The organism is Streptosporangium sp. OZ121 (assembly GCF_051918885.1).
Taxonomy (GTDB): Bacteria; Actinomycetota; Actinomycetes; order Streptosporangiales; family Streptosporangiaceae; genus Streptosporangium.
The window spans coordinates 1-54821 of record NZ_JBPXMC010000011.1 but is presented as its reverse complement, the minus strand read 5'-3'; the positions used below and the strand labels follow the sequence as shown (position 1 = coordinate 54821).

At 70.8% G+C, this 54821-nt stretch carries 55 protein-coding genes and 1 pseudogene (1 of these 56 running past the window's edge); 28 read left to right on the top strand and 28 right to left on the bottom strand.

Annotated features, from left to right (window positions below):
* The 4 genes from ACTOQ1_RS20850 to ACTOQ1_RS20835 all read left to right on the top strand — a co-directional run.
* Window positions 1–505, top strand: the 3' portion of a protein-coding gene (locus tag ACTOQ1_RS20850) for a cellulose binding domain-containing protein (RefSeq protein WP_440069457.1). Its footprint begins 698 nt before the window's first position; the window shows 505 of its 1203 coding nt (coding positions 699–1203); its start codon lies off the left edge, out of view; the stop codon is at window positions 503–505.
* Between the two features lie 770 nt (window positions 506–1275).
* Window positions 1276–2121 carry a peptidoglycan-binding domain-containing protein gene (locus tag ACTOQ1_RS20845; RefSeq protein ID WP_440069455.1) on the top strand — a complete coding sequence of 282 codons (846 nt, stop codon included), beginning with the start codon at window positions 1276–1278 and terminating at the stop codon, window positions 2119–2121.
* 71 nt (window positions 2122–2192) lie between these two features.
* Window positions 2193–3083, top strand: a complete 891-nt coding sequence (locus ACTOQ1_RS20840; protein ID WP_440069453.1) for a peptidase inhibitor family I36 protein — start codon at window positions 2193–2195, stop codon at window positions 3081–3083.
* Window positions 3084–3118: 35 nt separating this feature from the next.
* A complete protein-coding gene (locus ACTOQ1_RS20835; protein WP_440069451.1) occupies window positions 3119–4069 on the top strand; it encodes a SpoIID/LytB domain-containing protein in 951 nt (316 codons plus the stop codon).
* A gap of 343 nt (window positions 4070–4412) precedes the next feature.
* Here ACTOQ1_RS20835 and ACTOQ1_RS20830 read toward each other — a convergent pair whose 3' ends face one another.
* Both ACTOQ1_RS20830 and ACTOQ1_RS20825 read right to left on the bottom strand, forming a co-directional pair.
* Window positions 4413–5018, bottom strand: a complete 606-nt coding sequence (locus ACTOQ1_RS20830; protein WP_440069449.1) for a DsbA family oxidoreductase — start codon at window positions 5016–5018, stop codon at window positions 4413–4415.
* Between the two features lie 190 nt (window positions 5019–5208).
* Complete coding sequence (locus ACTOQ1_RS20825) at window positions 5209–5892, bottom strand: hemerythrin domain-containing protein (protein WP_440069447.1); 684 nt, start codon at window positions 5890–5892, stop codon at window positions 5209–5211.
* A 71-nt stretch (window positions 5893–5963) separates the two neighbouring features.
* On the opposite strand from ACTOQ1_RS20825, the gene ACTOQ1_RS20820 reads away from it, so the two are divergent.
* Window positions 5964–6593, top strand: a complete 630-nt coding sequence (locus ACTOQ1_RS20820) for a TetR/AcrR family transcriptional regulator (RefSeq protein ID WP_440069445.1) — start codon at window positions 5964–5966, stop codon at window positions 6591–6593.
* A 91-nt stretch (window positions 6594–6684) separates the two neighbouring features.
* Here the strand turns inward: ACTOQ1_RS20820 and ACTOQ1_RS20815 are convergent, their stop codons facing one another.
* Both ACTOQ1_RS20815 and ACTOQ1_RS20810 read right to left on the bottom strand, forming a co-directional pair.
* A complete protein-coding gene (locus ACTOQ1_RS20815) occupies window positions 6685–7560 on the bottom strand; it encodes a helix-turn-helix transcriptional regulator (RefSeq protein WP_440069443.1) in 876 nt (291 codons plus the stop codon).
* Window positions 7547–7672 carry a hypothetical protein gene (locus ACTOQ1_RS20810; protein WP_440069441.1) on the bottom strand — a complete coding sequence of 42 codons (126 nt, stop codon included), beginning with the start codon at window positions 7670–7672 and terminating at the stop codon, window positions 7547–7549. The genes ACTOQ1_RS20815 and ACTOQ1_RS20810 overlap by 14 nt, the downstream gene beginning before the upstream one ends.
* 134 nt (window positions 7673–7806) lie before the next feature.
* Between ACTOQ1_RS20810 and ACTOQ1_RS20805 the strand changes: the two genes are divergently transcribed.
* Entirely contained in the window at window positions 7807–8640 is an 834-nt protein-coding gene (locus ACTOQ1_RS20805; protein WP_440069440.1) for an oxidoreductase, read from the top strand.
* Window positions 8641–8752: 112 nt separating this feature from the next.
* Here the strand turns inward: ACTOQ1_RS20805 and ACTOQ1_RS20800 are convergent, their stop codons facing one another.
* The 3 genes from ACTOQ1_RS20800 to ACTOQ1_RS20790 all read right to left on the bottom strand — a co-directional run bounded on the left by ACTOQ1_RS20800 (window position 8753) and on the right by ACTOQ1_RS20790 (window position 12887).
* The gene (locus tag ACTOQ1_RS20800) at window positions 8753–10468 is read right to left on the bottom strand and encodes a helix-turn-helix transcriptional regulator (protein WP_440069438.1); all 1716 of its coding nucleotides are present in this window, start codon (window positions 10466–10468) and stop codon (window positions 8753–8755) included.
* A 40-nt stretch (window positions 10469–10508) separates the two neighbouring features.
* The gene (locus tag ACTOQ1_RS20795; RefSeq protein ID WP_440069436.1) at window positions 10509–11942 is read right to left on the bottom strand and encodes an aldehyde dehydrogenase family protein; all 1434 of its coding nucleotides are present in this window, start codon (window positions 11940–11942) and stop codon (window positions 10509–10511) included.
* 117 nt (window positions 11943–12059) lie between these two features.
* Window positions 12060–12887: a helix-turn-helix domain-containing protein gene (locus ACTOQ1_RS20790; RefSeq protein WP_440069435.1), complete on the bottom strand. Its 828-nt coding sequence runs from the start codon at window positions 12885–12887 to the stop codon at window positions 12060–12062.
* A 223-nt stretch (window positions 12888–13110) separates the two neighbouring features.
* Here ACTOQ1_RS20790 and ACTOQ1_RS20785 point away from each other — a divergent pair, with 223 nt between their 5' ends.
* Window positions 13111–14145: a TAXI family TRAP transporter solute-binding subunit gene (locus tag ACTOQ1_RS20785; RefSeq protein ID WP_440069434.1), complete on the top strand. Its 1035-nt coding sequence runs from the start codon at window positions 13111–13113 to the stop codon at window positions 14143–14145.
* 145 nt (window positions 14146–14290) lie between these two features.
* On the opposite strand, the gene ACTOQ1_RS20780 is transcribed toward ACTOQ1_RS20785, so the two are convergent.
* The gene (locus ACTOQ1_RS20780; RefSeq protein WP_440069433.1) at window positions 14291–15832 is read right to left on the bottom strand and encodes an ATP-binding protein; all 1542 of its coding nucleotides are present in this window, start codon (window positions 15830–15832) and stop codon (window positions 14291–14293) included.
* Window positions 15833–15838: 6 nt separating this feature from the next.
* Window positions 15839–16522 carry a response regulator transcription factor gene (locus ACTOQ1_RS20775; RefSeq protein ID WP_440069432.1) on the bottom strand — a complete coding sequence of 228 codons (684 nt, stop codon included), beginning with the start codon at window positions 16520–16522 and terminating at the stop codon, window positions 15839–15841.
* Window positions 16523–16696: 174 nt separating this feature from the next.
* On the opposite strand from ACTOQ1_RS20775, the gene ACTOQ1_RS20770 reads away from it, so the two are divergent.
* From ACTOQ1_RS20770 to ACTOQ1_RS20760, 3 genes are read left to right on the top strand one after another with little or no spacing between them, the layout of a single operon-like run.
* Window positions 16697–17725: a tripartite tricarboxylate transporter substrate-binding protein gene (locus ACTOQ1_RS20770; RefSeq protein ID WP_440069430.1), complete on the top strand. Its 1029-nt coding sequence runs from the start codon at window positions 16697–16699 to the stop codon at window positions 17723–17725.
* A 1-nt stretch (window position 17726) separates the two neighbouring features.
* Complete coding sequence (locus ACTOQ1_RS20765) at window positions 17727–18188, top strand: tripartite tricarboxylate transporter TctB family protein (protein WP_440069428.1); 462 nt, start codon at window positions 17727–17729, stop codon at window positions 18186–18188.
* A gap of 20 nt (window positions 18189–18208) precedes the next feature.
* The gene (locus tag ACTOQ1_RS20760; RefSeq protein ID WP_440069426.1) at window positions 18209–19714 is read left to right on the top strand and encodes a tripartite tricarboxylate transporter permease; all 1506 of its coding nucleotides are present in this window, start codon (window positions 18209–18211) and stop codon (window positions 19712–19714) included.
* A gap of 186 nt (window positions 19715–19900) precedes the next feature.
* On the opposite strand, the gene ACTOQ1_RS20755 is transcribed toward ACTOQ1_RS20760, so the two are convergent.
* Entirely contained in the window at window positions 19901–20335 is a 435-nt protein-coding gene (locus tag ACTOQ1_RS20755) for an Rrf2 family transcriptional regulator (protein WP_440069424.1), read from the bottom strand.
* 130 nt (window positions 20336–20465) lie between these two features.
* On the opposite strand from ACTOQ1_RS20755, the gene ACTOQ1_RS20750 reads away from it, so the two are divergent.
* Both ACTOQ1_RS20750 and ACTOQ1_RS20745 read left to right on the top strand, forming a co-directional pair.
* A complete protein-coding gene (locus ACTOQ1_RS20750) occupies window positions 20466–21215 on the top strand; it encodes an SDR family NAD(P)-dependent oxidoreductase (RefSeq protein WP_440069422.1) in 750 nt (249 codons plus the stop codon).
* Window positions 21216–21554: 339 nt separating this feature from the next.
* Entirely contained in the window at window positions 21555–22235 is a 681-nt protein-coding gene (locus ACTOQ1_RS20745; RefSeq protein WP_440069420.1) for a phosphotransferase, read from the top strand.
* A gap of 126 nt (window positions 22236–22361) precedes the next feature.
* Here the strand turns inward: ACTOQ1_RS20745 and ACTOQ1_RS20740 are convergent, their stop codons facing one another.
* From ACTOQ1_RS20740 to ACTOQ1_RS20730, 3 genes are all read right to left on the bottom strand, one after another.
* Complete coding sequence (locus ACTOQ1_RS20740; protein ID WP_440069418.1) at window positions 22362–23342, bottom strand: hypothetical protein; 981 nt, start codon at window positions 23340–23342, stop codon at window positions 22362–22364.
* Window positions 23343–23453: 111 nt separating this feature from the next.
* Entirely contained in the window at window positions 23454–24353 is a 900-nt protein-coding gene (locus tag ACTOQ1_RS20735) for a helix-turn-helix domain-containing protein (RefSeq protein ID WP_440069416.1), read from the bottom strand.
* Between the two features lie 149 nt (window positions 24354–24502).
* Window positions 24503–26542 (bottom strand): cellulose binding domain-containing protein, encoded by a 2040-nt coding sequence (locus ACTOQ1_RS20730; RefSeq protein ID WP_440069414.1) that lies wholly within the window; start codon window positions 26540–26542, stop codon window positions 24503–24505.
* Window positions 26543–27087: 545 nt separating this feature from the next.
* Here ACTOQ1_RS20730 and ACTOQ1_RS20725 point away from each other — a divergent pair.
* Window positions 27088–27894, top strand: coding sequence for an IclR family transcriptional regulator domain-containing protein (locus ACTOQ1_RS20725; RefSeq protein WP_440069412.1), 807 nt, complete (start codon window positions 27088–27090; stop codon window positions 27892–27894).
* Window positions 27895–27966: 72 nt separating this feature from the next.
* Here ACTOQ1_RS20725 and ACTOQ1_RS20720 read toward each other — a convergent pair whose 3' ends face one another.
* From ACTOQ1_RS20720 to ACTOQ1_RS20700, 5 genes are all read right to left on the bottom strand, one after another.
* Window positions 27967–28920, bottom strand: a complete 954-nt coding sequence (locus tag ACTOQ1_RS20720) for a quinone oxidoreductase family protein (protein WP_440069410.1) — start codon at window positions 28918–28920, stop codon at window positions 27967–27969.
* A 4-nt stretch (window positions 28921–28924) separates the two neighbouring features.
* Window positions 28925–29287 carry a hypothetical protein gene (locus tag ACTOQ1_RS20715; RefSeq protein ID WP_440069409.1) on the bottom strand — a complete coding sequence of 121 codons (363 nt, stop codon included), beginning with the start codon at window positions 29285–29287 and terminating at the stop codon, window positions 28925–28927.
* Window positions 29284–30147, bottom strand: a complete 864-nt coding sequence (locus ACTOQ1_RS20710; protein ID WP_440069407.1) for an extradiol ring-cleavage dioxygenase — start codon at window positions 30145–30147, stop codon at window positions 29284–29286. Before ACTOQ1_RS20710 ends, ACTOQ1_RS20715 begins: the two co-directional genes overlap by 4 nt.
* A gap of 29 nt (window positions 30148–30176) precedes the next feature.
* Window positions 30177–31001 carry a citryl-CoA lyase gene (locus ACTOQ1_RS20705; protein ID WP_440069406.1) on the bottom strand — a complete coding sequence of 275 codons (825 nt, stop codon included), beginning with the start codon at window positions 30999–31001 and terminating at the stop codon, window positions 30177–30179.
* Between the two features lie 175 nt (window positions 31002–31176).
* Window positions 31177–32415 (bottom strand): CaiB/BaiF CoA transferase family protein, encoded by a 1239-nt coding sequence (locus ACTOQ1_RS20700; protein WP_440069404.1) that lies wholly within the window; start codon window positions 32413–32415, stop codon window positions 31177–31179.
* A gap of 209 nt (window positions 32416–32624) precedes the next feature.
* Between ACTOQ1_RS20700 and ACTOQ1_RS20695 the strand changes: the two genes are divergently transcribed.
* Window positions 32625–34085, top strand: a complete 1461-nt coding sequence (locus tag ACTOQ1_RS20695) for an amidohydrolase family protein (protein WP_440069402.1) — start codon at window positions 32625–32627, stop codon at window positions 34083–34085.
* Between the two features lie 124 nt (window positions 34086–34209).
* On the opposite strand, the gene ACTOQ1_RS20690 is transcribed toward ACTOQ1_RS20695, so the two are convergent.
* On the bottom strand, window positions 34210–34701 hold the full coding sequence (locus tag ACTOQ1_RS20690) for a DUF1992 domain-containing protein (RefSeq protein WP_440069400.1): 492 nt from the start codon (window positions 34699–34701) through the stop codon (window positions 34210–34212).
* A gap of 170 nt (window positions 34702–34871) precedes the next feature.
* Complete coding sequence (locus tag ACTOQ1_RS20685; protein WP_440069398.1) at window positions 34872–35078, bottom strand: hypothetical protein; 207 nt, start codon at window positions 35076–35078, stop codon at window positions 34872–34874.
* Between the two features lie 92 nt (window positions 35079–35170).
* Between ACTOQ1_RS20685 and ACTOQ1_RS20680 the strand changes: the two are divergent.
* Window positions 35171–35362 (top strand): annotated as a pseudogene (locus ACTOQ1_RS20680) (helix-turn-helix transcriptional regulator); the annotation flags it as partial.
* A 22-nt stretch (window positions 35363–35384) separates the two neighbouring features.
* On the opposite strand, the gene ACTOQ1_RS20675 reads toward ACTOQ1_RS20680, so the two are convergent.
* Window positions 35385–35963 (bottom strand): YdeI/OmpD-associated family protein, encoded by a 579-nt coding sequence (locus ACTOQ1_RS20675; RefSeq protein ID WP_440069396.1) that lies wholly within the window; start codon window positions 35961–35963, stop codon window positions 35385–35387.
* A gap of 159 nt (window positions 35964–36122) precedes the next feature.
* Between ACTOQ1_RS20675 and ACTOQ1_RS20670 the strand changes: the two genes are divergently transcribed.
* Entirely contained in the window at window positions 36123–37025 is a 903-nt protein-coding gene (locus ACTOQ1_RS20670) for a TIGR01777 family oxidoreductase (protein ID WP_440069394.1), read from the top strand.
* Between the two features lie 48 nt (window positions 37026–37073).
* Here the strand turns inward: ACTOQ1_RS20670 and ACTOQ1_RS20665 are convergent, their stop codons facing one another.
* Window positions 37074–37601, bottom strand: coding sequence for a pyridoxamine 5'-phosphate oxidase family protein (locus ACTOQ1_RS20665; protein WP_440069392.1), 528 nt, complete (start codon window positions 37599–37601; stop codon window positions 37074–37076).
* Between the two features lie 409 nt (window positions 37602–38010).
* On the opposite strand from ACTOQ1_RS20665, the gene ACTOQ1_RS20660 reads away from it, so the two are divergent.
* Window positions 38011–39894: an NAD(P)-binding domain-containing protein gene (locus ACTOQ1_RS20660; protein ID WP_440069390.1), complete on the top strand. Its 1884-nt coding sequence runs from the start codon at window positions 38011–38013 to the stop codon at window positions 39892–39894.
* Window positions 39891–40481: a YdeI/OmpD-associated family protein gene (locus tag ACTOQ1_RS20655; RefSeq protein ID WP_440069388.1), complete on the top strand. Its 591-nt coding sequence runs from the start codon at window positions 39891–39893 to the stop codon at window positions 40479–40481. Before ACTOQ1_RS20660 ends, ACTOQ1_RS20655 begins: the two co-directional genes overlap by 4 nt.
* Window positions 40482–40568: 87 nt before the next feature.
* Here the strand turns inward: ACTOQ1_RS20655 and ACTOQ1_RS20650 are convergent, their stop codons facing one another.
* Both ACTOQ1_RS20650 and ACTOQ1_RS20645 read right to left on the bottom strand, forming a co-directional pair.
* Window positions 40569–40766, bottom strand: a complete 198-nt coding sequence (locus ACTOQ1_RS20650; RefSeq protein ID WP_440069386.1) for a DUF397 domain-containing protein — start codon at window positions 40764–40766, stop codon at window positions 40569–40571.
* A 2-nt stretch (window positions 40767–40768) separates the two neighbouring features.
* Window positions 40769–41596, bottom strand: a complete 828-nt coding sequence (locus ACTOQ1_RS20645) for a helix-turn-helix domain-containing protein (protein WP_440069385.1) — start codon at window positions 41594–41596, stop codon at window positions 40769–40771.
* Between the two features lie 230 nt (window positions 41597–41826).
* Between ACTOQ1_RS20645 and ACTOQ1_RS20640 the strand changes: the two genes are divergently transcribed.
* The 3 genes from ACTOQ1_RS20640 to ACTOQ1_RS20630 all read left to right on the top strand — a co-directional run bounded on the left by ACTOQ1_RS20640 (window position 41827) and on the right by ACTOQ1_RS20630 (window position 42745).
* Window positions 41827–42066, top strand: a complete 240-nt coding sequence (locus tag ACTOQ1_RS20640; protein ID WP_440069383.1) for a hypothetical protein — start codon at window positions 41827–41829, stop codon at window positions 42064–42066.
* A 105-nt stretch (window positions 42067–42171) separates the two neighbouring features.
* Entirely contained in the window at window positions 42172–42366 is a 195-nt protein-coding gene (locus ACTOQ1_RS20635; protein WP_440069382.1) for a hypothetical protein, read from the top strand.
* A gap of 97 nt (window positions 42367–42463) precedes the next feature.
* The gene (locus ACTOQ1_RS20630) at window positions 42464–42745 is read left to right on the top strand and encodes a hypothetical protein (RefSeq protein WP_440069380.1); all 282 of its coding nucleotides are present in this window, start codon (window positions 42464–42466) and stop codon (window positions 42743–42745) included.
* A gap of 51 nt (window positions 42746–42796) precedes the next feature.
* Here the strand turns inward: ACTOQ1_RS20630 and ACTOQ1_RS20625 are convergent, their stop codons facing one another.
* Both ACTOQ1_RS20625 and ACTOQ1_RS20620 read right to left on the bottom strand, forming a co-directional pair.
* Window positions 42797–43378, bottom strand: a complete 582-nt coding sequence (locus tag ACTOQ1_RS20625; protein WP_440069379.1) for a putative glycolipid-binding domain-containing protein — start codon at window positions 43376–43378, stop codon at window positions 42797–42799.
* Between the two features lie 83 nt (window positions 43379–43461).
* Window positions 43462–44652, bottom strand: coding sequence for an epoxide hydrolase family protein (locus ACTOQ1_RS20620; protein ID WP_440069377.1), 1191 nt, complete (start codon window positions 44650–44652; stop codon window positions 43462–43464).
* Window positions 44653–44713: 61 nt separating this feature from the next.
* On the opposite strand from ACTOQ1_RS20620, the gene ACTOQ1_RS20615 reads away from it, so the two are divergent.
* The 3 genes from ACTOQ1_RS20615 (at window position 44714) to ACTOQ1_RS20605 (ending at window position 48263) form a co-directional block, all read left to right on the top strand.
* Window positions 44714–45739: a helix-turn-helix transcriptional regulator gene (locus ACTOQ1_RS20615; RefSeq protein ID WP_440069375.1), complete on the top strand. Its 1026-nt coding sequence runs from the start codon at window positions 44714–44716 to the stop codon at window positions 45737–45739.
* Between the two features lie 169 nt (window positions 45740–45908).
* Window positions 45909–46949, top strand: coding sequence for a cupin domain-containing protein (locus ACTOQ1_RS20610; RefSeq protein ID WP_440069373.1), 1041 nt, complete (start codon window positions 45909–45911; stop codon window positions 46947–46949).
* A 174-nt stretch (window positions 46950–47123) separates the two neighbouring features.
* The gene (locus ACTOQ1_RS20605) at window positions 47124–48263 is read left to right on the top strand and encodes an acyltransferase family protein (protein ID WP_440069371.1); all 1140 of its coding nucleotides are present in this window, start codon (window positions 47124–47126) and stop codon (window positions 48261–48263) included.
* 20 nt (window positions 48264–48283) lie between these two features.
* Here the strand turns inward: ACTOQ1_RS20605 and ACTOQ1_RS20600 are convergent, their stop codons facing one another.
* The gene (locus ACTOQ1_RS20600; protein WP_440069369.1) at window positions 48284–48700 is read right to left on the bottom strand and encodes a VOC family protein; all 417 of its coding nucleotides are present in this window, start codon (window positions 48698–48700) and stop codon (window positions 48284–48286) included.
* 64 nt (window positions 48701–48764) lie between these two features.
* Between ACTOQ1_RS20600 and ACTOQ1_RS20595 the strand changes: the two genes are divergently transcribed.
* The 3 genes from ACTOQ1_RS20595 to ACTOQ1_RS20585 all read left to right on the top strand — a co-directional run bounded on the left by ACTOQ1_RS20595 (window position 48765) and on the right by ACTOQ1_RS20585 (window position 51218).
* Window positions 48765–49370, top strand: a complete 606-nt coding sequence (locus ACTOQ1_RS20595; RefSeq protein ID WP_440069368.1) for a TetR/AcrR family transcriptional regulator — start codon at window positions 48765–48767, stop codon at window positions 49368–49370.
* 232 nt (window positions 49371–49602) lie between these two features.
* Window positions 49603–50064, top strand: coding sequence for a dihydrofolate reductase family protein (locus ACTOQ1_RS20590; protein ID WP_440069366.1), 462 nt, complete (start codon window positions 49603–49605; stop codon window positions 50062–50064).
* 332 nt (window positions 50065–50396) lie between these two features.
* Entirely contained in the window at window positions 50397–51218 is an 822-nt protein-coding gene (locus ACTOQ1_RS20585; protein ID WP_440069364.1) for an alpha/beta fold hydrolase, read from the top strand.
* Window positions 51219–51522: 304 nt separating this feature from the next.
* Here ACTOQ1_RS20585 and ACTOQ1_RS20580 read toward each other — a convergent pair whose 3' ends face one another.
* Window positions 51523–53811, bottom strand: a complete 2289-nt coding sequence (locus ACTOQ1_RS20580) for a DEAD/DEAH box helicase (RefSeq protein WP_440069362.1) — start codon at window positions 53809–53811, stop codon at window positions 51523–51525.
* A 285-nt stretch (window positions 53812–54096) separates the two neighbouring features.
* Between ACTOQ1_RS20580 and ACTOQ1_RS20575 the strand changes: the two genes are divergently transcribed.
* The gene (locus tag ACTOQ1_RS20575) at window positions 54097–54624 is read left to right on the top strand and encodes a GNAT family N-acetyltransferase (RefSeq protein ID WP_440069360.1); all 528 of its coding nucleotides are present in this window, start codon (window positions 54097–54099) and stop codon (window positions 54622–54624) included.
* Window positions 54625–54821: the final 197 nt, after the last annotated feature.

Genomic DNA, 54821 nt, shown 5'->3' with positions numbered 1-54821 from the left:
CGGCGGCGAGTTCGGCCGCGTGGCGGTGCTGTACCTCAAGTGGCGGCTGAAGGGCGACACGACGGCCGGCGCCAACTTCGTCGGCCCCAACTGCGGCCTGTGCAACACCCAGTGGCAGGTCCAGCAGAAGAACCTCACGCTCGACGGCGGTACCCCCTCCCCGTCCCCCACCGTCAGCCCGTCCCCCACCCCGACGCCCAGCGGCGGGCCCCAGGGCTGCTCGGCGACCTACTCGGTGCAGGACCAATGGGCCGGCGGGTTCGTCGCCGCCGTCAACGTCACCGCAGGCGGCGCCGCGATCAACAGCTGGAGGGTCGCCCTCACCCTGCCCGGCGGAGCCACGATCACCTCCCTGTGGAACGGCGTCAACTCCGGCACCAGCGGCACCGTGGCCGTCACCAACCAGAGCTACAACGGGCGGCTGGCGGCCGGACAGAGCACCAACTTCGGGTTCCAGGGCAACGGAACCGGCGCCGGAGCCACCGTCACCTGCACCGCCGGCTGATCCCGGCCCGCCCTGCGCAGGACCCGCCGGGGGCCAAGCCGACCCACTGCGGAAGCAGCCGTGTCCGAGCACCTGCGGGAAGTTCGTCAGGTGCATCCTTATAAAAGCCATTGATGATGGTGCAGCACAGAACGGCACGGCCCGGCTCAAGGCCGGAGCAGGCGAAGGGAACGCGGACATCCAGCACCTGGCGGCCATGGCGGCCAGGTGCTGGATGTCCGCTTGTTCAACGACCTTCTTTGGATTCCGGAACCCGTATGTCCCGATCAGGCTCGAGCTGTGGATCGCAATCGTGCGCGTCGGCTGGGGTGGAGGCGGGAGCGGCCGTCCCGCCCATCGAGCCCTTGCCACGCTGAGTGTTCGCCATGCGCTGAGCGCTTGCCACGCTGAGCGCTTGCCACGCCGAGCGCTGACGCGCCTCGTCGCGAGCCGCTTCGGCCTCGTCTTCCGTGGCGAAGCCGCTCACCCACCCGGGCTTGCCCTCAGCGGTCTACGGGTCCTCGACGCGGATCACGTACGACCATGTCCTGCCGCGTTTCATCACACCGTCGCGAAGCTCGGACATGTTCTTGCACCCGCCGGAACCTGCGCGGTCGCGGGCTGTGCGTCTCATTCGCCGTCGAATCACCTGTCAGACGGCGCGTACGCCTGTACGGAGAGTCTGTCGAACAGGCTGACAACACCGATCTTCTTGTGGACACGCGAGCAAACCGAAACCTTGGATTCGGCCGCACAGGGATTGCCCCCAGCGCCCGAAACCAGGAGTAACGATGAAGCTGCCTCCACGCGCCGCTGCCCTCGTGGCGGCCGCCCTGCTCGCTTCGCTGACCGGAGTGTCCGGGATGTCGGCGGCGCAGGCGGCCGACGCCGGGGCCCTTCCGAGCGTGAACATGGAAGCCGCCGTCAAGGCGGCCCAGATCGACCCGCGGCGGCCTGACGACACGCTGACCCCGGGCGCCAAGGCCGGTGTGCTCCTCGTCGAGCGGGCGCTGCGCGACCGGCGCCTGCTCGACGCGAAGTGGGTGGACGGCTACTTCGGCACCACCACGGTCACCGCCTTCGCGAAGTACCAGAAGTCGCTCGGCTTCACCGGTCTCGCCGCCAACGGCCTGCCGGGCAAGGCGTCGCTCACCAGGCTCGGAGCCGGCCGCTTCAGGGTCGCCCACGTCATCGACCCGGGCACCCGGGTGTCCATTGACGGTTTCGTCGTCAACACCCGCACGCGAAGCATGCTGGCCGAGGCGAAGCGGCTGCTCGGCCGCGACTTCAAGCTGGATCAGGGGTCGTACAACCCCGGCGGCGACCCCACGTCCGCGGGCACCCACGACGGCGGCGGCGTCGTCGACATCTCGGTCAAGGGGATGAGTTCCGCCACCCGCACCGCGGTCGTCCGCGCGTTGCGACGTGTCGGCTTCGCGGCATGGGTGCGCAGCCCCGATCAAGCCGACTGGCCGTGGCACATCCACGCCGTCGCCATCAGCGACACCGGACTCTCCAGCCAGGCCCAGCGCCAGGTCGGTGACTACTACCTCGGCCTGAACGGGCTCGCCGGCCGTGGCCCGGACGACGGTCCGAAGGTGACCATCCGCACCTGGGAGGAGTACCGGCGTCGCTGACTCATCCGAACCCCAGGCTCCGCAGTCAGAAGCAGACAGAAGCAGACAGAAGCAGACAGAAGGAGAACAGCATGAGAACTTTCACCAGGATCCTCGCCGCGGCGACCGCCATGATGACGCTCGGTGGGACGGCACTCGCCACCGCGGCGCCCGCCTCGGCGGCCGGCCGTAACGGCGTGTGTGAGAGCGGTGAGTTCTGCTACTACTTCAACAGCAACAACCAGGGGTCGGTCTCCGACTTCACCGGATCGGTGGGCGACTACGCCACGACGCAGCCCTCCTGCTACGACTTCAAGGGAGCCGGCGCCGGCAAGGGCAAGTGCATCAAGAACGCCGCCGCCTCGGTCTGGAACCGCAGTGGCAAGACCGTCCGCGTGTACTTCAACAGCGGCCACACCGGCACGTACCAGGACTTCAAGGCAGGCGCCAGGGGCAACCTGAACCCCACCCTCAAGAACCAGAACGCCTCGCACCAGTTCAGCCCGTCATCGTCATCGCGCAGCAACATGTCGTTCTCGCTGTACACGGCCAGCGGCAGGATCAGCTGCGGCTTCGACGGTTACACCTCCACCTCCGGCCGGCACGAGGGCATCGACATCGTCCGCGGGGTGGGCGCGGATGTCCACGCCCTGGTGGGCGGCCAGGTCATCAACGTCGTACGCGGATACAACGGCAGGGCGGGACTCTCCACGATCGCCATCTACAACGCCTCGCTGAACAAGACGGTGATCTATCTGCACTCCGCTCCGCGGTCCTCGCTGCGCGTGGGCCAGCAGGTCAGCCGCAACCAGATCATCGCCGACGAGGCGTGGCGCGGGGTGTCGAGCAGTTCGTCCGCGCACACCCACGTCGAGATGCGCCCCGGACGGCACACGCGCGCGGCCAAGAGCGTCGGCGACCCGCACCTGGAGAACCCGAACCCGACCTCGTTCTGGAACTCCCAGGGCTACAGCATCCGATAACGCGCCGAGACCTCTGAGAAGCGAGGAAGACAACTGTGCCTTCACGAACTGTTCGGCTGATCTCGCGGCTCACCGCGGTGACCGCCGCGATGGCGCTCGGCGGGGCGGTGCTCGCCACCGCGGCGCCCGCCTCGGCGGCCGGCCGTAACGGCGTGTGTGAGAGCGGTGAGTTCTGCTACTACTTCAACAGCAACAACCAGGGGTCGGTCTCCGACTTCACCGGATCGGTGGGCGACTACGCCACGACGCAGCCCTCCTGCTACGACTTCAAGGGAGCCGGCGCCGGCAAGGGCAAGTGCATCAAGAACGCCGCCGCCTCGGTCTGGAACCGCAGTGGCAAGACCGTCCGCGTGTACTTCAACAGCGGCCACACCGGCACGTACCAGGACTTCAAGGCAGGCACCAGGGGCAACCTGAACCCCACCCTCAAGAACCAGAACGCCTCGCACCGGTTCATGGGCGGCTCCACATCGCCGACCGGGTGCAAGACCGACGGCACGCACAGCAGGCTGCCCACGACGATCCTCGTCTACCGGAAATCCCTCAATCGCGTGGACCGGGTGGAGTTCAAGACCTACATCAAGAACGTCCTGCCCAACGAGTGGCCGTCGTACTGGCCCAAGGAGTCCCTCAGGGCCGGGGCGATCGCCGTCAAGAACTTCGGCTGGTACTGGGCGCTGAGATCGGCGAGCAAGACGCCGAGCGGCCAGTGCTACGACGTCTCCGACAACACGAACAGCCAGGTGTACAGGCCCGGCTCCGCGACGGCGGCGACGAACGCCGCGGTGGACGCGACGTGGGGCACCCGGATGACGCGCAACGGGAGTATCTTCCGGGCCCAGTACTGCTCCACGACCACGGCGTGCGGCCACTGGGTCACCGGTGACTGGATGTCGCAGACCGGCTCCCGCGACAAGGCCAGGGCGGGCTGGAGCTCCTCCAGGATCCTCAAGCACTACTACCGGGGAATCGCTCTGACCCCCTGACCTCCGCAGACCGTCCGCCCCTGGTTCCCCGCCGTGCGACGCACGGCGGGGAACAGTCATGAGCCGGTGGGTCAGACCCGCTGCGGCCTCACCATGGACATCATCACTGTCAGTCGACGATGAGCACGGGCACGTACGACGCCGTCGGTCCGCTCGTTCCCTTCGGAGAGGCGGCCGGCTGGGGGCCCTCTCCTCCGAGTGAGCGATCACAGGCGGAGCGAAGCCGTCGGTCTCCGTCCCGGAACCTTCGCCGGATGTCCGGTGAACAACACCCGACCTGTCCTCTGCGGCCACAGTCTCCATGCTCGGGCCGTGCCCGGAATCGGGCTGGAGCGCTTCCCCGCTACAGCAGCCGCAGCAGGTCGGCGATGGGCTGAATTCCGGAGACCGGTGGCCGGCCGTCGATCACCAGGCTGGGAACGCCGGTGACACCGTGCTCGGCCGCGCGACGCCGGTCGGCGCGCACCTGGTCGGCGTAGTCGTCACCGGCCAGGACCGCGCGCGTCTCATCGCCGTCCAGCCCGGCCTCGCCGCCCAGGCGCCGCAGGACCCGCGGGTCGGCCACATTGAGGCCCTCGGTGTGGTACGCGTGCAGCAGGAGCTCCATCATCCGGTCGGCGCGGTCGCGGTCGGCGGCCAGCTTGCTCAGCCGGTGTGCGTCGAAGGTGCTCACCGGGCGGGACAGACGCAGGTTCAGCTCCAGGCCTTCCGCGGCGCCCAGCGACTGGATCTGGGCGATGCGGGCGGGCGCCTGCTCGCCGAACCAGCCGGCCATGGCCTCGGCGGCGGTCGGGCCGGGGGTCCGGCCCGCCTCCGGAGCGAGCTCGTAGCCGCGCCAGACGATTTCGAGGCTGTCGCGGTCGGCGTGCTGCGCCAAAGCGGCCGCCAGGCGTCTTTTACCGATGTAGCACCACGGGCACAGCACATCGGCGTATATCTCAAGCTTCATGAACGTCCTACAACATGTCGTGGCCGGTCGGCAGATGTTCGCCTCATCCGCGTCGTATCAACATCGTTGGTGACCAGTAGAGCGGCGGAGGGTCTTCGGGGATGTAGGTCGAATGACTGGTCCGGCGACGTGAGCCACCCCAGCGGGGGCCGAACCGTGGAAACCTCGCCGGTCGGTGACCGATCCGTGCCTAGCCCAGCGCTCCGGCGCGTACCGCGCGCACGTGGGTCTCATACCGCCGGGCACCCATCACCCGCCACAGGAACCGGGCCGGAGCGGGCATCTCGCCGAGGAACCAGGCCCGCTCGCGCGGTGTCGCGTCCTCCAGGACCATGCCGGCCATGGTCAGCTTGCCGGTGAGGCTCTTCGGGCCGTGCTTCATCGCGTGCTCCTGCGGCGCCAGCCACTCCGGCACGGTGAGGTGCTCGTGGATGAGCGGGAGCACCGCGCTCTCCTCCAGTTCGAGGTGCTCGGTGAGGGCCGGGCCGAGGTCGCGCAGGGCACCGGCGACGCGGTCGCGGGCCGTGGGACTCGCCTCCGCGGTCCAGCTCGGCAGCTCGGCCTCGACGACGCCGACGGCTCGGGCGATCATGTCATGCTGCCGCCGCATGACCTCGATCAGGTCTTTCTCGAGCGGGACGCGTTCGATGAGGACCGGCCAGAGCAGCTCGTCCTCGGCCTCGTGGTGTTCGTGCAGCATGACGAGCGCCAGGTCGAGATGGGCGCCGAGCAGGCGCGCGCGGGCGACGTCGCCGGCGGGCACGGCGGCGATCAACTCGGGGAGTTGCGCGAACTCGCGGCGCATCGCGCGGTGGATGACCTTCATCTGCTGGGTCTCCGGCTTGTCCACGGGGGAGTTCGGGTCGATCAACATATATTCATAGTAGGCCATATACTATGAATGTAGAGTCATTACCATCAATGTCCTGCTGTCATAGTGATTTCATGGCAAAGCGTGCGTACACCTCGACGGTCCGGGCCGTCGCGGCTCGGGAGACCCGCGCCGCGATCTTGCGAGCCGCGCAGCAGCTCTTCGCCGAGCAGGGGTACGCGAGAGCCACGGTGGCCGGGATCGCCGAACGAGCGGGAGTCGCCCTGAACACCGTGTACACGAGCGTGGGCGGCAAGGCGGCGCTGATGGAGGCACTGGTCGCGGAGAGCGCCGGCGACGAGCAGATCCAGGCCACCCTGAACGCCGCACTCGGCTCGGCCGACGGCCGTGACATCCTGCGCCGGACGGCCGAGGGCACGGGCGACATGACGCGGCGCCACGAGAGCGTCCTGAACCTGCTGTTCGACAACGCCACCGCCGATCCCGCGGTGGCGGCCGTGGCCGAGCGCGCCGTCCGGCGCTACCGGAACCGGCTGGCCCGCATCGCCGAACACCTGGTGACGCTCGAAGCCGTTCGCACCGACCAGGTCAGGACCGAGCAGGTTCTCTGGTTCTACTTCGGCCGGGGCGGGTGGAAAACGGTCCGCGAGCTCGGCTGGGACTGGGCCGACGGCGCCGCCTGGCTGGCGGAGCAGGCCGCTGCCGCCCTGCTGGTCCCGACGGCCGGCAGGGGGTCGACGTGACGGGGCCCGCCCGCGAACACCCGGCATCGCCCCGGGCGACGGTCGGGCGACCTGGCCGCACGGCCCGCTTCAGGCCCGGCCGCGCCTCGTCTCATGCGGTCCTTCCGGTCCTTCGCGCGGGTTCCGAGCGCGCCTCGGCGGTCCAGCTGGACAGGAGCCGGAGCTTCTCCTCGGACGGTGATCCCGTGTCGGCGGTGTAGATGACGATGGTCTGTCCGTGGCTGTCCGGCAGGTGCAGCGTCTGATAGTTGAGCCGCATGTCGCCGACGGCCTCGTGGAAGAACCGTTTGACGCCGTGCTGGTGTTCGGAGAGCCGGTAGTCGGCCCACATGCTCGCGAACTCCTCGGACCGGGTGCTGAGCTCACCGACGATTCTCGACAGGGTCTCGTTGTCGGTGCCGGGCACCGCGCCGGCCCGCAGGACGGCGACGATGTCGGCGGCGATCTCCGCCCAGTCGCGGTAGACGACGCGGGCACGCGGGTTCAGGAACATCCATCGGGCGGTGTTGCGTTCCGCGACCGGCATCGCGGCGAAGTCGTCCAGCAGTGCCTTGCCGGCGTGGTTGATGCCGAGCACCTCGAGGTGCGGGCCGTGGACGACGGCCGGCACGTCGATGGCGTGGATCATGGACAGCAGGGCGGGCCGCGCCTTGACCACGGCGGGCCCGCGGCGAGCGGCGTGCTCGATGCCCGGGTGCAGCAGTGATCGAAGATACCTGCCCTCGACCTCGTCGAGCCGCAGCGCCCGCCCGACCGCGTCGATCACCTGCTCGGAGACGTTGCCGACACGGCCCTGCTCGAGTTTGACGTAGTAGTCGACGCTGACCCCGGCGAGGATCGCGACCTCCTCACGGCGCAGCCCTTTGACCCGGCGGGCCGTGGTGGGGCTGGGCAGTCCCATGTCCTCGGGGGAGAGCGCCGCGCGTCGCGAGGTGAGGAAATCGCGCAGTTCGTTACCGGTCGCCATGCGAACCAGTATGGCTGGCCAGGCCGCCGGGGAGCGGGCTCTGGGTGGTACCGCCGGAGCCAGGCAGCCCGGCCTCCGCGCGCAGGCGCAGCGCGGAGATCAGGAAGAACACGCCCCCGACGACGGCGTAGCCGGCTCCGTGGCTCTGTCAGAGCCAGGATGACGGGTACCAGCCAGCCTCTTCGTTTCGCCTCCCGGCGGGGCCCTAATGGGATGCGTCAGCAACATCCGGCAAGGGAGAACATCGTGTCTGTTTGGTTCGTCACCGGTGCGTCGCGTGGGTTGGGCCTGGAGATCGTGAAGGCCGCGCTGGAGCGCGGCGACTCGGTCGTGGCGACCGCGCGGGATCCGCGGGCGGTCGAGAAAGCACTGCCCGGCCGTCCGGACAACCTGCTGGTGGTGCCGCTGGACGTCACCGACCAGGGACAGGCGGACGCGGCCGTCAAAGCGGCGGTGTCCCGGTTCGGCGGCATCGACGTCCTGGTGAACAACGCCGGGCGCGGGCTGGTCGGCGCGGTCGAGGAGACCAGTGACGCCGAGGCGCGCGGCGTCTTCGACATCAACGTCTTCGGCCTGTTGACGGTCATCCGGGCGGTCGTGCCGGTGATGCGCGCGGCCGGTCACGGCAGGATCCTCAACGTGAGCTCGACCGGCGGCGTGGTCGCGTGGGCCGGCTGGGGTGTCTACAGCGCGACGAAGTTCGCGGTCGAGGGCCTCACGGAGGCGCTGGGCCTGGAGCTCGCCCCGCTCGGCATCCAGGTGACCTCGGTGCAACCCGGCCCGTTGCGCACCGATTTCCTCGGCTCGACGTCGTTGCTGCACGTGGAGCGGATCATCGATGACTATGCCGTCACCGGCGGGGCGTCGCGCGTCTGGGCCGGAGAGAACCACGGGCTGCAGGAGGGCGACCCGGTGAAAGCCGCGGCCGCGATCCTGGCCGTCGCGGATCTCGACGAGATGCCGGCCCGGATCCCGCTGGGCACCTCGACGCTGGCCGACATCCGCGCCAAGCTCGCGGCCGTCGGCGCGGAGCTCGAAACCTGGCGGGAACTGGCCCGCTCGACCGACCACGTCGCCTGAGCCGTACGGAAGGGACCTCCCACCGGCCCGGCGGGAGGTCCCTCGTGGCGCCCGTCTTCGGGGCGCCTCGGATGCTCCTTGTGGAGGCCCGCCCCCGGGGCGCCTCGGATGCTCAGGAACCGGAGGACAGCCGGTCCGCCGCCGGTTTGGTCAGTGCCAGCAGCGCGTCGCGAAGGCCGGCGCGGCCGCGCAGGCCCAGCTTCGGGAACAGCTGGTACAGATGCGAACCCACCGTCCGATGCGACAGGTGTAACCGCTTACCGATCTCCTTGTTCGTCAACCCCGCCGCCGCCAGCTCCGCGATCTCCCGCTCCCGCGCCGTCAACGCCGGAGGCAGGCCGTTCGCGCGCGGACGCGACAGCCCCGTCGCGCGCAACTCGTTCTCCGCCCGCTTCGACCACGGCACCGCCCCCAACCGGCGGAGGACGTCCGCCGCACCGAGCAACTCCGCCCGCGACTCCCCCACCGCGCCCATCCGGCGGAGCCGCTCACCGAAGGCCAGCCGCACCCGCGCCTGGTCGAAGGGCCACCGCGCGGCGTCCGGCGACGACAGCGCCCGGCCGAACGCCGCGCGTACCTCGTCGTCCTCGGCCACCAGCGCCGTCGCGCCGGCCGCGATCAGGCCCAGCCGCGAGGACAGCCGCGTCGCTCCGGCCCCGCGCAGTACGGCGGCGTGCGCGACCGCCTCGGCCTGCCGGCCGGTGCGTACGGCCGCCTCGACCAGGTCCAGGGCGACCCAGAGCGCCTGCGGGAGATGGCCGGGCAGCGAGCCGGGCGGTGCGATCGACGTCGCCTCCCGGTAGGCCGCCTCGAAGTCGGCCTGCCCGATGTGGTGCAGCGCCAGCCCGTGCCGGGCGAACATCTCGACACCGCCGGCCTGCCGGGCCATCGCCCATCGGACGAGCTCGTCGTTGATGGATCCGTCCTCGCCGCGGGCGGCGGCGATCAGTCCCCGCTGGCTGCGGAAGATCCAGCGGGGGAAGGGGAATCCGCGTTCCGCGCACAGCCGGTCGCCCTCGTCGGCGATCTCGGCGACCGCGTCCCACCGTCCCGCGTGGAACAGCTCCCGGCCCAGCATCGCGAGGGCGGTGATCTGGCGGCGGGTCGGCGCCGCGCCGGCCCGGCCCTGCCTGACCACTCGCCACAGGTCGTTCCGCACCGTGCCGAGCCGGTCGAGGTACTGCACCGCGGAGCCGATGCGGACGACGCGGTTCGGGTCCGCCTCCCGGTGCAGGCGGGCCAGCTGGGCCGACAGATCGGCGATGACCGCCGGATCCGGGTCGGCCGTGTCGGCGAAAATCCTGGTGAGCAGTTCGAGGTCGGGATCGACGGGCGGCTTCAGCCGGTCGAACAGCGCGAGATAGCGCTCCAGCGCCTCGGCCGTGCCGGCGTACCGCGTCAGCAGCAGCAGGGTGTGCATCGACCGGGTCAGCGCGTCGTCGCGTCCGTCGTAGCCGTGGTCCCCGGTCTCGATCGCCGACGCCAGCAGGCCGTGCGCCGTCGGCACGTCGCCGTCACCGTCGATCAGCAGGGCGGCCGAGGCGGTGACGGCGAGCAACGGCGCGCCACCGGTACGTTCTGCCTCCTCGAGGAACAGGTCGGCGCCGGCCTCGCCGACCGATTCGGCCCCGAGGTAGGCCGCGAGGGCCAGCCGCCGCGCCCTGCCGGACGGCTCCGGGCTCAGAGCGGCCGCCCGGTTCAGCCGTACGATCGCGCCGGCCGCGTCGCCCCGCCGTTCGAGATCGACGACATCAGCGCACGCCTCGCCTTCTTCCGTGACCCGTGGGGGAACATGTTCGAGATCTCCGAACGCATCGGCGACGATCACGCGCACTGATCGCGCCGGGTGGCCGGCAGGGCGATCGTGGTCACCGCCTGACCGTGAGGGTCTGCCGCTCGGTGAACTCGAGCAGGCTGGCCTGACCGCTCTCGACCCCGATGCCGGACTGCTTGAGGCCGCCGAAGGGCACGAGCGGCGACAGGTGCATGATCTCGTTCACCCAGACGGTGCCGGCCTGGAGCCGCTCGGCCACGGCGAGGGCGGCGTCCGGGTCCGCGGACCACACCGAGGCGCCCAGGCCGTACTCGCTCGCGTTGGCGCGGGCGACGGCGTCCTCGACGTCGTGGAATCTCAGCAGCGGCAGCACCGGGCCGAACTGCTCCTCCTGAACGATCCTGGCGCTCTCCGGGGGGTCGCCGATCAGGGTGGGGCGGAGGAACAGCCCGTCCGGCTCGTCCTCGGGCGGCCCGCCGGTGAGGATCTCGTGGCCACGGTCCCGGGAGTCCCTGAGCAGGTCGACGACGGTGTCGTACTGGCGGCGGTTGGAGATCGGGCCGATCAGCACGCCCTCGTCCAGGCCGTTGCCGACCGTCACCCGCTCGGCGAGGTCGACCATCCGCGCGGCGATCCGGTCGTACACGTCGGCGTGCAGGTAGAGGCGCTTGGTGGCCAGGCAGATCTGGCCGGCGTTGCCGAACGCGCCCCAGAACAGCTGCTCGGCGACCTGGTCGACGTCGACGTCCGGCAGCACGATCGCCGGGTCGTTGCCGCCGAGTTCCAGCGTGACGCGGGTCAGTGAGGCGCCGGCCCCTGCCATGACGTCGCGCCCGGTCCTGGTCGACCCGGTAAAGCTGATCTTGTCGATGCCCGGATGCCGGGTCACCCACGGGCCCAGTCCGTCCGCGCCGGTGACGACGTTGACGACCCCGGCCGGCAGCACGTCGCGCAGCAGCTCGCCCAGTCGCAGCGCCGACAACGGGGTGAACGTCGACGGCTTCACGATCACGGTGTTGCCGGCCAGCAGGGCGGGGCCGAGCTTGAACGACAGCTGGCCCATCGGGTAGTTCCACGGGGTGATCGCCGCGACCACCCCCAGCGGTACGTGGCGGGTGATCGAACGCCGCTCCGCGTCGTCCTGGTTCACCGTCACGGGAAGATCGAGAGCCGCGGTCTCCCGGAGCCAGTGACCCAGCCCGGCGACCTCGCCGGTGGCGGCGGCCAGGGGCTTGCCCTGCTCCAGGGTGACGAGACGGGCGAGTTTCCCGGCGTTCGCGTCGATCACCTCGGCGATCGTGCGCAGGTACCGCCGGCGGTCCGCCACGGGGAGGGCCGCCCAGCCCGGCTGAGCACGGCGGGCGGCGGCGACGGCGGCGTCCAGTTGCTCGCGGGTGCAGTCCGGCGCCTCCCCGACGACCCGGGACGTGGCCGGATCGATCACGGGGTAGGTCGACGCCGCCGGGACGGCCACGCCGTCGATGGTCATCGAGTACGCCGCGGCTGCGGTCTGTGTCGGGGTTGACATGTGCGTCTGCTCCTCGGGAACCCGGTCACGGCGAGGTCTCCCGCCGTCGTACCGATGCTCCGTGGCCGGCGCCCCGGCCGGAAGGCAGCCGCTGCCTGGGTGCCGCGCTCCTAGGAATCAGCTCGCCGGGGTGAGGGAGGCCAGGCGGACCAGCGCTTCCTCGCTGCGGGAGCCCGGCCGCGGGGTGCCGACGAGGAGCTGCTGCCCGGCGGCGTCATGCACGTCGAAGGTCTGGTACGTCAGCTCGATCCGGCCCGCCACCGGGTGCACGAAGACCTTGAAGGCCCGCGTCAGCCTGCCGACCTCGTGACCGTTCCAGAGTTCCCTGAACTCGGGCGACGTCTCGGACAGCTCCTCCACCAGCCCTCCGATGGCGGCGTCGCCAGGGAAGCGCCCGGCGTTGAGCCGAAGCGCGTGGACGGTGCTGCGGCGCAGCAGCTCACAGTCGACGAACACGGTCCTCGCCTCCGGGTGCGTGAAGAGGACGCGCGGCATGTTGCGCTCCTCCCCGAAGGGCGCGAGCAGGGCGTCGGCGATCGGATTGGTGGCGAGCACGTCGAACGCCGGGCCGAGCACGTATGCCGCCGAGGAAGGGAAGGCGTTCAGCAGCTCCAGCAGCGAGGGGTGTACGAGGTCCCGAGGGCTTTCCCTGACGAGGCGCGGGTTGAGGCCGGCGAGCCTGAACATGTGTTCGAGGGCTTCGGCGGACAGCCGCAGCGCGCGGCCGATGGCATCGACGACCTGTGCCGACGGGTTGCGCTCCCGGCCCTGCTCGAGCCGGGCGTAGTAGTCGGCGCTCACGCCGGCGAGGACCGCGACCTCTTCCCTGCGCAGGCCCTGGACCCGGCGGCCCAGGGTGCCGCCGGCCAGGCCGACGTCACCCGGTTCGATCCGGGACCGGCTCGCACGAAGAAAACTCCTGAGCTCGTTGTCGCGTGCTGTCATGTTTTCATGGTAAAAGCCCAGGTGACGGATCGGCGACGCGCGCTCCGCCCCAGGCCTGACCCGGCATCCTCTGCGTGATCTTGCCGGCGCGGACGCCGGGCACGAGTCTGGACGACCATGGACCGAGAGACCTCACGGGGCCTGTCCGGCCAGGCCCCGAAGACCGCGATGGACGGCTTGGGCGGGGTTGACGCCGACGAGGCCTTGCCGGAGGGTGGCGCGGATGCGGTGTGTTGACGAGACGCCGACGTCGTCGGCGACCGGTGGTCGCCGTCCGTACCGTCCCGGCACGGTCCTGGACCGGGAGCCACGGCTCAGCCGGCGGGCGGTGCTCCTGGCCGCCGGAGGACTGCTCGCCGGTTGCTCCCGGCAGCCGGAGGTCGGCAAGGTCCACCTGCGACTGGCCACCGGGCCGGCGGGGGCGGTGTACCGGCGCATCGGCGGTGCGCTGGCCGAACACGTCTCCGAGCAGGTGCCGGGTGCCACCCTGGTCACCGTGCCGAGCGGGGCGTCCACCGACAACATCCGGATGCTGCGGGCCGGCGAGGTGCACCTCGGGCTGACGAGCCTGGACGCGCTGATCACGACCGACGGCAGCGCGCCCGAGGGACTCTCGGCGATATGCCGGCTCTATGACAGTCACCTGCACCTCGTGGTCATGGCCGGTTCGGCGATCGACGGGTTCCGGGGCCTGGAGGGCAGGCGCGTGTCCCTCGGCGCCCGCGACTCGGGCACCGAGTTCACGTCGCTGCGGGTTCTGGAGCTCGGCCGGGTGAACGCCGACGGCCGGTACCTCAGCCAGGCCGAATCGGCGGCGGCGCTGCGCGACGGCGAGATCGACGCGATGTTCTCCCTGACCGGCGTCCCGACCCCCGCCGTCACGGAGCTGGCGCAGCGGCACCCGATCCGGCTGATCCCGCTGGACGCGCAGGCGGACGCGCTCTTCGCGGCGTTCCCCGGTCCCTACACTCCGGCCATGATCCCCGCGACCGCCTACGCCGGCGTCCCTGCCACCCGTACCGTCGCCGTGCCGAACGTGCTTCTCGTGCGCAACGACCTGCCCGACGACCTGGTCCACGCCATCACCGACACGATCTTCACGCACACCGGCACGATCATCTCCGCCAGTCGCGACGCCGAGGCCCTTCCCGAGGCCGTTCCGGAAACGTGGCAGATCAACGTGCGTACCGGGATCTCCACCGCGTCGATCCCGCTCCATCCGGGCGCGGCCGCCTGGTTCCGCGACCGCAAGCGCTGACCCGGGACAGCGACGGGCAGGTGACGGCGACGGGTCGGTGACGGGGCCCGGGGCCTCGGACCGGCGAGGGAGCCCGGGGCCTCGGACCGGCGAGGGAGCCCGGGGCCTCGGGCACGCGACGGGCGCAGGTTCTCAGACCTGTGACTCAGACCTGTGACGGAGCCGGGTCGCCGGCCGGCGACGCCACCCGCGGAACGACCGGCAACGCGATCACCGCGGCGAATCCGTGCCCGGACCCGTCCGGGCGCGGCAGGCCCTCCTCCAGCCGCAGCTCGCCCCCGGCCGCCCCGACCAGGTCGGCGCAGATCGCCAGCCCCAGGCCGGTGCCGGGCACGTTCTGGTGCCGCGGCGACCGCCAGAACCGCCGTAGCGCCTGGGCTCGCTCGGACGCGTCGATCCCCTGGCCGTCGTCACGGACGGCGATCGTGACCACCTCTCCGGCCGCGGAGGCGTCGCCGGTTCCGGCGCCCGCGCCACCGGGGGCGACCCGGCCGGCGCCCGTGCCATCGGGGGCGACCCGGCCGGCGTCCGCGCGACCGGGGGTGACCCGGGCGGTCACCTCCACCACCCGCGCGTCCGACAGCCGTAACGCGTTGCTGATCAGCTCGTCCAGGACGCTGCCCAGCCCGCCCGGCGGCTCCAGCAACCGCAGCCCCGGCGGCACGTCGACCGCCAGTGTCTGCCCCGCCGTCGCGGTCAACGCCTGCCACCGGTCCACCCGGGTCGCCAGCACCGCGTCGAGATCCACCGGCGACGCCGTCCGTATGCTCTCCATCCGCGCACTGGCCTGCAGCGAGTTCAGCATCCGCTGCATCGCCTTCAGCTCGTCGACGGCGACGTCGTAGACCTGCCGCCCGTCGCCGGAGGCGCGCAGGTGCGGTTCCAGGCTCTCCACGGCGAGCCGGAGGCTGGTCAGCGGGTTGCGCAACTGGTGCGACGCGTCGGACACGAACGCCCGCTGCCGCTGCACGGCGTTCTCGACCGCGTCCATCATGGTGTTGAACGACTCCGCGAGCCGCCGCAGCTCGACCGGGCCGGCCTCGGCGTCCGCCCGGATGGTGAGGTCGCCCCGCGAGATCCGGGAGCTCGCCGCGTCCAGCTCCCGCACCGGCCGCAGCACCCACGCCGACACCGGCCAGGCGACGGCCACCAGCGCGACCAACGGCAGCAGCCCGAGCCCGGCGAGCTGGGCCCATCGCACGAGGATGCGATGGCGCGTCCTCGACAGGTCGGAGATCGTCACGACGGTGCCGACGACCTCGCTGTCGCGGCCCACCGGCTCCGCGACCACGAGCGCGGAGTCGTCCCACGGCGCCCATTCCCAGGACGGTTCGGACCTCGCCCCGGCCAGCGCCGCGGTCACGATCCGGGGCAACGCCGGCTCGGCCCGCGCCGCCTCCCGGTACGCGCCGGCCGGTCCGAGCAGCACCGTGCCCGACATGTCGATCACCGCGACCGGGATGCCGTACAGCCTGTGGTAGTGCGTCAGCTCCTGGTGGAGCGCCTCGGTCCGCCCGGTCGACAGCGCGGTCTCGGCCAGCGACGCGAACCGGCCGACGTCGTTGAGCCGGTCGACGTAGGTCTCCTGCATCTCCCGCTCGGCCACGGTGACGCTGAGCGGCACCCCGAGCGCCGCGACGAGCAGCACCGCGAGAGGCACCAGGACGGCGAGCAGGCGACGGTGCACGGCGTGTCAGCCGATCAGCTCCGGCTGGTCGGCCAGGAGCCGATAGCCGACTCCGTGGATCGTGCGGATGAGCACGACAGGCCCGAGCTTGTGCCGCAACGCCGCGATGTGGGTGTCCAGGGTGCGGCTGGAGGACTCCCAGGTCGCTCCCCAGATCTGGTCGAGGATGACGTCGCGGCTCACCACGTTCGGTGCCCGCCGGGCCAGCAGCAGGAGCAGCTCGAACTCCTTGCGGGTCAGGGTCACGAGCGTGCCGTCGACGGTGACCTCGCGGGTGCCGACGCCGATCCGCATCGGGCCGAGGACGAGCGGCTCGTCCGGGTGGCTCAGGGCACGAGCCACCCGGGTGCGCCGCAGGACGGCGTCGATCCGGGCCAGCAACTCCGGGATGCCGAACGGCTTCACGATGTAGTCGTCCGCGCCGGCGCGCAGGCCACGGACCCGCTCGTGCTCCTCCGACCGCGCCGTCACGGCGATGACGGCGGTCTCCGGGCGGTCACGCAGCTTGCGGATCACGTCGAGTCCGTCGCCGTCGGGCAGACCCAGGTCGACGAGGACCACATCGGACGGGGCGGCGCGCACGGCCTCCGCGGCGGTGGCGACGCGGTGGACCTCGAAGCCCGCCTGGGCCAGGACGGTCACCAGAGCCCGCGCCACGCGGTCGTCATCCTCGATGATGGTGATCCGCATACCGGCGGATTGTACGGCCCGGATCGGTACTTGGTCAGCCCTCCGCTTCTTGGAATTTCTCTGGCATCCGGCACATTCTTGGGATTTCTCTGACACCATCCGCGTCCCCGCCAGCCGAGACTGAGGCCGCGCACTTACCGACAAACGCGCGTGCGCCAAGGAGGAGGCCGCGATATGAGAACGACCAGCAGATACCGGGCCGTCGCGCGGATGGTCGCCACGATCGGCGTCGTCTCGCTCGTCGCGGCCTGTTCCGGAAACGGGGGCGCCCCCGGCGCGGGCGCCAGTGGCGCCGGGGGCTACCCGGACAAGAACATCACGTTCGTCGTGCCGTTCAGCGCGGGCGGCCCCACGGACACCGTCACCCGCATGATCGCCGAGCCGATGGCCGCCAAGCTCGGCGCCAAGGTCGTCGTCCAGAACGCCGAGGGCGCGGGCGGCACGGTCGGCGCGGGCGAGGTCGCGCGAGCCGATCCGGACGGCTACACCGTGCTCATGCACCACATCGGCATGTCGACGGCGCCCGCCCTGTACAAGGACCTGGGCTACAAGCCGCTGGAGAACTTCGAGATGGTCGGGCTCGTCACCGAGGTGCCGATGACGGTCGTCGCCCGCAAGGACTTCGCGCCCGCGACGCTCCAGGACCTCGTGACCTACGTGAAGGCGAACGCCGGCAAGGTCACGCTGGCCAACGCCGGCATCGGCGCCGCGTCCCACCTGTGCGGCCTGCTGTTCCAGTCCGCCGCCGGGGTCAAGCTCCAGGAGGTCCCGTACGAGGGCACCGGCCCCGCGCTGACCGACCTCGTCGGCGGCCAGGTCGACTTCATGTGCGACCAGACGACCAACACCAGCGGCCAGATCTCCGCGGGCGAGGTGAAGGCGTACGCGGTCACCACGCCGGAGCGGGTGAAGAGCCTGCCCGACCTGCCCACCACGACCGAGGCCGGGCTGCCCCAGCTCCAGGTCAGCGTGTGGCACGGTCTCTACGTCCCGAAGGGCACGCCGCAGGACGTCGTCCAGAAGCTGTCCGAGGCGCTGAAGGTGGCACTCGCCGACAAGGGGGTCGTCGACCAGATGGCCAAGCTCGGCACCGCGCCTGTCGCGGCCGAGGACGCGACCCCGCAGGCGCACCGGGCCAAGCTCGAAGAGCAGCTCGGCACCTGGGCGAAGGTCATCGCCGACGCCGGCGTCGAGGCCTCCTGAGGTGGAGCGCCGCCGGTCCCTCCCGGACGTCCTCGCCGGGGGAGTCTTCGTCCTGATCGGTGGCGCGTTCGTGGTGGGGGCGCTCGGCTACGAGCTGGGCACCCCGCTGCGGATGGGCCCCGGCGCCTTCCCGCTGCTGGCCGGCGCGACCGTGGCCGCCCTGGGCCTGGCGATCGTCGTCAAGGGGCTCGTCGCGGGCGAGGTGATCTCGTTCGGGCCGATTCCCTGGCGCGCGGTCGCCCTCATCGTGCTCGCGGTCCTGTTCTTCGGGCTCACCGTCCGGGGCCTCGGGTTCGTGCCGACGTCGGCGGTGACCGCCCTGCTCACCGCGCTGGCCAGCACGCGCGTACGGCTGCTCACGGCCGTCGCCGTGGCCGCCGGGCTCACCGTGGCCGCCACGCTCATCTTCGTCGTCGGACTTCAGTTGCGGGTCCCGCTCCTGGGCCCGTGGCTGGGGTTCTGACGCGGCATCCGGATTGAGGCATGGAACTTCTCGACAACCTCGCGCTGGGCTTCTCGACCGCCCTCCTTCTCCAGAACGTCCTCTACTGCTTCGTGGGAGTGCTGCTCGGGACGGCGGTCGGCGTGCTGCCCGGCATCGGGCCGACGGCGACGGTGGCGATGCTGCTGCCGATCACCTTCAGCTTCGAGCCGGTGACGGCACTGATCATGCTGGCCGGCATCTACTACGGCGCGCAGTACGGCGGCTCGACGACCGCCATCCTGATCAACCTGCCCGGGGAGTCGTCGGCGGCGGTCACCGCGCTGGACGGGCACGAGATGGCCCGCCAGGGCCGGGCCGGCCCGGCCCTGGCCGCCGCCGCGATCGGGTCCTTCGTCGCGGGTACGGTGGCCACCGTCGTACTGGCCGTCGCGGCCCCGCCGCTGGCCCGCGTCGCGCTGCGGTTCGGCCCGGCCGAATACTTCTCGCTGGTGCTGTTCGGCCTGATCGTGTCGATCGCGCTGGCGCGCGGCACGGCGCTCAAGGCACTGGCGATGATCGCGCTCGGCGTCCTGTTCGGTACGGTCGGCCAGGACCTCTACACCGGCACGCCCCGGTTCGTGTTCGGCCAGCGCGAGCTGTACGGCGGCATCGACTTCGTGTCGGTCGCCGTCGGCATGTTCGGGCTGGCCGAGATCCTGCGCAACCTGGAGAACGAGCAGACCCGCACGGCGATCGTCGGCAAGGTGAGGAACCTCTGGCCGACGCGCGAGGACCGGCGCCGGATCGTCGGCCCGATCCTGCGGGGCACCGGTCTCGGCTCCGCGCTCGGCGTCCTGCCCGGCGGTGGCCACGTGCTGGCCTCGTTCACCTCGTACGCCGTCGAGAAGCGGATCTCGAAGCGGCGGCAGGAATTCGGGCGCGGCGCGATCGAGGGCGTCGCCGGCCCCGAGTCGGCGAACAACGCCGCCGCGCAGACGTCGTTCATTCCGCTGCTCACCCTGGGGCTGCCCGCCCACCCGGTGATGGCGCTGATGGTCGGCGCGTTCATCGTCCACGGCATAACCCCCGGCCCGAACGTCATCGTCGACGAACCGGCGCTGTTCTGGGGGCTGATCGCGTCGATGTGGATCGGCAACGTGCTGCTCGTGCTGCTGAACCTGCCGCTGATCGGCCTGTGGGTGCGCATGCTGCGCATCCCGTACCAGGTGCTGTTCCCGATGATCATCCTGTTCGCCGCGATCGGCACGTACTCCCTGGAGTTCAACGCGTACGACGTCTACGCGATCGTGTTCTTCGGGGTCCTGGGCTACATCCTGATCAAGTGCGGCTGCGAGCCGGCGCCGCTGCTGCTCGGCTTCGTCCTCGGCCCCCTGCTCGAGGAGAACCTGCGGCGGGCGCTCATCATCTCCCGTGGGGACGCGTCGGTCTTCCTGACCCGGCCGATCTCCGCGGTGCTCCTCGCCCTGGCCGTGGCGGCGCTCGTCGTCGCCGTCCTCCCGGCGATCCGCAGGCGCCGCGAGGTCGTGTTCACCGAGGAGGAGTAGGAACTCCCCATCCGCGGCTCCGGGGGCCGAGTCCCCGGCGGCGCGCGATCGACCACGGCTCCGGCCCGGCCCTCCTCGCCGGGCCGGGGTCTTCGCCGAACCCGGTGCGGCCACTCGACGCGGCCGTCCCCGATCGGGCGCCGGCACACCGGGACTCCCCGAATCGACCACCTGCGAAGCGCGAAGCTAGCGAGGTGCCGCGAGGACGTCCCGGACGACGTCCTCCAGCGTGACCCGGGCCAGCTCGCGCCTCAGGGTCTCCTCGATGCCCTCGTAGATGCCCCGCATCGCCGGCTGGATGCCGTACCCCACCGTGCACCCCTGGTCCGGGGTGGCACGGTGCATCCCGAACAGCGGGCCGGGTTCCACCGCCTCGTACACGTCGAGCAGGGTCATCGACTCCAGGTCGCGCGCCAGCGACCAGCCCGCGCCCACACCCCGCCGGGACTCCACGAGCCCCGCCCTGCGCAGCTCGCCGAGCAGCCGCCTGATCACCACGGGATTGGTGTTCGCGCTGCTCGCGATCTGCTCGGACGTGGCGACCTCGTGGCCCTGGCGCTGGTAGAGGCTGATCCAGGCCAGCGCGTGGGCGGCGATGGTCAACTTGCTGTTGGCGCTCATGAACCCTCATCTCTCGGCCGCGACACCGTATGGTACGACCGCCTAGTCGTAACAACAAATGTTGCGACCACTTCGTCGTAACCATTAGTGTTACGACTGTTCGGACGGATCGATCAGTGAGGTGAGAAGAATGAACAAGCCGCTCACAGGCAAGGTCGCCCTGGTCACCGGGGGTTCCCGCGGACTGGGAGCCGCGACCGTACGGCTGCTGGCCGAGCAGGGCGCCGACGTCGCGTTCACCTACGTCAGCTCCGACGAGCGGGCGCGGGCCGTCGTCGAGGAGGTGCGAGGCAAGGGCGTGAAGGCCGTCGCCATCAAGTCCGACCAGGCGGACACGAGCGGGGCTCCGGCGCTGATCGACGAGGTGGTCGCGTCCTTCGGCGGCCTGGACATCCTCGTCAACAACGCGGCGGTCTCGGTGGGCCGCAGGGTGGACGACCCGGAGGCCGACACCGCCGCGCTGGACCGCATGCACGCCACCAACTACCTCGGCGTGATCGCCGTCATCCGGGCCGCCTCCAGGGTGCTGCGCGCGGACGGCCGCATCATCACGGTGAGTTCCGGGCTGGGCTCCCGGGTCGGCGTGCCGGGCCTCGCCGACTACTCGGCGACCAAGTCGGGGGTCGAGAGGTACACCATGGGCGTCGCGCGGGACCTCGGACACCGGGGCATCACGGCCAACGTCGTGGAGGCCGGCCTCATGGAGAGCGGGATGGAGCCGCCGGACCCCGAGACCCTCAAGGCCCTGGTCGGCTCGCTGTCCCTGCAGCGCATGGGCCGTCCCGAGGAGATCGCCGAGGCGATCGCCTTCCTGGCGAGCCCCGCCGCCTCGTACGTCACGGGCGCGGTGCTGGACGCCCACGGCGGCTACAACGCCTGAAGCGGACCCCTGCCGCGTGCCTCCGACGGGCTCGGCGTGATCCTGTCACTTTCAGCATCCGGGCTGACCGCCACATCGTGGAGCCTCGCGTCCAGATCGACCGCGCCGCCGAGCGTACGGTGGAGCCGCTGGGCGAGCCGCCGGGCGTCGTCGTCACCGACCAGTCGTCATGGTGAGACCGGGCTCGCGGAACGGCGGTTCCGGCTCGGCGACGGTCGGCGACGGGCGGCGACGGGCGGCTTCGTCACGTCGTCCGGGCGGCGGCGGGTGGGGGAGTGATCTGCCCGCGTCACCGTGAGGCGGTTGCCGTACGGGCGATCGTACGCGACGCTCTTGCACATGCGCATCGGTCCTCTGCTCGGCTCCGGCCGTACCGCGGATGTGTTCGCGATCGACGACACGTGGGTGCTGCGCCGATACCGGGACGGCGGTGACGCGTCCGCCGAGGTGGCCGTGATGTCCTACGTCTCCGGCCAGGGATATCCGGCGCCGCGTGTCGGGCCGGCCGTGGGCGGGGATCTGATCATGGAGCGGTTGTCCGGCCCGACCATGGTCGAGGCGCTCACGCGGGGCGCGATCACTCTGGAGGAGGCCGGCACGGTCCTGGCGGGGCTGCTGCGTCGTCTGCACGCTTTCCCGGCGCGGGTCTCGGCCGACCCGGCGGATCGCGTCCTCCACCTCGACCTGCATCCGGAGAACGTGATGCTCACGCCCGAGGGGCCGGTGGTGATCGACTGGGCCAACGCCAAGGACGGCCCGCCCGCGCTGGACTGGGGGATGTCCGCCCTCATCCTGGCGGAGGTGACGGTGGGCCCGCTGGCCGAGGCGTCCATGGCCCGCGCGATCCTGGTCTCCCTGCTCGGCGAGGCCGACCATGCGATCGACCTCGAAGGGGCTCTGGCCATCCGGGCCGCCAACCCGACGCTGAGCCAGGCGGAGAAACGACTCCTCGGCGAGGCCGTGGCGCTGGTGGGTTCCCTGCATCCCGCGTCGCATCCCGCGTCCCGGCCCGGCGCTTGAACCCGCGACGGTCGCGCCGACGACGCCCTCAGATCGTCGCCGCGTCCGGGATCGGACCGAGAAGGCCGGCACCGAGGACGAGCGCATCGGCCTCCATCGGTCCCGGCCGCTCTCGGCGCTCTTCACCTACGGGTGGTCGCGCAGGCGCGCGCGCAGCAGGTTGGGGTCGGTGGCCGTGGTGTAGGCGGCGCTGAGCACGTACACGTCATCGCCGCGCAGCGCGACGGAGGTGGGGTTCTGCAGGCCGTCGGCGGCGTCCAGAACGGTGGTGCCGGTGCCGTCGGACCGGATGCGCACGACCTTGTTGGGGGCGTTGAGGGCGGCGAGGACCTCGTCACCGCGTCCGGTGAAGGCGAAATCGTCGATACCGACCATGCCCGACGCCCTGACCTGCGGTGCTCCCGCGCGGTTTCCCGAGCGGATCGGAATGCGCAGGAGGGTGCCCCGGTCGAGGTTGGTCACCCACAGCGCGCCACGGTGTACTTTCGCGCCGTTGGCGCCGAGGAAGCCGGCCGGGGCGAGCTCGGGAGCCGTGGACCACGCGACGGGTGTGCCGCCGGTGACGGGGACGGTCCACACGGTGCCGAGCACCGAGTCGGTGATGTAGAGCCGTTTGCCGTGCCCGTCCAGTGCCAGCCCGTTGGGCAGGCCGTTCGCGGGCAGCGCGGCGATGCGCCGCGGGGCCTTCCCCGGGCGCAGCCGCCACAGTCCCGTCAGGTCGGCCGTGCCCGTCGCGTACAGCATGTACACGGTGCCGTCCGAGGTGTGGGCGATACCGGTGGCCAGGGGGAAACCGAGGACCGGCGTGTTGACTCCGCCGTCGGCGGGCGCGGGCAGCGTCGCCAGGACGCGCGTCCTGCCCTGGGGAGTGACCTGGGCCACCTGGCGGCCGGCGGCGAAGGTGACGTTCGCCGTGCCGTCGGGCAGCAGGGAGATGTTCTCCGGCATCTGGCCCGCGGACAGGTCGAAGTGGGTGGCGATCCGCACATCTGTCAGCGGTCCCCTGGCGGCCGTCACGCCGGCCATCGCGGTCGGCGCGGTCGGCGCCAGGACGGCGGCGGCCAGCAGGGCGGCCGACATAGTGATCTTGATGCTTCGCTTGGGCATGATTCCTTCACTGTTTTCCGGCATGCGGCAGCCGCGGTTCGGCGCCGTGGGGTGAGGGGTGTCGTGGGGGTGTCAGGGGGGTGTCGAGGGGGGAGTCGCGATCCCCTCGGGTCAGGTGGTGCGGGTTCCGGCGCCGTGGCGCGGCCGGGTCGCCTCCCGCGGCGCGGTGACGTGGGAGAGCAGGGTCAGGGCCGTCGCGGAGGGGGAGCCGGGATCGGCCGTGGCCACCACCAGGGCCGGGCCGTTCCCCCGCGGGCTCTGCAGCGTCTGCTGGGTGACCGTCAGCGTCCCGACCAGGGGGTGGCGCATCTCGTAGTCGGCGACATCGCAGGCCAGGACCCGATGATCGGCCCACATCGAGGCGAACTCCGGACTGCGCATGGTCAGCTCGCCGATCAGCCCGGCCAGCAGCGGATCGTCCGGGTGCCGCCCGGCCGTGAGCCGCAGGTTGCCCACCACGGCCCTGGCCTTGGCGGGCCAGTCGGTGTACAGGTCGCGGGTGTGCGCGTCCAGGAACACCAGCCTGGCCATGTTCGGCCGTCGCTCCGGGACGCCGGGGCCGTCCGGGTCGAGATGGCCGGCGAACAGGCCGTGACCCTGACGGTTCCAGGCCAGGACGTCGCTGCGGCGGCCGATCACGATGGCGGGCGTGCTCTCGAAGGCCGCCAGCAAGGCGCTGGTCGCCGGGGTGACGCGTTCGGGACGCGGCCGGCTCGCGGGCCGGACGCGTCTCGGCGCGCCGGCCAGGGCGTGCAGATGGGCACGCTCGGGCTCGTCCAGGCGCAGGGCGTTCGCTATGGCGTCGAGCACCTCGCGCGAGGCGTTGCGCGACTGGCCCTGCTCCAGGCGGGTGTAATAGGGCGCGCTGATGCCCGCGAGCATCGCGAGCTCCTCCCGCCGCAGCCCGGGCACCCGGCGTCGCTCGCCGTAGGTCCGCAACCCGACGTCTTCGGGTCGCAGCAGGCCACGGCGTGCCTGGAGGAAGTCGGCGAGGTGCCCGTGCTCGGTCATGGAGCCAAGTATGCGCACCGCGGGCGAACCGTGCCTCACCCCGCCGGGGTAGGGATCCGCGGGGTCCGGCTTCCCCGAGCCCCGGTCTCCGGTACCCGCGCGCCGGGCGACGGTCCGTGGGCCGTCGCCCGGTTCATCGGCCGTAACCGTCACCTGGTCGTGCAGACGGTCCCGTTGAGGGTGAAGACCGCGGGCAGCGTGTTCGGGCCGCTGTAGTTGCCGACGAAGCCGATCGTGGCCGACGCGCCCGTGGGCAGCGAGCCGTTGCCGGAGTCGTTGACGACCTTGACGTCCCGCCCGTTCTGCGTCCAGACGGCGCCCCAGCCGCTTCCCAGGCTCTGCCACGTCCTCGGCCAGCTGAAGTTCAGGGTCCAGCCGTCGATCGGCGCGCCGTGGTTGGTGATGTCGATGGCGCCGACGTAGCCGCTGGCCCAGTCGGACTGCTTGGTCAGGCGTACCGAGCACGAGCTGGAGGCGGGCGTGCCGGTCGTGAACGTCAGCGGCGCGGAGGGCGACGAGACGCCGCCGCCGCCGTCCCGGGCGATCACGTTGACCGTGTGGCGCGTGCCCGGGTTCAGGTTGTCCACGGTCAACGAGGTCCCGGTGGTCTCGCCGAGCTGCTCGCTGACGGCCCCGTTCTGGCGGTGGACCTCGTACTTCACGACCGGGCGCGCGCCGGCGGAGGCGGCGGGCCAGGAGATGGTGGCGGCCCTGTCCGTCACGCCGGAAGCCGTCGGCTGCCCCGGCGCGCCCGGCAGGCCGGCCGGGGCGGAGGCGGGACGCAGGACGATCGTGGTCAGCGAGAGCGGCGGCAGCGTCTGGCCGGTCGCGCTGCCCGCGGTCGACGTGGCGATGCTCGTGGCGCCGTTGGTGTGGGTCAGCACGGTGGGAGCCCCGGACGCCGGGCTGAAGCCCGAGTAGCCGATCGTGACGGGGTAGGACGTGTCGGACGAGGTGTTGATCAGCAGGACGGCCAGATCGCCGTTGGGGCGGCGCGCGGCGTGCGCGACGACCTTCTCCTGGTCGGTCGCGGCCCGGATGAACCGGTCGCCCGGGCGGGCGAACCTGCTCACCATCTGGAGGGCGTAGTACGGCGCGAAGGGCGTGTTCGCCGACGGTTCGCAGACGCTGCCGTCGGAGGTGCACGTCCCGCTCGACAGCAGTCCGAAGTCGCCGTAGTCGGTGTGTCCCTCGACCTGCGTGACGCTGCCGATGCCGTTGTGGACGTTCCACCAGTCGACCGTGAAGACCCCGTTGGCCAGCAGCGTCGCGTAGGCGTCGGCGGCGGCCAGCGCGCCGGGCTGGGTCGTCGTGCCGCCGCTGCTCGACCCGGTGTTGAACTCGGTCATCGCGATGCCGATCCGTTCGGAACCGGCCCCCACGTGCTCCGCGATCTGCCGGCGGGTGAGGTGGATGATGTCGGGAACGTGCGCGGTCCTGTCGAAGGCGCCGGGGTACCAGTGCAGGATCACGAAATCGATCTTCGACCCGGCGGTCGACAGGACGACGTCGTTCCAGGTCCCGGCGTCGCCCTCGGCGACTATCCCGTCGGGCCAGTTGGCGGGCGTGGTCAGCACCGCGCCGATCTTGATGGTCGGGTCGACGGCCTTCATCGCGTCGGAGTAGGCCACGACATGGCGCGCGTACTCGGCAGGGCTCTTGTCGGCGTGGTCGTCCGCCTCCCAGGCGGCACCGTAGTGGCCGTTGCCGTAGTTCTCGTTGCCGATCTCCCAGTACTTGACGCCGTAGCCCTTGACGACGTTGGCGTGCCGCACCCAGGCCGCGGCCTCCGCCGCCGTACCGGTGCCGTAGTTGGCGGTCACCATCGGCTGCGCGCCGGTGCGCCGCACGCCGCGCATGAAGGTGTCGAAGTCGGTGTCGGGAGCGACGTAGCCGCCGGGGGCGGTGTGGTCGGCCCAGTGGTAGATGTCGGAGTACGAGCCGCCGGGGTAGCGCAGCACCTTCATGCCCGCGTCCTTGAGCAGGTCGGTGGTCTCGTCGGTGCCCAGACGGCTGTCCCAGATCGCGTGGTTGGTGCCGATGCCGGTCTCGGGGGCGGCGGCGAGCGCGGCGCGGGCGTTGACGGTCACCGCGACCGGCGCGACCTCGTCGGCGTGCGCCGTGGGGACGGTGAGGACGGCCAGCGTCAGCAGAAGCGCGGACGCTGCCCGTAACGGAGTTCTCGGCATCGGTGTACCTCGCAACGGATAGTGGCGTTCACTCGACACCCCCTCCCTGACCCGGAGGCAACATGATCGTCAGCGGTCGCCTCCCATCCGTCAACCGGCGGTGAAACTTTCACGCCGGCCGGTCGGCGCGGCGGAGGGCGCCGATCACGGCGTGCTTCTCGCAGCGGAAACGGTACGGCGGATCCAAGAGATGTTCGGGAATCATGTCAGCCGCCGGCCAGCGGGACGAGCTTGATGAACGACACCACCGGATCGGCGGTCAGGTCGATGAGGACCGACGGATCTCGTCCCGTGACCGGCCTCGCGGCCGGTGATCGCGCCGGAGAATGGCTACTTGTCCGCTCAGCGAGCGAAGACGGGTCGTCGCGGCGACCCGCCTGCCGGGGCGGGGGTACGGCAGGACATGGCGGCATCTCCATCGTGCCGTGCCACATGGGCATATAGGCTGTGCGGTGAATATGTCCCATGCTCGATTGATCTGTCCGGATGCCGGTCCGCCCAGGAGCGGACCGCCCCGTGACACCCCTGCCGTGAGGAGCCGGTGAATGCCGAGGGAAGGCGTCGGACCGGATTTCATCGAGGCACTGGCCCGGGGGCTGGAGGTCGTCACCGCCTTCCAGCCGCGCCGGCCGGTGATGTCGCTGACCCAGGTGGCCACGGCGACCGGTCTGGCCCGGCCGACCACCCGCCGCATCCTGCTCACCCTCCAGGAGCTGGGCTACGTGCGCTCGTGCGAGGGCGGGTTCGCGCTGACCCCCAGGGTGCTGGAGCTGGGCGTGGCCTACGTGCGCTCGATGGGGTTGTGGGACGTCGCCCGCCCGCACCTGGAAAAGCTTGTCGCCCGTACCGGTGAGTCGTGTTCGATCGCCCAGCTCGACGGTTCCGACATCGTCTACGTGGCCAGGGTCGCGGTGCCCAAGATCGTGGGCCTGGCCGTGCAGATCGGCACCCGGTTCCCGGCACAGGCGACCTCGCTGGGCAAGGTCTGCCTGGCCGCGCTGTCTCCCGAGGAGGTGGACCGCGTGCTGGCCGAGCCGTCCCGCTCCGGCATCGAACCGCGGCGGATCGGCCGCGAGGAGCTGGCCGCCGAGCTGCGCGAGGTCCGCGCGCGCGGCTGGGCGTTCACCGACGAGCAGCTCGCGCCCGGCATCCGTTCGGTCGCCGCGCCGCTGCGTGACGGGTCCGGGCGAGTGATCGCCGGGGTCAACGTCAACAGCCACGCCGCGGAGACCTCTCTGCAGCGGCTGCTGGAGGAGCATCTTCCGCCGCTGCTCCGGACCGCCGGTGAGATCAGCGCGGACTTCGCCCGGCTGGAGACGGTGCCCCACGTGACCCGGCCGGCCGCGTCCTGACCGGACGGTCCGGGCCGCCTGAGCCGTCCGGGCCGTCCGGGCAACCTGAGCCGCCCGGACCGTTCGGGCCGTTCAAGGAGTGAGGACGATCCGGCCGGTCGCGGTGCCCTCGTGCTGGCGCCTCCACGCCTTCCCGGCATCCCGCAGCGGCATGCTCTCGTGGGTGACGGACAGGGTGCCGAGCAGGGCCTGTTCGGCGATCGACGCGAGCGAGGCGGCGCGGCGCTCCGGGCTCAGCTCGTTGTTGGTGTAGCCGAGCAGGCGCAGCGACCCGCCGCGCAGGGTGGCCGAGTCGATCGGGCAGGTCTCGCCCGCCGAGCCGCCGAGGTTGACCAGCCTGCCGCCGGGACGCAGGATGCGCGCGGCGGCCGCGGCCGGCACGCCGAACAGCGGGTCCAGCACCAGGTCGACCGGCCCGTCGGCGACGGCGGCGAAGCGCGCCGCCAGCTCGGCGACGTCCCCGGTGTCGAGCGCGACGACGGCGTCGGCGCCGGCCCGCTCGGCCCGCTCGCGGGCGGCGGCGGACCGCGCGCCCGCGATCACCCTGCGGGCACCGGCGATACGGGCGAGCTGGACGGCCGCCTGACCGACCACGCCACCGGCGCCGAGCACCAGCACCTGCTCCCCGGCGACCAGCTCGCCGCGCCAGGTCAGCGCCTGGTGCGCGGCGACGGCCGACAGCCCCAGCGCGGCGATCGCCACCGGATCGACTCCGGCGGGAAGCCGCACCACGTCGCCCGCCGGTACGCGGGCGACCTCGGCCATGCTCCCGTCCCCCGGCGCCATCCCCGCCGAGGTCGCGAACCACACCGGCTCGCCCCCGACGGTCCCGACCCCCTGCACGCCCGGCACGTACGGGGTCCGCGGCCTGCCGAAGTAGGACGTGCCGCTCGCGCACAGCAGGTCCAGCGGGGTGACGGGTGCGGCCGTGACCGTGACCAGCGTCTCGCCGGGGACGGACGCGGGCGCGTCCCGCTCGACGATCACGGGCGGACGGCCGAGTTCCTGGATCTCCGCCGCGCGCACGGGATCAGGTGGCGATGTCGGGATAGGGCAGCGCGAAGTGCGCGAGCCTTTCGGCGTACTGGCGCTGGAAGCCGAGCGGCTCTTCGTGGTCGCGTTCGAACATCGCGATGAAGAGGGTGAGGGTGAGGAACGGATGCGCCCCGAGCTCGAACAGCGTGGTGTGGTCGTGCTCGGCGAGCGCGGCGCGTTCGGTGTCGTCGAAGGACAGCCAGGTGCTCGACTCGCCGTCGACACAGTTGAGGATGCGGTTGGCCTGCTCCCTCTCCCACCACTCCACGGTGCCCCTGGGGTCCTCGCGGTAGCGCTCGACGAGTTCGGGGTCGCGGTCGACGGTGTAGAGGAACTTGTTCAGCAGGTATTTGCTCACTGGCCGGCTCCGTTCGGGTACCAGGTGAAGTAGGCCTCCATGGTGTGGAACAGGTCGTAGGTGTCGACGTAGTCGGCCTTCATGCCCTCGCCCGCGACGCCCATCATCAGCATGAAGTCCATGAAGCCGTGGGTGGCGTTGCCCGGCGCGTGCAGGCTGTCCAGCGTCACCTCCGACAGGCAGCCCTCGAGGTCGCCGGTGGAGATCCACTCCACGGCGCGCCGGTCGAACTCCGGGTCGGGGCCGTGCGGGCCGAACTGCCGGGGCCCGCCCAGCTCCAGTGACAGGTGCCCGGTGCCGATGACGGCGACCCGCACGTCCTGCGGCCAGGACTCCACCAGCTCGCGGATCGTCTTCCCGAGTTGCACGAAGCGCTTGGGCCGCGGCAGCGGCGGGGCGAAGATGTTGGTGTAGATCGGCACGATCGGCAGGTCGTTCTGCGGGCGCAGCGTGATGATCGGGCACGTGATCGAGTGGTCGATCCGCAGCTCGTTGGAGAACGCCAGGTCGAAACCCGCGTCCATGCCCTCGCGCAGCAGGTAGGCCGACAGGTCCTCCTGCCCCCTGAGCAGCATGCGCGGCAGCCCGAACTCGCGTTCCTCGTTGTAGAAGTTGGCGTCGTAGAACGGCGCCTTGCCGATGAGGAACTGCGGCATGTTGTCCAGCCACAGCTGGTGGAAGTGGTCCGAGCCCACCATCACCAGCACGTCGGGGCGCGCCCTGGTCAGGGTCTCGCGGAACGCCTCGACCTTGCGCACCCACTCGTCGGCGAACTCCGGGCGGTCCGCACCCGTCGCGGTGCTCGCCCGGTAGTAGAACGGGTGGTGCGTGGACGCGACCACCGCGACCAGTTCGGCCATCGGATCTCCTTGTCAGACGGTCTGCGAGGTTAGGGGCGGTCTTCCGGGGTGTACGGAACGGGCCCGACGGAACGGTTGTTGAGGTCCACCGAGAGGAAGATGTCGTTGCCGACCGGGTTGCGGATCTCCTCGGCGAGCTGCCCGATCAGCCCGGCGGTCCTGGCGAGCAGGGCGAACCCGCGCAGCAGCTCCAGCGGCAGGCCCAGGTCGGCCAGCGCGGCGCCGCACACCCCGGCGCCGTTCAGCGGCAGCGTCCGGCCCAGCACCCGCGGGTGCACCCGGCCGATCGCGGCGAACAGCGACAGGTGCGGCCCGAACAGCCCCTCCTCGGTGGCGATCTCCATCAACCGGGGGGTGCGCGGGTCGCCCTCCTTGTGGACGTGATGGCCCAGCCCGGGGACGAACCTCCCGGCCGCGCGCCGATCCTGGACGGTCTTGAGGGCGAGGGCGTCCCAGCCGTCGTCGCCGTCCGGCAGGTCGCCGTCCACCGAGGCCAGCACGTCGTGCAGGAAGCGGCCGGTGTCCTCGGTGACGCCCAGGAACCTCGATCCGCCGCCCAGCAGGCCCGCCGCGAGCGCGCCCTGCACCGAGTCGGGCGCCGACAGGTAGGTGAGGCGGGTGACGATCGCGGTCGGGGTGAAACCGTGGTCGGCCAGCGCGGCCAGGACGGCCTCGAACACCCGCACCTCGCCGCGCTCCGGCCGCCGCTGGGTCGCGAGCCAGAACGCCAGCTCGCCGAACCCGACCTCGCCCATGACGTCCGCCGCCAGGTCGTGGCCGAGCAGAGTGATCTTCTTGAGACTGGAAGCGCCGAGCGCGGTCGGGTACTCGGGACGGTCGATCCGCTCAGCCACGGCCGTCCCCCTTCGTGAGCCGTTCGCGCGGTTCCACGTGGTGCTCGTCCGGTTCAGTCACGGCCGTCCTCCTTCGCGGGCCATCCGCGCGGTTCCACGTGGTGCTCGTCCGGTTCAGTCACGGCCGTCCTCCTTCGCGGGCCATCCGCGCGGTTCCACGTGGTGCTCGTCCGGTTCAGTCACGGCCGTCCTCCTTCGCGGGCCATCCGCGCGGTTCCACGTGGTGCTCGTCCGGTTCAGCCGCGGTCGTCCTCTCCGTGAGCCATTCGCGCAGCTCGGCGCCGTGCTCGTCCAGTTCGGGAGGCGGCAACCGGTAGCCGGCCGGGGTCCGCGAGAACCTGATCGGATGCCGCGTCGTCGGCACCGCCCGATCGTCCTCCCCCACCTCCACGATCGGTTCCAGCTCGAAGCGCTCGGCCATCGCGAACCCGCCGTCGATGGTGTTGATCGGGCCGCTGGGCACACCGGCCGCCACCAGCAGCTCGAACCACTCGACCGCGCCCCGCTCGGCCAGCCGCTCGACGAGGATCGGACGCAACTCGTCACGGCGCTCGGTGCGGTCGGCGTTGCGGGCGAACCGCGGGTCGTCGGCGATCTCCGGGATGCCCAGGACCTCGCACAACCTGCGGAACTGGCCGTCGTTGGCGGCGGTGACGATCAGGTCGTTGTCGGCGGTCGGCAGCGGCTCGTACGGGAACACGCTGGGGTGCGCGTTGCCCATCCGGTAGGGCACCACCCCGCCGGCCACGTAGGCGGAACTGTGGTTGACCAGCCCGGTCAGCGCCGACGACAGCAGGTTCACCTCGACGTGCTGTCCCTGGCCGGTCGCGTCCCGGTGGCGCAGCGCCGCGAGAATGCCGATCACGACGTGGTTGCCGGCCATCACGTCGAACGCCGACATCCCCGCGCGGTAGGGCGGTCCTTCCGGATCCCCGGTCAGGCTCATCAGGCCGGAGATGGCCTGCACCATCAGGTCGTACCCCGGCACGTCGCGCCCCTTGCCCGACCCGAAACCGCTGATCGAGCCGTAGACCACGCCGGGGTTGGCCGCGCGGACGCTGTCATAGTCGAGGCCGTACTTGGCCAGGCCGCCGGGCTTGAAGTTCTCCACCACCACGTCCGCCCTGCGGGCCAGCTCGCGGGCGAGCCCGGCGTCGGCCTCGTCGCGCAGGTTCAGCGCGATCGAGCGCTTGCCGCGGTTGACGCCCAGGTAGTAGGTCGACACGTCGCCGCGAACCGGTGGCGTCCACGACCGTGTCTCGTCGCCTCCCGGGCTCTCGACCTTCACCACCTGGGCGCCCAGGTCGGCCAGCAGCATGGTGGCGTACGGCCCGGCCAGCACCCGGGAGAAGTCCGCGACCAGCACCCCCGACAGCGGCCCCCCGGAGGCCCCGTCCGGTGACGCAACGCTCACGACATCCAACTCCCTCGATGGTCCGCTCAGTGGACATATGTCCGCTCCGTAGATTCTGGCAAACATGTGCCACTCGTCAAGGAAAGCCCGGGTAAAAAAGATCTATTGACAGCAAGGAAACGAGGAGTGACAGTACGGAAAAGCACGGTGACCGTAAAGCGGACACACGTCCGGTCACGTGATCCGGTATCCGTTGAGGAGTTCTGGTCATGAGCGAACGGATTCGTTTCGAGGCCGACCGGCCGGTGGTGCTGCGCGGAGGCACGGTGCTGCCGATGGACGACGGGCGCCGGGTGCTCACCGACACCGACGTCCTGGTCGTCGGCGACCGGATCGCGGCAGTCGGGCCCGGACTGCCCGTGCCGGACGGCACCGCCGAGATCGACGCGACCGACGGCATCGTGATGCCCGGAATGATCGACACCCATCGGCACATGTGGCAGACCGCCATGCGCGGCTACGGCGCCGACTGGACCCTCACGCAGTACTTCGTCTGGTACTACCTGGAACACGGCAGGCTCTTCCGGCCCGAGGACGTCCACGCCGGCAACGTGCTGGCCGCCATCGAGGCGATCGACGCCGGCGTCACGACCGTCGTCGACTGGTCACACGGGCTCCAGACGGTCGACCACGCCGACGCCGCCGTGGACGCGCTGCGGTCGGTGCCCGGCCGGTTCGTGCTGGCCTACGGCAACATCCAGCGGGCGCCCGCCGACTGGACCGCCGCTCCGGAGTTCCGCGACTTCGTCCGGCGGCGGATCACCGGGGACGACATGCTCGGCTTCCAGCTCGCCTTCGACGTCACCGGTGACCCGTCCTTCCCCGAGAGGCCCGCCTTCGAGGTCGCCCGCGACCTCGGCGTCGCGGTCACCACCCACGCCGGAGTGTGGGGCGCCACCGGCGACGACGGCATCCGGCTCATGCACGAGCACGGCTTCATGAACCCCGGGACGGTGTACGTCCACGCCGCCTCGCTGTCCGCGGACTCCTACCACCGCATCGCGGCCACCGGTGGCTCCATCTCGATCTCCACCGAGAGCGAGCAGAGCGCGGGCCAGGGCTACCCGCCCACCTGGGCCATCCGGGCCCACGGGATCCCGGTCTCGCTTTCGATGGACACCAGCGTCTGGTGGAGCGGCGACCTCTTCTCCGCCATGCGCACCACGCTCGGCGCCGACCGCTCCCGCGAGCACATGGAGGCCCACGCCAAGGGTGACACCGTCACGCACTGCGGCCTGCGCGCCGACCAGGTCGTCGACTGGGCCACCCGCGGCGGCGCCCGCGCCCTCGGCCGTGACGGCGAGCTCGGTGCCCTGGAGGCCGGCCGCAAGGCCGACATCGTCCTGATCCAGAACGAGCGCTCACCGGTGTCGTTCCCGCTGCTCAACCCCTACGGCCACGTCGCGTTCCAGGCACAGCGCGGCGACGTGCACACCGTCCTGGTCAACGGCCGCGTCGTCAAGCACGAGCACCGCCTGCTCGGCGTCGACCTGGCCGCCGCCCGCAGGAGGGTCGAGCAGACCGTCGAGCACCTGCGGAGCGCGATGGGAGAGGAGGAGTGGCGGAAGGGAATGAACCCCGACATCCCCCAGACCACTCTCCTCGACAACCCGTACACCTACACCGACTACCACAGCGACTCGACGCACACCCGCAGGGAGTCCGAGTAGGGCAGGAGCGCCCGGAAGATCGCGCGGCCCGGATGCCGGACCGGGAGAGGGCGAACCGCGGAGAAGGAGGCGTCCAGGTGGACGGCGGCCCCCACGCGTTCGAAGCGTGCCGGGCCGATGGCGATCAGCCGTGCCTTTTCCGGTTCCGGCGGAGGAACGAGAGGAACGAGCGCCGCTCACGTGGCGCTTCGGGGGCGGGGGCGGGCTTCTCCTCGGCCGGATGGCGGGCCCGCCAGTCGGCGACGACCTCCTCCACGTCGATGGGCGGCTGGAAGAGCGGCGGGCCGGACAGGGGCTTTCCGTAGCTCTCGCGGATCCTGTCGTTCATGCCGTCGATGATCTCGCGAGCCTCGGCCTCCGTGCGCGCTCCCACCGCCGCCGCCCGGGACTCCTCGGCCTCCTTGCGCAGCGCGAGCGTTCCCGGCAGCGGGAAGGCCAGGTTCTCCTCAAGCATCTTCTGCTTGATCCACCACATCTCGTCCTGCGGCTTCCCCTCGCCGGGGAGGGGCTTGCCCGCGCCCGGCAGGTTGTCGAACTCCCCGCGTTCGGTGGCCTCACGAATCTGCCGGTCGATCCACGTCTCGAAACTGACTCCCGGTGGCTTGCGTTCCGTCACGAATCTCACCTCTCATACCGCGGCCGGCATCACCTTCGAGGATAAGGAGGAGGATGCGGCGAGGGACGGACGGGTTCGGGCGGCGACCAGGGTCACCCGGGCCGACCTGGAGGTCGCGCGGACGGGCGCGGGAGCGCCCCGGCAGCGGAGCAGGCACTCGGGGCGGGTGCTCAGGACGGCCCGATCGCGATCGGGCTGCCGCAGGACACGTTCTCACCCCCCACGAACGGCAGCAGGCGCTCCGCCTCCTGCTCCAAGGCCGCCCGATCGGTGCGCACCAGAACCTCACCGTCCACCTCGGTCGTGGCGACGGTGAAGTGGGCAAGTGCCGGCGCACCGGCGATCTGTGCGGCCAGCTGGATCTCACGAGTGATCATTTTTGGGTTTCTTGCGTCGGTACGGCCTTCGAGACCGACTCCAAGGAGGCTTCCGGTCACTTTCTGACCGGAATTCGGGTGGAGGTGTCGGTATGGCGAACACCGGCTCACGGACCCTCAGGCTGTTCTCGCTGTTGCGGACCCACCGCCACTGGCCCGGAGTGGAATTGGCCGACCGGCTCGAAGTGTCCGAGCGGACCCTCCGCCGCGACGTCGACCGGCTGCGCGAGCTCGGCTGCCCGGTCAGCGCGACCCGGGGTACGGCAGGCGGCCGGTCAGTGGGGCACCGTCGAACCGCTTGACCCTTTATCCCGATTTTTCGCTCTTGGACAGCATTTCTAGGACTTTGTCGAGCCGGGCCTTCCTGTTCTCCGGCGTGAGCGCCTGGAGCAACGGCAGCATCACCAGGTAACGCCCGGTCTTGTCGAGCGCCTCGAACGCCTTTTCGGCCTTCGGGTTCGCGTCGAGCGCCGCCGCGAGATCGGGGGGCACCGTCGCCGTCTTCTGCGACTCGTAGGCCACCGCCCAGCGCCCGTCCTCCTGCGCCTTGCGCACCTCGGCCAGCCCGGGTTCGCGCATCCGCCCGGCGGCGGTCAGCATGGCGACCTTGTCGACGTTCACCTGCGACCACAGGCTCCTGGGCCGGCGCGGCACGTATTTCTGCAGGTAGTACTGCTCGTCGAGAGGAAGCCGCTGGCCGGAGATCCAGCCGTAGCACAGCCCGACGTCGACCAGTTCGTCGGAGGTGACCGTCGGGATGCCGGACTTCTTCTTGGCCAGTTTGATCCACAAGCCCTCGTGGCGCGTGTGGTTCTCGGCGAGCCAGCTCTCGAACGCCTCGGCGTCCGCGAAGGCGATGATCTCCACTCCGTCGCGCTCATCCATACGGATCAGGCTATCCGCCCGTCGCGCCGGTGGAGATCGTCGGATGCCGGGTCCTCGAACCGGTGGCGGGCCGGCCAGGCGGTGAATCCGCTCTTTCCCGCCCGGAAAACCTCTCGTCGTCTTGACGCGGGACGACGCGGGCGAAGTAACGTGAATCACATGCTGATCGTCGTCGCGGGATCGACCGGTCTTATCGGCAGAACAGTGGTCTCCGAGCTCCGCGAGGCGGGTCACGAGGTGCGCAGGCTCGTCCGGCGCGAACCGGCGGCGGAGGACGAGCACGAGTGGGATCCCGCCTCCGGCACGATCGCGCGGGACGCGCTCGACGGGGCCGACGCCGTGATAAACCTGTGCGGCTCGTCGTTCCAGGGCCGGTGGAACGCGGCGCGTAAGCGGCGCATCCGTGCCAGCCGCATCGAGCCGGCCAGGACGCTGGCCGAAGCCGTCGCCAAGCACGGCGTCCCCACCCTGATCAACGCGTCCAGCCTGAGCTTCTACGGGAACACCGGCGACGTCGCCGCCGACGAGACATCGGGCGAAGGCTCCGGCTTTCTCGCCGAGATGGTCGTCGACTGGGAGGCCGCGACCGTGGTGGCGCGTGACGCGGGCAGCCGGGTCGTGCTGCTGCGCACCGGCCTCGTGCTGTCGCCCGACGGCGGCCTGCTCAGCCTGCTCAGACCACCGGTCCAATGGGGACTGGGCGGGCGGCTCGGCGACGGCAGGCAGTACGTGGCGTGGATCAGCATGCCGGACGAGATCGCCGCCATCCGGTTCCTCCTGGACAACCCGGATATCTCGGGGCCGGTCAACCTGTGCGCGCCGGACCCCGTGACCAACGGCGAGTTCACCAAGGCGCTCGGCCGGGCACTCCGCCGGCCCGTGCTCCTGCCCGTGCCGAAGGCGGTGGTCAGGGCCGTGCTCGGCGAGGCGGCCGACGAGCTGGCGCTCATCAGCCTGCGCGTGGTTCCCCGGGTGCTGTGCGACGCGGGGTTCACGTTCCGGCACACCGACTTCGACACCGCGCTCGCCGACGTCCTGCGCCCGTCGATGCCGGATCGGTGACGGGGACCGGCGCCGGGCGGCTCACGCGCCGGCGCACGGCGCCTGCCGCTAGGACGAGGCTCCGGCGAAGCGGTAGCCGGTCTGCGCGTGCGGCTCCTTCCCGAACGCGAGCACCTTGGCCGGCTCGATGCGGAACACGACCGCGGGGTGGCCCGCGACCTGGGCGACGTCGTCGACGAGCTCCAGGCTCCAGCTGTTGTGGGCGCCGTACTTCGCGTCGAACGCGCCGACGATGCCCGGCAGGGCCTCGGGGGCGGTGATCTCGGTGGCCGTGCCCTCGACGACGATGTCGAGTCCCTTGGTCCACAGGTTGTTCCCCGTCGTCACCGCGACCTTCCCGCTGTGCTCCAGGTTGCGCATCTTCTGCTCGATCGAGGCGGTGGTGAAGTACATGGCGTCGTCGTGCCACACCGCGACCACCGGTGTCACGTGGGGCCGGCCGTCGGCGCGGACGGTCGTCAGCCAGAACAGCTCGGCCGTCTCCAGCAGGTCCAGGGTCTCCCGCCACGAGGTGGGCTCCACTCCCGGTTCGCTGTAACGCACGTCCAGTCTGGCCTCGGGGTAAGTGATGGACATCGTTTCTTCCTTTCTGCCGTGCGGGGGGCGGACAGGGATGATCTCGATCTCGCGAAACCATGGCCGCGGTGACGGGAAAATGATGTTCCGATCACGAGGCTACGACCGCGACGACGGGCGGGCAATGACGTCGCAATAAGGGGTGTCTTTCGTATCGATTAAGCCCGGTGGTGATCCGGATTCGCCGCCCAGGACGAGCAGGGGCTTCTCCGGATTCAATAAGAAATTATTACCCGGCTCAATAAGTAATCCTTATGGCGTGCTCGTTGTCCCTAAAGGTGTTACCGGCATAACTTGATGGCAGGTAAACGTAGTCGGAGGGAACGAAGGGGAAACGGGAGGCCCGGGGCACGCCCCCGCACCTTCCGTCCACCGACGTCGGGAAACCGATCGCAAGGAGGAAGTAATTATGGAGGACGTCTGCATTATCGGAGCAGGCTCGTCGGGGATTGCCACCTGCCAGGTTCTGCACGAGCGCGGTATCGCCTTCGACTGTTATGAGGCCGGCTCCCACGTCGGTGGAAACTGGCGTTATCTCAACGACAACGGCCTGTCCTCGGGTTACCGGTCGCTGCACATCAACACTTCTCGGCATCTGACGGAATACCGCAGCTATCCCATGCCCGACGACTATCCGGCCTACCCCACCCACTTCCAGATGGCACGGTATTTCGACGACTTCGTCGACCACTTCGGATTTCGTGACGCGATCTCCTTCCGTACGGAGGTCACCCACGTGGAGCCCGCCGACGGCGGGGGCTGGAACGTGACCGTGCGCCACCGCGACACCGGAGTCGAGACCAGCCGTCACTACCGGGCGGTGGTGGTGGCCAACGGACACCACTCGGTCCCCCGCTATCCGGAACCGCCCTTTCCCGGCGCGGACACCTTCACCGGCACCCAGACCCACTCGCACTACTACAAGGTCCCCGACGAGTACGTCGGCAAGCGGGTGCTCGTGCTCGGCCTCGGCAACTCGGCGTCCGACATCGCGGTGGAGACCTCCACCGTCTCCGAGCGCACGTTCATGGCCATGCGCCGCGGGGGATACGTCTTTCCCAAGTTCATGTTCGGCAAGCCCAGTGACGACCTCATCAGCCCCTTCCTGACCAGGGTGCTGCCGCGGGAGGCACAGCGGTGGGTGATGGCGGGCCTGCTGCGCCTGACGGTCGGCAAGGTCACCGACTACGGGCTGCCGGAGCCGGGCCACAAGCTGTTCAACGCCCACCCGACCGTCTCCGAGTCCCTGCTGGCCCGCCTCGGCCACGGCGACATCACCGTCAAGCCGAACATCGCCCGCTTCGAGGGTGACACGGTGCACTTCACCGACGGCAGCAGCGAGGCCATCGACGCGGTCATCTACAGCACCGGCTACAAGGTCAGCTTCCCGTTCCTGGACGAGACCGTGATCGCGCCCACCGACAACGACGTCTCCCTGTTCCACCGCGTGGTCGATCCCAACCACCCCGGCCTGTACTTCGTCGGGCTCTTCCAGCCCCTGGGGGCGACCACGGTGCTGTCCGAGGCCCAGTCCCACTGGGTGGCCGACCTGCTGGACGGGAGTGCCGCGCTGCCCTCGCCGGAGCAGATGCACCGGGAGATCGCCCGCTACAAGGCTAAGCTCGCCAAACGCTACGTGGCCTCCAAGCGCCACACCATGCAGGTGGACCACTATCCCTACCTGGCCGAGCTGGACCGTGCGCGGCGCGACGGAGCCCGGCTCGCGCTGGCGACGTCCAAGGCCGAGGCCAAGGCCGCCGCGAACCGGCGCCCCGACGGCTACCAGCCGGAAGAGGTGTCGGTCTGGATCGACGCCGATCCCCACGTGGTGTGGGAGCTCGTCAGCGACGTGACGCGGATGGGGCAGTGGAGTCCCGAATGCCGTCGATGCGTCTGGATCGGCGGCAGGCGCGGGGTCGGGGCGCGCTTCGTCGGGGTCAACCGCCGTGGCTGGGTCGTGTGGGTCACCACCAACGAGGTCGAGCGGGCGGAGCCGGGCAAGTCCTTCGCGTTCCGCACCAGGACCAACGGCGTGCGCTGGAGCTACCGGCTGGAGCAGGAAGGCGGGGGCACCCTTCTCACCGAGCGGTGGGACGTCTCCGGGCAGAGCGCCGGGCAGCGCAAGCGCACCGCGTCCTTCGCCAACCTGGCGCTCGGCGGCTACGAGGGGCACACCGAGGAGCTGCGCGACGGCATCCACAAGACCCTGGAGCGCATCAAGGCCGCCGCCGAACAGCGGGCCCGGCCCACCGCGGCCGAGGCCGGGGGTCTCCACGCCGGAGGTGTCCGGTGACGGGCGACAACCTGCACTTCACCTCGGTCGACGAGTTCGCGACCTGGCTGGAGGCGAACCACCGGACCGCCGACGAGGTCTGGGTCGCCCTGCCGAAGAAGGGCACGGAGGTGCCCTCGGTCACCAGGTCCCAGGCCCTGGACGTCGCCCTGTGCTACGGCTGGATCGACGGCAAGGCCTTCTCGGGAAACGCGCCGGACGGCTGGTGGGCCCAGCGCTTCTCGCCGCGCCGGGCTCGCAGCTCATGGTCGAAGATCAACTGCACCAAGGTCGAGAAGCTCATCGCCGCCGGCCGGATGCGGCCGGCCGGGCTCGAACAGATCGAGCTGGCCAAGTCCGACGGCCGCTGGGCCGCGGCCTACGCCCCGCCGAGCACCGCTGAGGTCCCCCCTGACCTGAGAGCGGCGCTCGACGCCTCTCCCGCCGCGGCGGCCGCCTTCGCCGCCCTCAGCAAGAGCAGCAGCTACCAGATCCTGCTCACCATCCAGAAGACGAAGAAGCCCGAGACACGGGCGCGCAGGATCGCCGGCTACGTCGAACGCCTGGAGGCCGGGGAACCGCCCCACGGCCCCCGGAGAAAGCCCTGACACCTTTCACCCACCTCGCGACCCGTGGTGCCCGGGAACCACCGAACACGGTGCCTGGGCCCGGTCGTGCCCACCGTACGAGCCGGATCAGAAGTCGCCGCCGCGGACGCCCGTCAGGAAGTCGCGCCAGGCCTTCGGGGTGAAGGTCAGCGCGGGACCGGACGGGTCCTTGCTGTCGCGAACGGCGACGAGCCCCGGCAGGTTCGTCGCCACTTCGACGCAGGCGTCCCCGCTGTTGCTGTAACTGGACTTGCGGAACTCGGCGCCGAGCAGGTCAGAGGACATGGCTACTCCTTCATGGCCGCGGCGATCATCGCTTGCGATGCGTCGGGGGTAAGTGCTGCGTTACAAATGCGCTCAAAAGACATTTTATAGAGCGTTACGTGCTCCGGGTTCTCGACGTACACATCCCCGGCCGTCCCCGCCACGTAGGCGACGTCGTCAGCCGGATCGGCGTACTCGAGGAGGATGAACGAGCCGTCCATGCCCGCGTGGACACCGACCCCGAAGGGCAACACCTGGATGGTCACGTTGGGTCGGCGAGCTGCGATGGTCAGGGCCCGTAGCTGCTCGTGCATCACTTCTGGCCCGCCGATCGGGCGGTGAAGCACCGCCTCGTCCAGTACGGCATGTAGCTCAGGTGGGTTCGGTCGCCCGAGCAGCGTCTTTCGCGCCATCCTGGCCATCACCCGGCGGTACACCTGCTCTGCGTCACCGTTTCCGAGCCTCGTGCTGATGATCTCTCGGGCGTAATCCTCGGTCTGAAGCAGGCCGGGAACGAGCTGGACGCCCCACTCCTTGATGAGTGACGCCTCGTCCTCCAGCCCGACGTACGATCCGGCGAACACATCGCTGTAGGCGGTCCACCAGCCTTGGCGGGTCCCGTCTCGCGCCAGCTGGACAAGCGCGGCCCGCACGGACTCGGCGACCTTGTATACGTCGCAGATTTCTGCCACGTCCTGTTCCGTGGCCTTGGCCACGCCCGTCTCCAGCCGATTGAGCCTGCTCTTCGACCAGGAAAGGTGCTGGGCGGCCTCGGTGGTCGTCCAGCCTGCGGCATCCCTAAGGCTGCGGATCTCCCGGGCCAGTCGGCGTTGGCGGACGGTGTTCAGCATGGGGACAGTTTGCCCTACGCGATTCTCTTACCTGTCTCACGCTGAGTCATTTTGATATTACGTATTGTGATCATGGGATTTCCCATCCATTATTGGGATGTCTCGATGGGAGAGGTGCGGGTCACCCAAAAGTCGTCGATCCCGGCCGCTGTTTCCCGCGAACGCGAACGGACCCGCCCGGCGCTTGCGACGTCCGGACGGGCCCTTGATCAGGAAGTGAGTCCCGATCCGTGAACAACCCTAGTGCTCCGGTTCTCGACCGGACCAGGGCGAGCGGCTGCGGCTGCTTCGCCGACAGTGCGCCGATGCCGATGGGCTGTGCCGTCTGCGGGCACGCGCCATACGCCCACGGTTGCCCAGGTCACATCGCTGATCACGAGTACGAGCAGCCGTCGGGCGAGCTGATCGCCGCGCGTCTGGAGGCTCGGCGCCGTACGGCGCGAACCAAATTCTTCTTCCCCACCTCATAGGGCGGACCCGCCCGACGCTGCACACGTCCGGACGGGTCCTAGAACGGCCGATCCATGGAAGATGCTAGATCCACAACGCCCGAATCGACCATTTCCGGCTGGCGCGTGATTCTCAGCGACAGGGGACGGCTGTGGGCCTCCCGCGTCCTTCCGTTCACCGACGCCGAGTCGGACGCGGGCGCGGATCGTACGGTCGACGCCGACACTCTCGACGATCTGCGCGCCGAGGTCGATCGGCACGAGGCCATCGCCCGAGAGGCGGCCGGGCGGGCGACACGGGCGACGCGGGTGACGCCGTGATCGGGCGCCGATCCCGCCCCTCCGGGCGGTGCCACGATGGCCTGACCTCCGTTCCCGCCCCCTGCCGCTCACCTCATCCGTACCGAGGCGTGCTGGGATGATCGCCATGAGAGCGGCCCAGGTCGCCGTCATCGTGAGTGCGCCCGAGGAACGCCAGCGTGCCGCGCTTGAGCAGACCTTCCCCGAGTGGAACATCGTCCACGACCCTCTCCTGCGCCGCTGGACCGCCCTCCGGCGTCGGCCGCTCACCGATCGGGAGGTGAAGGCGGGCATCAGATGCGTGCTCATCCGTGCCTCACCCGAGCGGCTGGTCACGGTACTGGTCCGCCAGGTGCAGATCGCGCTCAGCCTGGACGCCGGTCACCCGCCCGGCGGCTGAAACGGCGCGGCGGCCCGGGAGCGTCCTCCCGGGCCGCCACGCTTGGGGAGGTCACGCCCCGCGTACGGCGATCCCGGGGTAGTCGAGCACGAGGCCGGACTCGTCGTAGACCAGGCGGCACGCGAAGTCGAAGACCGGGGCGCTGTAGTCGTAGCGCTGCCGGGAGTCCTCGTCGGCGACGCGGACGTAGTCCTGTTCGAGCCGTTCGACGGCGAGATCGGTGGCGCGTACGTAGGCGGCGGGGGCGGTCGACCGGTCGCCGGCGCGGAGGCCCATCCGATGCACGGGGAAGGTGTTGGTCATCGCCGAGGACTCCAGATCGACGTCCAGGCAGCCGTCCAGGTGGGGAGCCGGTGTGCCGTCGACGCGCCAGTGGCCCGCGCCGTCGGCCTCCAGCACGGTCTGCCGGGTTCCCGAGGCCGAGCGTCCCGTGATCCGCGCGCTTCGCGTGGTCCAGGAGGCGTCCAGCTCGATGGCATAGCCGACGATCCAGGTCCGGCCCTCCTCGACCGCCGTCGTGCACCCCTCGATGCGAAGGCCGTCGCCCGAAGGCTGGAAGTAGGCCACCTCGAACCCTTCCCGCGCGTCGAGATGTCGCCAGGCGGCGGTCTTCGGCGGTGCTGTGAAAGTCATGACGCGATTCTCCCCGCTCCCCGCTCCCCGCTCCCCGCTTCCCGCTTCCCGCTTCCCGCCGAACGGTGGACCCGCCGCCGGGATCACCGCGCGACGCGGAAGAACTCACGCAGGTCGCCGACGAGCAGGTCGGGTGTCTCCATCGCCGGGAAGTGGCCACCCCGGTCGAACTCCGACCAGTGGCCGACGGTGTTCGCCGGGTCGGTGAGTGCGCGGATCGTCATGTCCGCCGCGAACACCGCGATCCCCTGCGGCGGCGCCGGCGCGGACGGCCACCCGGCCTGGTCGTCGCCGGACTGCGCGGCGGCGATCTCGCGGTAGGCCTGCATACCTTCGTAGAGGATGTCGGCCGAGGACGCGCCGGAGCCGGTGAACCAGTACAGGCTCACGTTGGTGAGCAGCCGATCGCGGTCCACCGCGTGCTCGGGCAGTTCGGCGGCCGGGTCGGTCCACTCCTTGAACTTCTCCGCGATCCACGCCAGCTGCCCGATCGGCGAGTCGGTCAGCGAGTAGGCCAGGGTCTGCGGCCGGGTGGACTGCAGGTGCAGATAGCCGAGGCCGTCCTGGCGGGCGGCGTTGAATCGCTCGGCGCGCGATCGGTCCGCGCCGGACAGGCCGTCCAGCTCGACGGGCGGGCCGAACGGGTACGGCGACGGACCGTTGAGGTGGGTGGCGACCACGCGGCCGGGGGCGGCCATGGGCAGCAGCGTGGTCACGCCGCCGCCGACGTCCCCGCCCTGCGCGGCGAACCGCTGGTAGCCGAGCCGGCTCATCAGTTCCCCGAACGCGGCGGCCACCCGGAACAGGTTGCCCCAGCCCGGTTCCCGCACCGGGTTGGAGAACCCGAAGCCGGGCAGCGAAGGGATCACGACGTGGAAGGCGTCCGCCGGGTCACCGCCGTGCGCGCGGGGGTCGGTCAGCGGCCCGATCACGTCCAGGAAGTCCACGAACGAGCCCGGCCAGCCGTGGCACAGGATCAGCGGCAGCGCGTCCGGCTCGGGCGAGCGGACGTGCAGGAAGTGGATGTCCTGGCCGTCGATCGTCGTCACGAACTGCGGGTGCTCGTTCAGCGTCTTCTCCTGCGCGCGCCAGTCGAAGCCGTTCGCCCAATAGTCGGCCAATTCCCTGAGGTAATCGACGGGAACGCCGCGCTCCCAACCGGTTCCGGAGATCTGCCGGGGCCAGCGGGCGCGGGTGAGGCGATCGCGCAGGTCGTCCAGCTCGGCCTGCGGGATGTCGACGTGGAACGGGCGGATGCCGGTGTTGTTGTCCATGGCGAGAAACGTAGGAGCGATACAGGAAAGCTCCGTTCCTGTATTCGGGCAGACTTGAAACATGCTGGACACGGCACAACGACTACTGCGGCTGCTCTCCCTGCTGCAGGCGCCACGCGACTGGACCGGGCCGGAGCTGGCCGAGCGCCTCGACGTCACCGCGCGGACCGTGCGCAACGACGTGGAGCGCCTGCGCGACCTCGGCTATCCGGTGCACGGGATCAGGGGCGTCACCGGCGGTTACCGGCTCGGGGCCGGCGCGACGTTGCCACCGCTGCTGCTCGACGACGAGGAAGCGGTCGCCGTCGCCGTCGGGCTCCGAGTGGGCGCCACGCAGGGCGCGGTCACCGGCATCGAGGAGGCGGCGCTGCGTGCCCTGACCAAGCTCGAACAGGTGCTGCCGTCGCGGCTTCGCCGTCGTGTCAACGGCCTGCGCGCGTACCTCGTCCCGCTTCCGCACGCCGGCCCCAGCGTGGACGCCGCCACGCTCACCGCGATCACGGCGGCCTCCCGCGACCACGAGCGGCTCCGGTTCGACTACACCGGCCACGACGGATCGGCCGGCCGCCGCGAGGTCGAGCCGCACCGGCTCGCGCACAGCCGAGGCCGCTGGTACCTGGTCGGGTGGGACGTCGCGAGGTCCGACTGGCGCACGTTCCGGGTGGACCGGATGCGGTTGCGGACACCGAACGGCCCGCGGTTCGCCCCGCGCGAGGATCCCGGCGGTGACCTCGTCGGCCACGTCGCCGCCGGCCTGGCCACCGCGCCCTGGCGGTACCGGGCGCGGGTGACGGTGCGCGCGCCGGCCGAGCACGTGCGCGACCGGCTGCCGCCCGGCGTTCCGGTGGAACCTCTGGGCGACGACGCCTGCGTGGCCGAGGTCGGCTCGGACACGCCGCAGATGCTGGCCGGATACCTCGGCATGCTCGACGCCGACTTCGAGGTCACCGAGCCGCCCGAACTCGTCTCGCAGATCCGCGTGCTGGCCGACCGCTACCGGCGAGCGGTTCCGGCGGAGACATCTCGCGGTACGTCGCCGTGCGGCGTGCCCGGCAGCGAGCCGCCCGACGCCGGCCGCCACACGTAGGAAGTCATATGTGGGTGATGTCGGCGACACGCCGCGACAGGACCCGTCACAGCGGGCACCTGCTGCTTAACCTGCAGAAACAGGCGTACACCACCGGCGGATCCAGGCGGTGAAGGCGGCGTGCGTCCACGACCGCGATCGCGCGGATCGCGACAACGAAGGGGACGTCATGACCAGCACCTCACGCCACGTCACATCCCTGGCGACCGCGTCCCCCGCGTTCGAGAGCGAGCTCGGATCGGTCACCCTGGTCGACGCCGGCGCGATGCCCATCCTCAGCGGGCTCTCGATCAAGCACGTCACCCTGGAACCCGGCGCGATCCGCGAGCCGCAGTGGAACGTCAACGCCAACCAGATCGGTTACTGCCTCTCCGGCACGGTGCTGGTGTCGATCCTGGGGAACGCCGACGCCTTCTCCTCGTTCATCGTCGCCGCAGGTCAGATGTACCACGTCGAGTCAGGCGCGATTTACCACATCGAGAACGTCGGTGACGACCGCGCCGAGTTCGTTCTCGCGCTGCGCGACGAGCGCCCCCGGCACTTCTCGCTGCACGACAGTTTCAGCGCCATGACCGACGCGGTGCTCGGGAACACCTACGACCTGCCCGCCTCGGCGTTCGCCGCCCTCGACCGGTCTCCGGCCCAGCAGATCGTCCGCCGTACCGGTGCCGCCGACATCCCGGCCACGGCCGGCCTGCCCAACGCCCACCTGTTCGACCTCGAGGGCCAGCACCCGCCGCTGTCCTACGCCTACGGCAGCGCCCGCCTCGCCCGTAGCCAGTACTGGGCCGCCCTGGAGGACATCTCCATGTACTCCCTGCGCGTCAAGGAGAGCGGGATGCGCGAACCGCACTGGCATCCCGTCACCGCCGAGATGGGGTACGTGGAGAAGGGGCACGCCCGCATGCGTGTCCTGGACCCCGACGGCACCCTCGACGAGTACGTGCTCGGCCCCGGTGACGTGTACTTCGTGCCGCGCGCCTTCCCGCATCACATCGAGGTCCTCGGCGAGGACGACATCCACTTCCTCATCTTCTTCGACCAGGCCATGCCCGCCGACATCGGCTACCGGGCCAGCGCGTCGGCGTTCTCCCGCGAGGTTCTCGCCGCGAGCTTCGGCATGCCCGAGCGTGACCTCCCCCGGTTCCCCTTCACACCGGTCGACCCGCTCTTCGTCGCCCGCGCCAACCCTCGCGACCCGGTGCGCTGAGGACGTCGCCCGGCTGGTCCTCTCCCGGTTGCGGTGAGGTCGCGGGCCGGGTGGCGGGCGGGCTCGGGGCTGTGGTGAGGTCGCGGGCCGGGTGGCGGGCGGGCTCGGGGTTGCGGTGAGGTCGCAGGCCAGGTGATATCCGGGCAACCATGCCCATCGTCTAAAGTCGGGCGAATGGCCCCGATCCCCTCGCGGCTGGCCTGGTTGGACGCCCTGCGCGGACCCGCCGCGCTGGCCGTCGCGCTGCACCACTCCGGCTGGACCTTCATCCCGGACCTTTGGGCGGAGGTGGACCGCAGGATCGACGTCGGCACCTGGGGCGTCTTCGTGTTCTTCCTGGTCAGCGGCTATATCATCCCCGCATCCCTGGAGCGGCGCGGTGACCTGCGGGTCTTCTGGATCGGCCGCGCCTTCCGCCTTCTCCCCCTGCTGCTCGCCGCGCTCGGCCTGGCGCTCCTTCTCGCGTACGCCGGGGCGTTCGTCCTCCACCCGGGCCTGAGCACGCGTCCGCTGCCCCTGGTCGTCCTCGGGAACGTGACGATGCTGCAGGAACTGCTCGGCGTGCCCGCCGTCATCGACGTGATGTGGACGCTCTCGTACGAGATGGCGTTCTACCTGCTGGCGGTCGGGCTGTTCGCCACGGGGCGGGCGCACCGGTCGGCCGCGACCGCGATCGTCCTGGCGCTGTCGGCCGTACTCCTGGGCCTCCTGCTGCCGGGGCCGGTCATCGGTGGCCGCGCCGACCTGGTCGCGGCGCTTCTCGGGGTCGCGGTGGTCGCGGTCGTGGTGGTGTCGGCGCGGGCGGGGGGCGGGACGCGTACGGCCGCCGCGGTGGCGGGCGGTCTCCTCGGGCTGGCGCTGGTGGTCCTGGGCAGCCGGATCGGCGCCTGGCAGGGCCTGATCATCCTGGCCATGATGTTCGCCGGTACGGCCGTGTACCGCGCCGAGCGGGGGACCATCCGGTGGCGTACCGCCGTCGCCACCGTGCTGACGGTCCTGGCCTGCGGGGTCCTCGCCAAGGACGATCCCGGCTGGGCGCCGGCGATCCTGTTGGCCGCGGGTTTCTTCGCGGCCGGGTTCGCGCTGCGGCGCAGGTCGTTTCCCCGATGGCTCGCCCACCTCGGGGTGATCAGCTTCTCCCTCTATCTGCTGCACCCGCTCCTGCTGCGGATCAGCCCGAACCTCCCGCTGTTCTTCCTCGCCCTGGTGCCGCTCTGCTACCTGACCCACCGCCTGCTCGAGGCCCCCGCTCAACGTCTCGGCAGGCGGCTGGCCAGGTCTTCGGTAAGGGAGTCCGCGCCGGGCGGATCCTAGGACTCGCCAGGTGGCGTAGATCAGGGGGCCACGTACCGCTCGGCGTAGGCGGCGGACGGCTCGGTCGGGGTGATCACGTCGATGAGCACGCCGTCGGGCGCGGCCACGATGAAGTGCCGCTGCCCGAACTCCTCGGTGCGCAGCGTCAGCTCCACCGGAAGCCCGGCCCCCCGTACGAGCCTGTCGTGTTCGGCGTCGACGTCGGCCACCTCGAAGTTGAGGATCAGCCCCCGCACCGCCGAGCGGTATTTCTCCGGCACCGTCGGATGGTCGCGGTCGACGAGCGCCAGCTCGTAGTGCGGCGGCTCCGGCTGTCGCAGGCTCACGTACCAGTCCGTCTCGAACGTCGTCTCGAAGCCGAAGAACCGCCGGTAGAAGTCGTGGGACTCGGCGATTCGATCGGTGCAGACGACCGGGTAGAAGCTCGTGAGGGTCATGCCCTCTCCCTTCGGCTCGGCGAATGGACATACCATCGGTATGTGAGGCTAACATACCACCGGTATGTCAACTGGGGAGGTCGCGGTGGACCGGGCACGGCAACGGCTGGAGACCAGGCGGGCGCTGGTGACCGAGGCGAGGACGCTGTTCGCGCGGCACGGGTACGCCGCGGTGAGCCTGGCGCAGATCGTCGGGGCGGCGGCCGTCACGAAGGGCGCGCTCTACCACCACTTCGAGAGCAAGGCCGCCCTCTTCCACGTGGTCGTCGAGCAGGTGCAGCAGGAGGTCGGCGAGCGGGTCGCGGCGGCGGCGGACGCGTACGACGACCCGTGGGAGCAACTGGTCGCGGGATGCCGGACCTTCCTCGCGGTGAGCCGCGACCCCGACGTGCAGCGGATCATGCTCGTCGACGGCCCCGCCGTGCTCGGCTGGAACGAGTGGCGGGCCATGGACGAGGCGTCCTCGGCGCGGCACCTCACCGAGGCGCTCGGCACGCTGATCGAGGCGGGGATCGTCACCCGCCAGCCCGTGGAGCCGCTCGCCCGCCTCCTGTCCGGCGCGATGAACGAGGCGGCCCTGTGGCTGGCCCGCTCCACGGACCCCGAGGACCTTCCCGCCGTCACCGCGGCCCTGTCGCGCATCCTGGAATCCCTGCGTGACCACCGGTAGGCGACCGGGGCGTTCCTCGTGGTCGGGGTTTCCGCACCCGCCGACGTCGAGACGGCCGGGTCTGCTCCGACTTCTTCGTGACGGCGCCGATCGCGGCGTCGACGGAGCGGAGGAGGCTCGCGATGAGCAAGGTCGTGCTGGATGTGTCGATGTCCCTGGACGGGTTCGTCGCCGGCCCGAACGTCAGGATGGAGGCGGGCATGGGGACGGCGGCGAACGGCTGCACGAGTGGATGGCAGGGGAGGGGCCGGACGGCGAGATCGACCTCGGCGTCCGCCGGCAGGTGGACGCGGCGGTGGGGGCCACCGCCATCGGACGGCGCACGTTCGACCTCGGTGTGGGCCCGTGGGGCGGCACCCCGTGGCCCGGCGTCCCGAGCTTCGTCGTCACCCACCGGACCAGGCATGATCTCATCGGCGACAACGGCGGGACGTTCGCCTTCGACGGGCTGGAGGCCGCTGTCCGGCGCGCGAGGGAGGCCGCGGGGGACAGGGACGTCCTGGTGCTGGGCGCGTACGTCGCTCGGCAGGCGCTGAGGGCGGGCCTGCTCGACGAGGTGCGCATCCACCTCGTTCCCCTGCTGATGGGCGAGGGCACGCCGCTGTTCGCCGAGGACCGGGCCGAGCTGGTCCCGGTGGGGAGACCCGTCACCGGAAGCGTCACCCACCTGCGCTACGGCGTCGCGAGGCCTTAGGACCTGTGCGGGGTCGAGATCAGGGGGTCCGCCTGCGCGGTGGCCTGCGATCCCGGCAGGCCCGTCATCACGCCACCGGGACGGTTTCGCACGGCGGCCGGGTCCGCGGTCGGCTCTGCCGGGTGCCTTCCCGGCCGGGCGTCACCTCGCGCTCGGCCCTGTGCGACGCGCTCAAAGATCCCGGAAACCACCGAATCCCCTCATGAAGCCATGGTTTCGTCAATGCAGCATGAAGTTCGCGCGATGCGTTCGTCTGGCCGATGGCGGGTGCCACCCGCTGACCTAACGTCGAGGTATGTCCAGCTCGCACACCACCTCGATGAGGAACTGACATGGCCTTCGTCACCACCGCTGACGGTACCGAGATCTTCTACAAGGACTGGGGCAGCGGGCAGCCGGTCGTCTTCAGCCACGGCTGGCCGCTCAACGCCGACATCTGGGACGACCAGCTGAAGCTGGTCGCGGACCACGGTTTCCGGGCCGTCGCGCACGACCGCCGGGGGCACGGTCGTTCCGGCCAGCCCTGGAACGGCAACGACATGGACACCTACGCCGACGACCTGGCCCGGCTGATCGAAACCCTCGACCTGCGCGAGGTGATCCTGGTCGGGCACTCCACCGGCGGTGGCGAGGTGACCCGCTACATCGGCCGGCACGGCACCTCCCGCGTCGCCAAGGCCGTCCTGCTGGGCGCGGTCCCGCCGCTCATGCTGAAGACCGACGCCAATCCCGAGGGCCTGCCGATCGAGGTGTTCGACGACATCCGCGCGGGGGTCGCGGGCGACCGCTCGCAGTTCTACAGGGACCTCAGCATGCCCTTCTACGGCTTCAACCGGCCCGGCGCGGAGGTGTCGGAGGGGGCGAGGGACGCCTTCTGGATGTGGAGCATGCAGGTGGGCCTCAAGGGGGCGTACGACTGCGTCAAGGCCTTCTCCGAGACCGACTTCACCGAGGACCTCCGGCGCTTCGACATCCCGACCCTCATCGCGCACGGCGACGCCGACCAGATCGTGCCCATCGTCGCCGCCGGCCCGAAGTCGGCCGAACTGGTCAAGGGCGCCACCCTGAAGGTCTACCCGGGCAGGCCGCACGGCCTGGTCGGCGCCTACAGGGACGAGTTCAACGCCGACCTGCTGGCCTTCGCCAGGTCCTGAGACGGTCCGGCTCCTGGGAGGATCCGGCTCCCGGGAGGATCCGGGCCCTCGGACGGTCCGACGTCCGGGGGTTCGACGTCCCGGGCGAGACCGCCGCCCAGGACGGGTGCGACACTGCCTGACCACGCTCGCGAACGTTCGAGGTTCGAGGTTCGAAATCGTTCGGGAGCGCACGATTCTCTTTTCATGCCGTACGGTTCGCGTTCCACGCCGTACGGTTCCCTTTTCGGGCCGTACGATTCCCGTTCCGCGCCACAGGGGCCGGCCGCTCCGATGTCCGGTGTCCGGCGGGGCCGCGATCCCCTCAGGCGTGCGAAGGCCGCGAGGGCCGCGAGGGCAGCGAGGGCTGCGACGGACGTGACGTCGCGAGGCGTCGCTGCTCCTCCTCGACGATCTGACGGGCCAGGGTCTGTTCCGAGATGTCGACCGCGTCGGGGGTGGACTCGGCCAGGTCGCTGCGGCGGGCGTAGGTGTCGAAGAGCCCGACCTTGCCGCGGAGGATGTCGAGCATGCGCTGGTCGACGCTGTCGGCCGTCAGGAGGCGGTGCACCTGGACCTTGCGGACCTGCCCCATGCGGTGGGCGCGGGCCACGGCCTGGCTCTCCATGGTCGGTTTGACCTGGGGCTCGCAGATGATCACCACTGAGGCGGCCTGCAGGTTGACGCCGATCCCGCCTGCCTGGATCTGGCTGAGCAGCACGGCATGGCCGGGGGCCGCCGTGAACTCGTCGATGACCTGCTGCCGGCGGGCGGTGCCGAGGTCGCCCGAGATCGGCCCGTGGATTCGGCCGCCGGGGTCACCGGGGGATCCCGGGGCGCCGGTGCCCCCGAGAGCTTCGTGGACGGCGGTCATGACGTCGCGGAAGTAGGAGAAGACCACGACCTTGAGATCGTTGCCCGCCGCCTCGTCGACGAGTTCCAGCAGCCTCTGTAGCTTGGCCGACGTCTCCGGCACGGCGTAGGCGGCACGGCGCATCGCCATGAAGTTCCCGTCGGCCACCGCCTTCCGGTAGGCGGCGAGGTCCGCCGGGCTGAACTCCTCCCACTCGTCCACGTGGACGAGGTCGGGCAGCTCGGTGAGCACGTCTTCCTGGTTGCGGCGCAGGTAGACCGGTGCCACGGCCCTGCGGAAGGCCTGCCCTCTCGCGGCCCCCGCCCCCGCCACCGTCGCCAGCGCCGCGGTGTCGCCGTTCCGGATGCCCGGAAGCAGATCGGGCCTGAGGTAGCCGATCAGGTTGCGGAACTCCTCGACGCGGTTCTCCATCGGGGTCCCGGTCATGAAGAGCACCCGGTCGGTACGGCCGCACCACCGGGCGACGGCCTGGGAACGCCGGGCGGCCGGGTTCTTGACGTAGTGCGCCTCGTCGACCACGAGCATCCCGAGCGCGACGTCGCCGGGGACCTCCAGCCGGTGCAGGGTGTCGATGGTGGTCACGGCGACGCCACCGGTGCGGATCCATTCCGCCAGGGCGGCGGTCCGGCCGCCGCCGCGCAGGGAGTAGGCCCGCAGCGTGCTGCGGGCCTCGATCTCGCGTACCCAGTTGATCAGGACGCTGGCCGGGCAGGCCACCAGGAAGTGCCTCTCGCCGCGCGCCCAGAGGTGCGCGAGGGCGGCGACGGCCTCGATGGTCTTGCCCAGGCCCATCTCGTCACCCAGGATCACCCGCCGCTGGGCGAGGGCGAAGCGGGCGCCGAACGACTGGTAGCCGCGCAGGGAGACCCGGCGGTGGGTGTCGTCGAGGTCCTGGGCCTTGACCCGCGCGGAGATGTCGTCGGGCAGGAAGCCCTCCGAGGCGACACGGTCGGGTTCCGTGGCCGCGAGCTCGGCGAGCAGGTTGTAGTACTCGGACGCGCGGAGCTCGAAGTCGACCCACGCCTCGATGCCGGAGACCGGCGGGCGCAGCAGGTCCACGGAGGCCTGGCCGAAGAGCAGCGCCGTGTCGGACGCGTTCGCCTCCGCGATCACGTCCTCGATCCGCGCGACGGCCTCCTGCGCACGGCGACGACCTCCCTGGCCCGCGAGCAGCATCCGCAGCCACCCGCGAGCGGGTTGCGCGGCGGGCAGGAGCGAGGCCAGCGTCCGCTCGATCCTCCGCGCGGCGCCGCTCGCGCGTGGCAGGTCGGGGCCGGCGTTCACCAGCCGGTTCAGCGCGATCAGCAGGTCCGTGGTCTCGTCGTCCTGCCGGTCGACGTCGATCCGCAGCGCCACCGTCTCCTCCACCGCCTTGGCGATCTGCTCGGCGGCGGCGTGCGCCTGTCTCGCGTTCCACGCCCCGACCCCGGGGAGCAGTTGGAGCGCGTACGGTGTGGTGTCCAGGATGTCGAGGATCGTCTGGTAGCCGGCCTGTTCGAGGGCCTTGATCCGAAGCCGCCCCACGGTGACGTCCTTCAGGCGCGTCAGGGGAATCGACCCCAGCTCCTCGCGTGCCAGGCGCGTACGCACGGAGGCCAGCGCCCGCTGGGCGTCGGCGCGCGCCCGCGCGTCATCGGCGAGCAGCGTGCGCGCGTGGGACCGGAGGCGACCCGCCCTCTGGAAGAGGGCCCTGACCTGCCTGGGGGTGGAGGCCGGGTCTTCTCGCTCGACGTCGCCCAAGCTCTCGTCCCTCCCGTCACGGCTCGATCGCGGTAGTTCACCGTCGTCAACCACCCGACCGGTTGTCAACGATCGGCCAGGCCGGACACGGCGTCACACCCTTTTGCCCGCTGATGAGCCGTTCATGGGTTACGGGAAGAACCTGATGAACGGCCTGGCCGGGCCGGGGCCCCGATTCCACCGCGACCCCACCGCCCGCCGGGCACGTGCCGGGACCGATTGTCGGTGTCTCCTGGCAGAATCCGCGTGTTCCGAACGTGAGTGGCCGAAGGTGGAGTGAGACGGATGTCAGATCGAGGGAACGCGCCGCTGGTACGGCTCGACCCGTGGGCGGAGACCGATCTCGACCTGCTGCGGCGCATCAACGCGCCGGAGATGACCGATCACCTGGGAGGCCCGGAGACCGAGGAGAAACTCCTCGACCGGCACAGACGGTATGTCGACATCGCGGGGAAGGAGACCGGCCGGATGTTCAGCGTCGTCCTGCTCCCCGGGCTCCAGCGGGTCGGCAGCATCGGATACTGGGAACGGGCCTGGCGGGGCGAGACCGTGTACGAGACCGGCTGGAGCGTCCTGCCGGAGTTCCAGGGCAGGGGCATAGCGGTCGCGGCGGCCCTGGCCGTCATCGCCAGGGCGAGGGAGGAGGGCAGGCACCGCTACGTCCACGCGTACCCCTCCGTCGACCATCCCGCGTCGAACGCGATCTGCCGGAAGGCCGGGTTCCAGTTCGTCGCCGAGTGCGACTTCGAGTACCCGCCGGGAAACGCCATACGGTGCAACGACTGGCTCGTGGACCTCGCCGCGGAGACGTGAGACGTTCCGCTCGGGCGGGGCCGGACGCCGCGCTGGAAGGGGGCGCGGGCGTCTCTCCCGGCCGTACGGCGAGTCGCCCCTCCCATGGGTGCGAGTCCGTAATAGTGCACTTTGGGGGCTGAGTGTGCATTCCTGCGCAGAAGGAAGCGTCGACTGTTTCTAGTGTCCGTGGTGTCCGAACGGCACGACCCCTCACC

What these genes read in the sequence shown, in the direction of transcription:
- ACTOQ1_RS20845 (WP_440069455.1), top strand. Translation starts at nt 1,276, where the DNA reads ATGAAGCTGCCTCCACGCGCCGCTGCCCTCGTGGCGGCCGCCCTGCTC.
- ACTOQ1_RS20840 (WP_440069453.1), top strand. Translation starts at nt 2,193, where the DNA reads ATGAGAACTTTCACCAGGATCCTCGCCGCGGCGACCGCCATGATGACG.
- ACTOQ1_RS20830 (WP_440069449.1), bottom strand. Translation starts at nt 5,018, where the DNA reads ATGAAGCTTGAGATATACGCCGATGTGCTGTGCCCGTGGTGCTACATC.
- ACTOQ1_RS20825 (WP_440069447.1), bottom strand. Translation starts at nt 5,892, where the DNA reads ATGTTGATCGACCCGAACTCCCCCGTGGACAAGCCGGAGACCCAGCAG.
- ACTOQ1_RS20820 (WP_440069445.1), top strand. Translation starts at nt 5,964, where the DNA reads ATGGCAAAGCGTGCGTACACCTCGACGGTCCGGGCCGTCGCGGCTCGG.
- ACTOQ1_RS20815 (WP_440069443.1), bottom strand. Translation starts at nt 7,560, where the DNA reads ATGGCGACCGGTAACGAACTGCGCGATTTCCTCACCTCGCGACGCGCG.
- ACTOQ1_RS20795 (WP_440069436.1), bottom strand. Translation starts at nt 11,942, where the DNA reads ATGTCAACCCCGACACAGACCGCAGCCGCGGCGTACTCGATGACCATC.
- ACTOQ1_RS20790 (WP_440069435.1), bottom strand. Translation starts at nt 12,887, where the DNA reads ATGACAGCACGCGACAACGAGCTCAGGAGTTTTCTTCGTGCGAGCCGG.
- ACTOQ1_RS20785 (WP_440069434.1), top strand. Translation starts at nt 13,111, where the DNA reads ATGCGGTGTGTTGACGAGACGCCGACGTCGTCGGCGACCGGTGGTCGC.
- ACTOQ1_RS20775 (WP_440069432.1), bottom strand. Translation starts at nt 16,522, where the DNA reads ATGCGGATCACCATCATCGAGGATGACGACCGCGTGGCGCGGGCTCTG.
- ACTOQ1_RS20770 (WP_440069430.1), top strand. Translation starts at nt 16,697, where the DNA reads ATGAGAACGACCAGCAGATACCGGGCCGTCGCGCGGATGGTCGCCACG.
- ACTOQ1_RS20760 (WP_440069426.1), top strand. Translation starts at nt 18,209, where the DNA reads ATGGAACTTCTCGACAACCTCGCGCTGGGCTTCTCGACCGCCCTCCTT.
- ACTOQ1_RS20755 (WP_440069424.1), bottom strand. Translation starts at nt 20,335, where the DNA reads ATGAGCGCCAACAGCAAGTTGACCATCGCCGCCCACGCGCTGGCCTGG.
- ACTOQ1_RS20750 (WP_440069422.1), top strand. Translation starts at nt 20,466, where the DNA reads ATGAACAAGCCGCTCACAGGCAAGGTCGCCCTGGTCACCGGGGGTTCC.
- ACTOQ1_RS20745 (WP_440069420.1), top strand. Translation starts at nt 21,555, where the DNA reads ATGCGCATCGGTCCTCTGCTCGGCTCCGGCCGTACCGCGGATGTGTTC.
- ACTOQ1_RS20740 (WP_440069418.1), bottom strand. Translation starts at nt 23,342, where the DNA reads ATGCCCAAGCGAAGCATCAAGATCACTATGTCGGCCGCCCTGCTGGCC.
- ACTOQ1_RS20735 (WP_440069416.1), bottom strand. Translation starts at nt 24,353, where the DNA reads ATGACCGAGCACGGGCACCTCGCCGACTTCCTCCAGGCACGCCGTGGC.
- ACTOQ1_RS20730 (WP_440069414.1), bottom strand. Translation starts at nt 26,542, where the DNA reads ATGCCGAGAACTCCGTTACGGGCAGCGTCCGCGCTTCTGCTGACGCTG.
- ACTOQ1_RS20725 (WP_440069412.1), top strand. Translation starts at nt 27,088, where the DNA reads ATGCCGAGGGAAGGCGTCGGACCGGATTTCATCGAGGCACTGGCCCGG.
- ACTOQ1_RS20710 (WP_440069407.1), bottom strand. Translation starts at nt 30,147, where the DNA reads ATGGCCGAACTGGTCGCGGTGGTCGCGTCCACGCACCACCCGTTCTAC.
- ACTOQ1_RS20695 (WP_440069402.1), top strand. Translation starts at nt 32,625, where the DNA reads ATGAGCGAACGGATTCGTTTCGAGGCCGACCGGCCGGTGGTGCTGCGC.
- ACTOQ1_RS20685 (WP_440069398.1), bottom strand. Translation starts at nt 35,078, where the DNA reads ATGATCACTCGTGAGATCCAGCTGGCCGCACAGATCGCCGGTGCGCCG.
- ACTOQ1_RS20675 (WP_440069396.1), bottom strand. Translation starts at nt 35,963, where the DNA reads ATGGATGAGCGCGACGGAGTGGAGATCATCGCCTTCGCGGACGCCGAG.
- ACTOQ1_RS20670 (WP_440069394.1), top strand. Translation starts at nt 36,123, where the DNA reads ATGCTGATCGTCGTCGCGGGATCGACCGGTCTTATCGGCAGAACAGTG.
- ACTOQ1_RS20665 (WP_440069392.1), bottom strand. Translation starts at nt 37,601, where the DNA reads ATGTCCATCACTTACCCCGAGGCCAGACTGGACGTGCGTTACAGCGAA.
- ACTOQ1_RS20660 (WP_440069390.1), top strand. Translation starts at nt 38,011, where the DNA reads ATGGAGGACGTCTGCATTATCGGAGCAGGCTCGTCGGGGATTGCCACC.
- ACTOQ1_RS20650 (WP_440069386.1), bottom strand. Translation starts at nt 40,766, where the DNA reads ATGTCCTCTGACCTGCTCGGCGCCGAGTTCCGCAAGTCCAGTTACAGC.
- ACTOQ1_RS20645 (WP_440069385.1), bottom strand. Translation starts at nt 41,596, where the DNA reads ATGCTGAACACCGTCCGCCAACGCCGACTGGCCCGGGAGATCCGCAGC.
- ACTOQ1_RS20630 (WP_440069380.1), top strand. Translation starts at nt 42,464, where the DNA reads ATGATCGCCATGAGAGCGGCCCAGGTCGCCGTCATCGTGAGTGCGCCC.
- ACTOQ1_RS20625 (WP_440069379.1), bottom strand. Translation starts at nt 43,378, where the DNA reads ATGACTTTCACAGCACCGCCGAAGACCGCCGCCTGGCGACATCTCGAC.
- ACTOQ1_RS20620 (WP_440069377.1), bottom strand. Translation starts at nt 44,652, where the DNA reads ATGGACAACAACACCGGCATCCGCCCGTTCCACGTCGACATCCCGCAG.
- ACTOQ1_RS20615 (WP_440069375.1), top strand. Translation starts at nt 44,714, where the DNA reads ATGCTGGACACGGCACAACGACTACTGCGGCTGCTCTCCCTGCTGCAG.
- ACTOQ1_RS20610 (WP_440069373.1), top strand. Translation starts at nt 45,909, where the DNA reads ATGACCAGCACCTCACGCCACGTCACATCCCTGGCGACCGCGTCCCCC.
- ACTOQ1_RS20605 (WP_440069371.1), top strand. Translation starts at nt 47,124, where the DNA reads ATGGCCCCGATCCCCTCGCGGCTGGCCTGGTTGGACGCCCTGCGCGGA.
- ACTOQ1_RS20600 (WP_440069369.1), bottom strand. Translation starts at nt 48,700, where the DNA reads ATGACCCTCACGAGCTTCTACCCGGTCGTCTGCACCGATCGAATCGCC.
- ACTOQ1_RS20595 (WP_440069368.1), top strand. Translation starts at nt 48,765, where the DNA reads ATGTCAACTGGGGAGGTCGCGGTGGACCGGGCACGGCAACGGCTGGAG.
- ACTOQ1_RS20590 (WP_440069366.1), top strand. Translation starts at nt 49,603, where the DNA reads ATGGCAGGGGAGGGGCCGGACGGCGAGATCGACCTCGGCGTCCGCCGG.
- ACTOQ1_RS20585 (WP_440069364.1), top strand. Translation starts at nt 50,397, where the DNA reads ATGGCCTTCGTCACCACCGCTGACGGTACCGAGATCTTCTACAAGGAC.
- ACTOQ1_RS20575 (WP_440069360.1), top strand. Translation starts at nt 54,097, where the DNA reads ATGTCAGATCGAGGGAACGCGCCGCTGGTACGGCTCGACCCGTGGGCG.